This window comes from Paenibacillus sp. RRE4, from assembly GCF_031844205.1.
GTDB classification, from domain to species: Bacteria; Bacillota; Bacilli; order Paenibacillales; family Paenibacillaceae; genus Paenibacillus; species Paenibacillus xylanexedens_B.
Window position 1 is genome coordinate 1 of the sequence record NZ_JAUZUT010000017.1, and the last position, 57,671, is coordinate 57,671.

The 57,671-nt window shown below is 47.3% G+C and carries 46 protein-coding genes, 1 tRNA gene and 2 other annotated features (1 of these 49 running past the window's edge); of the genes, 2 read left to right on the forward strand and 45 right to left on the reverse strand.

Annotation, left to right across the window (positions count from 1 at the left end):
• Positions 1-585: 585 nt before the first annotated feature.
• From Q9R46_RS27540 to Q9R46_RS27755, 44 genes are all read right to left on the reverse strand, one after another.
• Complete coding sequence (locus Q9R46_RS27540) at positions 586-2,211, reverse strand: LysM peptidoglycan-binding domain-containing protein (protein WP_311282498.1); 1,626 nt, start codon at positions 2,209-2,211, stop codon at positions 586-588.
• A gap of 198 nt (positions 2,212-2,409) precedes the next feature.
• Entirely contained in the window at positions 2,410-3,291 is an 882-nt protein-coding gene (gene ilvE, locus Q9R46_RS27545; protein ID WP_145335274.1) for a branched-chain-amino-acid transaminase, read from the reverse strand.
• 148 nt (positions 3,292-3,439) lie between these two features.
• Positions 3,440-4,315: a prephenate dehydratase gene (gene pheA / locus Q9R46_RS27550; protein WP_311282499.1), complete on the reverse strand. Its 876-nt coding sequence runs from the start codon at positions 4,313-4,315 to the stop codon at positions 3,440-3,442.
• Entirely contained in the window at positions 4,312-5,280 is a 969-nt protein-coding gene (gene thrB / locus Q9R46_RS27555) for a homoserine kinase (protein WP_311282500.1), read from the reverse strand. The genes pheA and thrB overlap by 4 nt, the downstream gene beginning before the upstream one ends.
• The gene (gene thrC / locus Q9R46_RS27560) at positions 5,277-6,347 is read right to left on the reverse strand and encodes a threonine synthase (protein WP_311282501.1); all 1,071 of its coding nucleotides are present in this window, start codon (positions 6,345-6,347) and stop codon (positions 5,277-5,279) included. The genes thrB and thrC overlap by 4 nt, the downstream gene beginning before the upstream one ends.
• Before the next feature lie 102 nt (positions 6,348-6,449).
• Positions 6,450-7,736: a homoserine dehydrogenase gene (locus Q9R46_RS27565; RefSeq protein ID WP_145335282.1), complete on the reverse strand. Its 1,287-nt coding sequence runs from the start codon at positions 7,734-7,736 to the stop codon at positions 6,450-6,452.
• Positions 7,737-7,782: 46 nt separating this feature from the next.
• Positions 7,783-8,220: an ACT domain-containing protein gene (locus tag Q9R46_RS27570; protein ID WP_110898886.1), complete on the reverse strand. Its 438-nt coding sequence runs from the start codon at positions 8,218-8,220 to the stop codon at positions 7,783-7,785.
• Positions 8,221-8,470: 250 nt separating this feature from the next.
• Positions 8,471-9,781: a GTPase ObgE gene (gene obgE, locus Q9R46_RS27575; RefSeq protein WP_311282502.1), complete on the reverse strand. Its 1,311-nt coding sequence runs from the start codon at positions 9,779-9,781 to the stop codon at positions 8,471-8,473.
• Positions 9,751-10,536, reverse strand: a complete 786-nt coding sequence (locus tag Q9R46_RS27580) for a Spo0B domain-containing protein (protein ID WP_311282503.1) — start codon at positions 10,534-10,536, stop codon at positions 9,751-9,753. The genes obgE and Q9R46_RS27580 overlap by 31 nt, the downstream gene beginning before the upstream one ends.
• Before the next feature lie 150 nt (positions 10,537-10,686).
• Positions 10,687-10,998: a 50S ribosomal protein L27 gene (gene rpmA / locus Q9R46_RS27585; RefSeq protein ID WP_110898889.1), complete on the reverse strand. Its 312-nt coding sequence runs from the start codon at positions 10,996-10,998 to the stop codon at positions 10,687-10,689.
• A 23-nt stretch (positions 10,999-11,021) separates the two neighbouring features.
• A complete protein-coding gene (locus Q9R46_RS27590; protein ID WP_145335288.1) occupies positions 11,022-11,351 on the reverse strand; it encodes a ribosomal-processing cysteine protease Prp in 330 nt (109 codons plus the stop codon).
• 13 nt (positions 11,352-11,364) lie between these two features.
• Complete coding sequence (gene rplU / locus Q9R46_RS27595) at positions 11,365-11,676, reverse strand: 50S ribosomal protein L21 (protein ID WP_090919085.1); 312 nt, start codon at positions 11,674-11,676, stop codon at positions 11,365-11,367.
• Positions 11,677-11,690: 14 nt separating this feature from the next.
• Positions 11,691-11,774: a sequence feature (ribosomal protein L21 leader region), on the reverse strand.
• Positions 11,775-11,830: 56 nt separating this feature from the next.
• Positions 11,831-13,081, reverse strand: coding sequence for an Rne/Rng family ribonuclease (locus tag Q9R46_RS27600; protein WP_311282504.1), 1,251 nt, complete (start codon positions 13,079-13,081; stop codon positions 11,831-11,833).
• Positions 13,082-13,190: 109 nt separating this feature from the next.
• Entirely contained in the window at positions 13,191-14,051 is an 861-nt protein-coding gene (locus Q9R46_RS27605; protein WP_145335292.1) for a M50 family metallopeptidase, read from the reverse strand.
• Positions 14,044-14,982, reverse strand: a complete 939-nt coding sequence (locus Q9R46_RS27610) for a peptidoglycan DD-metalloendopeptidase family protein (protein WP_311282505.1) — start codon at positions 14,980-14,982, stop codon at positions 14,044-14,046. Before Q9R46_RS27610 ends, Q9R46_RS27605 begins: the two co-directional genes overlap by 8 nt.
• A gap of 295 nt (positions 14,983-15,277) precedes the next feature.
• Complete coding sequence (minD, locus tag Q9R46_RS27615; RefSeq protein ID WP_090919093.1) at positions 15,278-16,072, reverse strand: septum site-determining protein MinD; 795 nt, start codon at positions 16,070-16,072, stop codon at positions 15,278-15,280.
• 3 nt (positions 16,073-16,075) lie between these two features.
• On the reverse strand, positions 16,076-16,738 hold the full coding sequence (minC, locus tag Q9R46_RS27620; protein ID WP_145335296.1) for a septum site-determining protein MinC: 663 nt from the start codon (positions 16,736-16,738) through the stop codon (positions 16,076-16,078).
• Positions 16,739-16,812: 74 nt separating this feature from the next.
• Positions 16,813-17,346: a rod shape-determining protein MreD gene (locus Q9R46_RS27625; RefSeq protein WP_145335298.1), complete on the reverse strand. Its 534-nt coding sequence runs from the start codon at positions 17,344-17,346 to the stop codon at positions 16,813-16,815.
• Positions 17,346-18,218, reverse strand: coding sequence for a rod shape-determining protein MreC (gene mreC / locus Q9R46_RS27630; RefSeq protein ID WP_145335300.1), 873 nt, complete (start codon positions 18,216-18,218; stop codon positions 17,346-17,348). Before mreC ends, Q9R46_RS27625 begins: the two co-directional genes overlap by 1 nt.
• A 175-nt stretch (positions 18,219-18,393) precedes the next feature.
• Positions 18,394-19,428, reverse strand: a complete 1,035-nt coding sequence (locus Q9R46_RS27635; protein WP_090919103.1) for a rod shape-determining protein — start codon at positions 19,426-19,428, stop codon at positions 18,394-18,396.
• Between the two features lie 187 nt (positions 19,429-19,615).
• Positions 19,616-20,305 (reverse strand): RadC family protein, encoded by a 690-nt coding sequence (gene radC / locus Q9R46_RS27640; protein WP_311282506.1) that lies wholly within the window; start codon positions 20,303-20,305, stop codon positions 19,616-19,618.
• Between the two features lie 31 nt (positions 20,306-20,336).
• Positions 20,337-20,951, reverse strand: coding sequence for a Maf family protein (locus Q9R46_RS27645; RefSeq protein ID WP_311282507.1), 615 nt, complete (start codon positions 20,949-20,951; stop codon positions 20,337-20,339).
• Positions 20,952-21,041: 90 nt separating this feature from the next.
• Positions 21,042-21,284, reverse strand: a complete 243-nt coding sequence (locus Q9R46_RS27650) for a DUF4321 domain-containing protein (RefSeq protein ID WP_145335306.1) — start codon at positions 21,282-21,284, stop codon at positions 21,042-21,044.
• A 146-nt stretch (positions 21,285-21,430) separates the two neighbouring features.
• Complete coding sequence (locus Q9R46_RS27655; RefSeq protein WP_311282508.1) at positions 21,431-22,684, reverse strand: SPOR domain-containing protein; 1,254 nt, start codon at positions 22,682-22,684, stop codon at positions 21,431-21,433.
• Positions 22,685-22,964: 280 nt separating this feature from the next.
• The gene (murC, locus tag Q9R46_RS27660; protein WP_253499916.1) at positions 22,965-24,284 is read right to left on the reverse strand and encodes a UDP-N-acetylmuramate--L-alanine ligase; all 1,320 of its coding nucleotides are present in this window, start codon (positions 24,282-24,284) and stop codon (positions 22,965-22,967) included.
• Positions 24,285-24,340: 56 nt separating this feature from the next.
• Positions 24,341-25,717 carry a bifunctional folylpolyglutamate synthase/dihydrofolate synthase gene (locus Q9R46_RS27665; protein WP_311282509.1) on the reverse strand — a complete coding sequence of 459 codons (1,377 nt, stop codon included), beginning with the start codon at positions 25,715-25,717 and terminating at the stop codon, positions 24,341-24,343.
• A gap of 88 nt (positions 25,718-25,805) precedes the next feature.
• Positions 25,806-28,469 carry a valine--tRNA ligase gene (locus Q9R46_RS27670; RefSeq protein WP_311282510.1) on the reverse strand — a complete coding sequence of 888 codons (2,664 nt, stop codon included), beginning with the start codon at positions 28,467-28,469 and terminating at the stop codon, positions 25,806-25,808.
• Positions 28,470-28,528: 59 nt separating this feature from the next.
• Positions 28,529-28,813 (reverse strand) — a binding site (T-box leader).
• 168 nt (positions 28,814-28,981) lie between these two features.
• Entirely contained in the window at positions 28,982-30,535 is a 1,554-nt protein-coding gene (locus Q9R46_RS27675) for a LysM peptidoglycan-binding domain-containing protein (RefSeq protein ID WP_311282511.1), read from the reverse strand.
• Positions 30,536-30,914: 379 nt separating this feature from the next.
• Positions 30,915-31,835, reverse strand: coding sequence for an RluA family pseudouridine synthase (locus tag Q9R46_RS27680; RefSeq protein WP_311282512.1), 921 nt, complete (start codon positions 31,833-31,835; stop codon positions 30,915-30,917).
• Entirely contained in the window at positions 31,832-33,136 is a 1,305-nt protein-coding gene (hemL, locus tag Q9R46_RS27685) for a glutamate-1-semialdehyde 2,1-aminomutase (protein WP_311282513.1), read from the reverse strand. The genes Q9R46_RS27680 and hemL overlap by 4 nt, the downstream gene beginning before the upstream one ends.
• Positions 33,137-33,477: 341 nt before the next feature.
• Positions 33,478-34,479, reverse strand: coding sequence for a porphobilinogen synthase (gene hemB, locus Q9R46_RS27690; protein ID WP_311282514.1), 1,002 nt, complete (start codon positions 34,477-34,479; stop codon positions 33,478-33,480).
• A 100-nt stretch (positions 34,480-34,579) separates the two neighbouring features.
• Positions 34,580-36,139 carry a uroporphyrinogen-III C-methyltransferase gene (gene cobA / locus Q9R46_RS27695; RefSeq protein ID WP_311282515.1) on the reverse strand — a complete coding sequence of 520 codons (1,560 nt, stop codon included), beginning with the start codon at positions 36,137-36,139 and terminating at the stop codon, positions 34,580-34,582.
• Positions 36,140-36,143: 4 nt separating this feature from the next.
• Positions 36,144-37,094, reverse strand: coding sequence for a hydroxymethylbilane synthase (hemC, locus tag Q9R46_RS27700; protein ID WP_311282516.1), 951 nt, complete (start codon positions 37,092-37,094; stop codon positions 36,144-36,146).
• A 2-nt stretch (positions 37,095-37,096) separates the two neighbouring features.
• The gene (locus Q9R46_RS27705) at positions 37,097-37,747 is read right to left on the reverse strand and encodes a precorrin-2 dehydrogenase/sirohydrochlorin ferrochelatase family protein (RefSeq protein WP_311282517.1); all 651 of its coding nucleotides are present in this window, start codon (positions 37,745-37,747) and stop codon (positions 37,097-37,099) included.
• Positions 37,748-37,751: 4 nt separating this feature from the next.
• The gene (gene ccsA / locus Q9R46_RS27710) at positions 37,752-38,579 is read right to left on the reverse strand and encodes a cytochrome c biogenesis protein CcsA (protein WP_373323281.1); all 828 of its coding nucleotides are present in this window, start codon (positions 38,577-38,579) and stop codon (positions 37,752-37,754) included.
• A 14-nt stretch (positions 38,580-38,593) separates the two neighbouring features.
• Positions 38,594-39,979 carry a glutamyl-tRNA reductase gene (gene hemA / locus Q9R46_RS27715; protein ID WP_145335325.1) on the reverse strand — a complete coding sequence of 462 codons (1,386 nt, stop codon included), beginning with the start codon at positions 39,977-39,979 and terminating at the stop codon, positions 38,594-38,596.
• 340 nt (positions 39,980-40,319) lie between these two features.
• Complete coding sequence (gene yihA / locus Q9R46_RS27720; protein ID WP_311282518.1) at positions 40,320-40,985, reverse strand: ribosome biogenesis GTP-binding protein YihA/YsxC; 666 nt, start codon at positions 40,983-40,985, stop codon at positions 40,320-40,322.
• Positions 40,986-41,219: 234 nt separating this feature from the next.
• Positions 41,220-43,559: an endopeptidase La gene (gene lon, locus Q9R46_RS27725; RefSeq protein WP_145335560.1), complete on the reverse strand. Its 2,340-nt coding sequence runs from the start codon at positions 43,557-43,559 to the stop codon at positions 41,220-41,222.
• Positions 43,560-43,645: 86 nt separating this feature from the next.
• Positions 43,646-45,403 (reverse strand): ATP-dependent protease LonB, encoded by a 1,758-nt coding sequence (gene lonB, locus Q9R46_RS27730; protein WP_311282519.1) that lies wholly within the window; start codon positions 45,401-45,403, stop codon positions 43,646-43,648.
• A 239-nt stretch (positions 45,404-45,642) separates the two neighbouring features.
• Positions 45,643-46,740 (reverse strand): flavodoxin-dependent (E)-4-hydroxy-3-methylbut-2-enyl-diphosphate synthase, encoded by a 1,098-nt coding sequence (gene ispG / locus Q9R46_RS27735; RefSeq protein WP_123064570.1) that lies wholly within the window; start codon positions 46,738-46,740, stop codon positions 45,643-45,645.
• A 120-nt stretch (positions 46,741-46,860) separates the two neighbouring features.
• Positions 46,861-48,114 carry an ATP-dependent protease ATP-binding subunit ClpX gene (gene clpX, locus Q9R46_RS27740; RefSeq protein ID WP_090919142.1) on the reverse strand — a complete coding sequence of 418 codons (1,254 nt, stop codon included), beginning with the start codon at positions 48,112-48,114 and terminating at the stop codon, positions 46,861-46,863.
• A 12-nt stretch (positions 48,115-48,126) separates the two neighbouring features.
• Positions 48,127-48,717, reverse strand: coding sequence for an ATP-dependent Clp endopeptidase proteolytic subunit ClpP (gene clpP, locus Q9R46_RS27745; protein WP_090919143.1), 591 nt, complete (start codon positions 48,715-48,717; stop codon positions 48,127-48,129).
• A gap of 385 nt (positions 48,718-49,102) precedes the next feature.
• Complete coding sequence (gene tig, locus Q9R46_RS27750) at positions 49,103-50,443, reverse strand: trigger factor (RefSeq protein WP_145335329.1); 1,341 nt, start codon at positions 50,441-50,443, stop codon at positions 49,103-49,105.
• A 135-nt stretch (positions 50,444-50,578) separates the two neighbouring features.
• Entirely contained in the window at positions 50,579-51,466 is an 888-nt protein-coding gene (locus Q9R46_RS27755) for a hypothetical protein (protein ID WP_397386428.1), read from the reverse strand.
• 277 nt (positions 51,467-51,743) lie between these two features.
• On the opposite strand from Q9R46_RS27755, the gene Q9R46_RS27760 reads away from it, so the two are divergent.
• Positions 51,744-51,817, forward strand: a tRNA-Arg gene (locus tag Q9R46_RS27760).
• 978 nt (positions 51,818-52,795) lie between these two features.
• Positions 52,796-54,031: a CynX/NimT family MFS transporter gene (locus Q9R46_RS27765; protein ID WP_311282520.1), complete on the forward strand. Its 1,236-nt coding sequence runs from the start codon at positions 52,796-52,798 to the stop codon at positions 54,029-54,031.
• 188 nt (positions 54,032-54,219) lie between these two features.
• Here Q9R46_RS27765 and Q9R46_RS27770 read toward each other — a convergent pair whose 3' ends face one another.
• A protein-coding gene (locus Q9R46_RS27770) for a S8 family serine peptidase (RefSeq protein WP_311282521.1) crosses the window boundary here: on the reverse strand, positions 54,220-57,671 show its 3' portion. The gene runs 484 nt beyond the window's last position; 3,452 of the gene's 3,936 nt are visible here — the last part of the coding sequence; its start codon lies off the right edge, out of view; the stop codon is at positions 54,220-54,222.

A 57,671-nucleotide genomic window follows, 5' to 3' on the forward strand; every position in this document is an offset into this window, starting at 1 on the left:
CCTGAGCCAGGATCAAACTCTCCAATAAAGATGAATTTCATCAGCGACGTTAGACGCTGTCAAACTCATCGGGGTATTGAAAAGAGCGATAAGCTCATTTTGAATCTGACGAGATTAAAAATCTCATTTGTGTTCCAGTTTTCATACAGCCATACGGCATGTACCAAAAACCTTCACGTCATTCTGCAAGCAGAATGTTCACTCACTCGTTGTTCAGTTTTCAAAGATCAAACTTGTTTATGTCAGCCAACTGATGTTTCAGCGGCGACTTAAATAATGTAACACATGCCCAAAATCAATGCAAGAGTTTTTTTAATTATAGTTTTTATTTTACAAGGCTTTGCATGTACACTTTAATTCAAAGCTAGTTCCAAACTAAAATTAAAGCGTATACATATTGTAACATATTTTCGAGTATGCTTTCAAACGTTATCGCGATATTTTGTTTATTCGACATCTCCATCATTTCAAACACATCGTCTTTTTCTCGTTGTAACTGCTCAAGCGAAAAGGTCAGTTCTAATTTATTGAACTGACCTTTTCACAATAACCATCACTCTATATCATGTTCTGCTCTGATCCCTCTTAATGTTGAATCCAGGGATTACGACGTTTTCTAGCTGGTTTTTGTGGATTTGTTGACGTCGTGTTTTCTCTTGTAGATTTTCCGGATACAGATACCTTTGATTTACTTTTCGCAGGTGTCTTACTTGTTCTTCGTTTTGCCGCGCCATTTTTAGACGGCGTTGCTTTTGGTTTCGCCTCAGTTTCCGAATCAACCTCTTCAAAAGCGGCCTGACTTAAGTTCGCATTGTCACGCCCTCCCTTTTTCCCGCTATTGGAGCCCTGGACTTCGGACGGATACATCTCTCCAAAAGCACCAAGCGGAGATGGCGGGACCATATTTTGAGCAGGATACGGATTTTGATAAGCATACTCCATCGGATGATTTGGCATAACAGATGTGGACATTTCAGGTGGCATACCATTCGGGTGACCATACATTCCCCAAGCTGGCTCCTGATAACCATACGCAGGATAAGTATATTGAGGAGCATGTATATGCGATCCACATCCGCATGGAGGGTACGGAAGCATAGAGTACGGAGAAATAAATGGCGGTTGATTGTTCATCTGGTTCGTTGCAGCCGCAATACTCGGGAAAGGACTGTTTATTTGGGCTGCTGGCGAAATTGGAAATGCATTATTCGTCATCTCAGGAGATATATTCGGCATTACGTTATTATGATTAAAAGTCTGTTCCGCTCCCGTCCATGGGCTATTCGGCACATTCCCCATACTATAAGTACCAACATCCTGTACACCGGGAAATGGAGAGTTATTAGCCATACCTGCCGTATACATGTTATTTTGCTGAACAGCGTATACCTCTTGTGCAGGTACAGGCACCTGCATATAAGGATGTTCCATTGGAGCATGGAGCATTTTTTGGCCACAACCACACGGTGCCTTAACGGTAGGCGCAACATTCACAGCCGGTTCGATGTTAGGCATTACAGGCAAAGGCATCACTTCTGGTGAAAGATTAGGCATTTGAGGTTTTTTCGCTTCGGTTACAGGTTGGACTTGAACCTCCGGTTTCATCTCCTCTTTCTTGTCTGGTTTCTTCTCAGGCTTCATTTCAGGCATGACTGGTAATTGCGGTAAAGCCTCCAATTCAGGCATAACATTAGGCTTAGCCGGGGGAACAGGCGCTGGGGCTGGAGCAGGGACTGGTGTTTCAACTGCCTGCGGTGGAGGAGCTGGTACAACAGGTGCCGTTTCTTCTTTTACCCCCGTATACTCTTTACCTTCAGGTGATAATTTTTCTTGCGTGTCCATATTTCCCATTTGGGTATTCGCAGCCTGATTACCTTGTGTATGCATGGAAGGAATATAGACGGTCTCTCCAACCAGAAGAGCATTTGGATTCTTCAATTGCGGATTCGCATTGATCATGTCTTTCAACGGAACTCCCCAAGCTTGTGACAACTTCCATAACGAATCTCCTTGTACTACCTTGTGACTGTGCAGTACGCCCTCTGGCTTTGGTGTTACCGGCTGTGCAGGAATTTTGACCTTCATACCAATATCCAACTTGTCGGGATCTGCAATCTGCGGGTTGGCTGCAATCAATTTGTCCAGTGCAACATTGTATTTTTGGGATAGCAGATATAAGGTGTCGCCTTTTTTCACCATGTGTATTTTCACAGGAAACTAACCTCCTAGACGTCATACTTGGGCAGTACATTCGCCCATACCGTTACTACATCCTATGCAACAACCGGGCTAATGACATCATTTGAACAAAAAAAATCCTCCCGCCTTCTAAAATCCCACATACACGAGGCATGCTACATTTTATCGGACAAGGAGAATTCCTGTTATTTATTCAATTCGACGTATTGATTATTCCCACACCTTGTAGCCGTCTTTGTCAACAATCTGGCGGAAAGCTTCAAGTAATTGCAATGTAACCGGACCCGCTACACCCGAACCAATTGTTCTGCCATCCACTTCACAAGCCGCAATAACTTCAGCAGCTGTTCCTGTGAAAAACACCTCATCTGCAATGTACACATCATGAAGCGTGAAAGGTACTTCTTTTAACTCAATACTAAGCTCCCCGCACAGATCGATAATCGCTTGACGGGTGATGCCTTCGAGTGCTCCAAGGTAACAAGGAGGAGTATACACCACCCCATTTTTGATAATGAAAATGTTATCGCTTGAACCCTCGGTTACGTAGCCTTGCGAGTTTAGCATAATAGCCTCACCTGCCCCCGAAAAGTTCGATTGCAATTTGACAAGGATGTTGTTCAGATAGTTGAGTGATTTAATCTTCGGATTCAACGCATCCGGGATGTTACGACGCTGGGATACGGAAACGGCCTTCAATCCAGTAAGATACGCTTCTTCCGGATAAATCGCTAGCTGTTCTACAATAATGATCACGGAAGCTTTAGGGCAACGCGTCGGGTCAAGACCCAAGTTCCCTGGTCCGCGTGAAACGATTAGACGAATATAACCGTTACGCATATCGTTACGGCGCACCGTTTCAGCCATCACTTCAAGCATCTCATCGTAAGACAGCGGAATGTTCAAACTGATGGATTTTGCCGAATCATACAAGCGATCCAAGTGAGCCTTACATCTGAAAATATTTCCGTTGTAAATCCGAATCCCTTCGAAGATACCATCTCCGTACAAGAATCCATGGTCATACACCGAAACTTTTGCATTTTCCTTGGTTACATACTGGCCATCCAAATAGATCCATTGTTCTGCCATGACTAACTGCACCTCCATTAAATATGCATTTCCTATATTCCGGAAAATAATGAACCTGTCCATTTTACAACAAGTATAACGGGAAAACTCTCTTATTTCACATAGACGCCGAATGGATTCTTTGCATTCATTATCCAACCACTACCGGTTATTTCCGTGAAGGGTATGTATAACATGGATAACTACCAAGAACGCGAACCTGACAATTCAAAGCCTCGATTTCGGCCATAGCTGCCGTAAGCAATACGGAATCAACCGATTCAATGACATCAATGTAAAAGTAGTAACTGCCTAAACGTTTCTTCGTTGGGCGAGATTCAAGACGAGTCAAGTTCAGCTTTCTCCAGGCAAAAGCCGACAACACCTGATGGAGTGCACCGGGTGCATCCTCTGGTAGTGTTACAATCAAACTTGTCTTCACATGATCCGGCTCACGCGGAATGCTGACGGGTTCATGGCCAATTAGTACGAAGCGGGTGTAGTTATTGTCATGATCCGTCACGCGTTCAGCCATGATATCCAGACCATGCTTTTGAGCCGCAAGCTTCGTACCGATTGCCACCCAGCCTTTTCCCGGATTTCTTTTTACAATTTCTACCCCTTCGGCCGTGCTGTTTACGCCTTCTAGTTCTGCGTCAGGCGAATGCTGACGGATAAAATTCTGGCACTGCGGGATGGCCACCGGATGGGATAGAATCTTGGTGATTTTACCAAAATCATATGTACCATCGCCTGTGGCAAATTCATTCCCATGTCCGATCACATTCTGAATGGATGGGTACACCCACTCCGCTTGCATCGGAATATCGACCTCATTTACAAGCCAGTCCATATGCAGGCTAACAGAACCTTCAATTGTATTTTCCACTGGAATGACACTGTACTGTACACTCCCGTTATCCACTGCACGAAAAATGTCCGAAATAAGTTTGGAATGTTTCAAATCGAGTACTTCGCCGTCGAAAAGAAAATCAATTGCTTCGTGTGAGACTGAGCCTTCTGGTAAAACTGCAATTCGTTTCATGCGTTAACTTCCCCTTTGATCCTGTCCAAAAAAGGACGTTCATCTTGATCCGGCAATATGAGGGCCCCGTCCATATCCGGGTCCAGCCACAAGGCAGTGGCCGCGATACCCTCATGCTTCATGATATCCATTAAATATTGCTCCAGCTCATCTTTGCGGCTATCATGTCGTTCCACCAGTGTTAGCACAGTTGGCCCGGCCCCGCTTAGCGCAGCACCCAGTGCACCATGTTCAGTAGCATGTTCCAGAATCTCTGTCATGCCGGGTACCAACGAGGCGCGATACGGCTGGTGAATTCGATCGGACATTGCCTTTTGAATCATATCCAGCCTGCCACTGGCTAATGCGGCAACAAGCAATGAAGAACGGCTCACGTTGTGAACAACATCAGGCATACCGAATTGCTGTGGAATAACATTTCGTGCTTTGGACGTAGATAGCTGGAAGTCTGGTACGATAACCAAAGCCTGCAAATCCTGGTGAGGCTCGATACGAAGGTAGTCGACGCGTTGGCCATCCCAAGCCGCTGTAATGATTCCGCCATATAATGATGCACCAACATTGTCCGGATGTTTCTCCAGGGCTGTTGCCATATCCAGTAATTTATCATTAGATAATGGACAGCCGATTAATGCATTGGCACCGACAAGCGCGCCAACAATTGCCGAAGCACTGCTTCCAAGTCCCCGAGTGAGGGGGATATCTGAATACATCGAAATTTCAAGCTCAGGTACAGAAACCCCAGCCTCGTCAAATACCATTTGCGCCACTTCATAAATCAGATTTGATTTATCGGAAGGCAAGCCCGTTAGATGGTTCCCATACAGATGAAATGTCGTCTGAGATGCTGGTTTAATCTCAAGCCAAGCATACAAAGACAAGGCCATGCCCAGGGTATCAAACCCTGGACCCAGATTGGCTGTGCTTGCCGGAATTTTTACGGTTACTTTTTCACGCAAGCTCATACAGACTGTTGTTCCAGTTGGGCAATAGCTGCCATAACTGCCTCTTCTGTATCTTCAACGACCAGCGGCTCCACAGCAGCCGTCTTAATCGCTACATTCGGATCTTTCAGGCCGTTACCTGTTAACACGCATACAACCGTTTCTCCGCCTTTGAAGTAGCCTTCACTATGCAATTTGTACACACCAGCCACAGATGCAGCAGAAGCCGGTTCAGCAAACACGCCTTCACGTGCCGCAATGGTGCGGTATGCGGCCAAAATTTCGTCATCCGTAACATAGTTAATCTGACCACCGGACTCTTCGGCCGCAGCCACTGCTGTTTTCCAGCTGGCAGGGTTACCGATTCGAATCGCTGTGGCTACAGTTTCCGGCTCAAGAATAGGCTCCCCTTTTACAATAGCCATAGCACCTTCTGCCTCAAACCCGACCATACGCGGCAACGTGTTCGATTTCCCTGCCTCTTTATACTCTTTAAAGCCTTTCCAGTATGCCGAAATGTTACCCGCATTACCAACCGGAATAGCCAGAACGTCTGGTGCATCTCCCAATTGCTCAACCAATTCAAAAGCAGCGGTCTTCTGTCCTTCAATCCGGTATGGATTCACAGAATTTACAAGTGTAATCGGGTGTTTAGCCGTAATTTCACGTACAATCTCAAGGGCACGGTCAAAGTTACCATTGATCGCGATGACTTTGGCACCATAGATCATCGCTTGAGCGAGTTTACCCAGTGCAATATTGTTATTTGGAATCAATACGATACAATTCAACCCGCCACGTGCGGCATAGGCTGCAGCAGCCGCGGATGTATTACCAGTAGATGCACACATAATTGTACGGCTACCTTCCTCCATTGCTTTAGCAACAGCCATAACCATCCCGCGGTCCTTGAAAGAACCTGTCGGATTCAAGCCTTCATATTTGAAATATAGATTCAACCCGAGTTCCTTCGACAGATTCTCTGCATGAATCAGTGGCGTATTTCCTTCTTGAAGTGTAAGCTGTGGCGTATTCTCATTGACTGGAAGGTGTTCTTTGTACGTTTGCAATAATCCTTGGTATCTCATTGTAGGTAAACTCCTTTAGGTTTAATGATCTAGATTCATGAAATGACGATTTGCTTGCAAAACAAAATTATAAACTAATTATATTGTAAAATGGCTTAACAACTAACCTTCTACGCGATAAACACTCTTAATCCGGCGAATGACGTTGAGTGATTCAAAATGCTTAAGCACCTTGTCCATGCTAGCCTTACTTGCATTATGCGTAACGATAATGATCTCAGCGTCTGGATTGTGCTCATTCGGCTGTTGCACAACCGAAGCGAGACTGACTTCATATTCGGCAAAAATCTGCGTAATCTGCGCCAGCACCCCTGCTTTGTCGTCCACGTGCAGTAATATAAAATTTTTCGAAAAAATCTGCTCATCACTCTGCAGTCTCTTCTGTTTATACGGCACGATCGCTTTTACTCCGTTTACACCTAGCTTGAGGTTTTTCGTTACGGCAACAATATCGGCAACTACGGAAGTAGCTGTTGGCAATTCACCCGCCCCTGCTCCGTAAAACATCGTCTCGCCTACTGCCTCACCGTGCACATACACTGCGTTGAACACACCGTTTACCGATGCAATCGGGTGGTTCTTTCTCACCATTGTTGGTTGCACACTAATCGTAATCTCATCATCGATGCGATCTGCGATGCCAAGCAGCTTCAACTCATACCCTAATCTTTTGGCATACGTTATATCCTCACGCGTAACAGCGGAGATCCCCTTAACGGTAACATCCTTCAATTCCACATTCGTACGGAAACCGAGGGTACCCAGGATTGCCATTTTACGGGCAGCATCGAGTCCTTCCACATCCGAAGTCGGATCTGTTTCCGCGTACCCTAGAGCTTGTGCTTCCGCTAGCACTTCTTCATAGGATGCGCCTTCCTGACTCATTTTCGTCAAAATATAGTTCGTTGTGCCGTTCACAATCCCCATAATTCGAGTGATCCGATCCGAAGAGAAACCTTCAATCAGCGTGCGGATGATCGGGATGCCCCCAGCCACACTTGCCTCATAAAACACATCACATTGCTTTTCCTGCGCTTTAGCCAGAATCTCTGAACCATGCAATGCCATAAGATCCTTGTTCGCTGTTACGATATGTTTCCCACGTTCCAGTGCTTCAAGAATGTATTCTTTCGTCTGATCGATGCCGCCCATCACTTCAACGATGACATCAATATCCGGGTGACGAATGACATCCCAAGGGTTCTCTGTCAGCTTCGCCCGGTCAATGGGAATAACACGATCCTTCTCCGTGTTCTTCACCGCAATCTTCTCAATGATAATCGGCGACCCTACTTGGCTGCTCAGATCCTCCTGATTCCCTTCCACGATTCGGACAACGCCCGTTCCAACCGTGCCCAGGCCCAACAATCCGACTTTTACCGGTTTCACTAACGACCTACCCCCTATTGTCTAATCCTATATTCTCTAAGCCCGATTAACCTTGGCCTACGATCCGTGTACGCTTCACCCCAGGCATATCTTGCATTCGATCCAGCATTTCTCCAATCTCTCCATGCAGATGCGTCGTTTCCACGGAAATGACAACATTGGCTCTGCCCTGAAGTGGAATACTCTGATTAATCGTAAGTACGTTGGCTCCATAACCTGCAAAATGCCCAAGCACACGAGAAAGAATACCAGACTGATGCTCCAGGTCAATCGAGATCGTTACGATTCGTTCACGCTCCAGCTGATTGATCAGATGGATTCCATCCTTGTACTTGTAAAAGGCACTTCGGCTTAATCCAACCTGTTCGACAGCCTCATGCACTGTTTTAACATCACCGGAAGCAAGCAGCTCTTTCACCTGCATCGTTTTTACCACAGCTTCAGGCAAAATATCTTCCCGTACTAAGTAATAGCGTTCATTCACAGAACGTCCTCTCCTCAAAGACTCATGTATTCATATAGTGGACATTATATAGGATGAATTACAAAAGGGCAATACGTGACATGTCTATTTTTCAAAAACTGTTTCTCACATTATACAGACTTCTCTCTCTCATGTCAGAAAACAAACAAAAAAAACGCAGCCTCACGGTAACTTCCCGCTTCACTGCGTTTCTCATTTTTATTTAGCAATCATCAGCCGATGATGTTTACAATTTTTTTGGCCTAATGGCTTAGTAATAACTACTGCTTTCCACAAATTCAAACTCGAAATCCCCAATACGCACAATCGTACCTTCCACGGCACCTCGTTTACGAAGCTCATCATCCACACCCATGTAACGAAGTGTACGTGCCAGCTTCAGAATAGCCTCGTGTGAGTTCAACTGCATCCGTTTCATCATGCGATCAATCTTGGCGCTTTCCACAATGAATGTATCGTTCTCACGCACAATACGGAAACCTTCGTCCTCTTTTTTCTCCAAACTGTATACTTTACGCTCGGTGAGATCGGCAACTTCTTCTACCTCAGGCTCATCCGGAATCTGATCCAGCAGATCAGCCGCTCGGTACAACAGTTCCTGAATACCTTGACGAGTCAGCGACGAAATAGGCATCACTTCGATATCCGGCTTCACTTCACGAACTTGTTTCAAAAATTGCTCCAGGTTGGCCTCGGATTCTGGCATATCCATTTTGTTGGCGGCTACGACCTGCGGTCTCTCGGCAAGCACCGGATTGTATAGTCTCAGTTCATCATTAATTTTCTGCCAGTCTTCGAAAGGATCACGTCCTTCCGAACCAGACATATCCACAACATGAATGATAACGCGTGTCCGTTCAACGTGTCGCAGGAATTCATGTCCAAGTCCAACACCCTCATGTGCGCCTTCGATCAGACCCGGTAAATCAGCCATCACAAAGCTACGACCTTCACCAACACCAACGACACCCAAGTTAGGTGTAATGGTTGTAAAGTGGTATGCCCCAATCTTCGGCTTGGCAGCAGATACAACAGACAACAAGGTAGATTTACCCACACTCGGGAAACCAACCAGACCGACATCTGCCATAACCTTAAGCTCAAGTACGATATAACGTTCTTCGCCTTCCTCGCCGTTCTCGGCTAATTCAGGTGCCGGGTTTCTTGGCGTTGCAAAGCGAATGTTACCACGTCCCCCGCGGCCACCTTTCGCGACAACCACCTGCTGACCATGACGCGTTAGATCAGCTATTACCTCTCCAGTATCATCATCGACAATAACGGTTCCTGGCGGGATGCTCACAATCATATTTTCCGCGTTAGCGCCGTGCTGGCTCTTATTTCTCCCCTTCTCTCCACGTGGGGCTTTAAAGATACGTCGATAACGGAGATCCAGCAATGTCCGCAGACCTTCATCTACTCTGAAAATAATATCGGCTCCCCGGCCGCCATCACCGCCGGCGGGGCCACCCTCCGGTACATATTTCTCACGACGGAAAGAGACGATACCGTCTCCTCCGTCTCCTGCTTTTACATAAATCTTCGCTTTATCAACAAACATTGTTTACCCCTTCTTCCTATATTCCACAAGGCATTCTGAATTGTACAAACGTATCCCCAGACGGAAGCTGCTCCGTTCTGACTTTTTTTACCTTTGAGTACAGCTGTTAATTGCCGCAGCGTTTCTGGATCTGGGGTCTGATCTCCGTCCAACCGGACGACGACATCTCCATGATCCTGTCCGAAGTTCAAGGTCAGTTTGCGCACCTCTCCCCAAGAAGACCGGCCACCGCCATATTGATAGGCCCGAATTGCATCCGCAATCGCCCCCGTAAGCGACTCGCCATCCTCGGGAGAGACCAGAGCACTGAGCTGCAGCTCTTCTTCTACTTCCACATGCAATTCCAGTGCAGCTCCACTGGCCCGAAAAGATTGCAAATAAAAGACGAGAGAAGGAATACCTAGTTTAGATATCCGGCTTTCTTCCGTTACCCGCTCTTTTATTCTTTCCACACATTGCAGGGATTTATCAAGTTTGCCCAGCCTAAGATATCCATATAACACTTGGAGATCGTTCATCCAGTCATGCCGATGATGATTTAATGAAGCTATTGCTGTTTTTTCCATGGATTGAATGATGATTCTGCGTTCCGCCTCCGCCTGCTTTTTCATCGCATATCCCGATACTAACATCACTGCGACGGACCAAAATGCGCACACAGCGCTCGCAAAAGACGCCGGATACAACATAACGAAAACCAAAGGAATCACAAGTGAACATGCCGCAATCCACGGCACTCTTTTCCAGGATTTCATGGCTTCTCCCCGTTCTACCAAACTCGGTTGGTTTCAACCCACCGTAACCAAGTATAACATGTCTTTTCTGCCAGTTCATTATCGAATAGTCGCAGAATGCAAAAAACCTCCGGCAAAAATGCCGAAGGCTCCTTAGGCGGAATGCCGATATTAAGCTTCTACTGCAGCTGCTACTGGAGCAACGTCTACAGGGTAGATGCTTACTTTTTTGCGATCGCGACCCCAACGTTCGAATTTAACAACGCCGTCGATTTTCGCGAACAAAGTGTCATCTTTACCGATACCTACGTTTGTTCCTGGGTGAATTTTCGTTCCGCGTTGGCGAACGAGAATGCTACCACCAGTTACAGTTTGGCCATCTGCACGTTTAACACCCAGACGTTGTGCATTACTGTCACGTCCGTTCTTCGTGGAACCTACACCTTTTTTCGATGCGAACAACTGAAGATTTAATTTCAACATGATTGGTTTTCCTCCTTCTTTGCTTATTTATGTTGCTGTATTTGAATATACTTCCCGTATGACTCTGCAATATTAGAGAGCATAACTACCATGGATTCGAGCAACAACTGTACCTGAGAAAATGTTTCCCCTTTTGCCAGCATCGGTAAAGAACCGCTTAAAAAGCCATTCTTCATCTTGGCATCCATCTCGACACCAGTTAATGCCTCAATCGAGTTCACTGTACCTACTGTAACAGCAGATACCCCGGCACATACGATATCTTCTCCACGCTTGGCAAAATTAGCATGCCCCTCAATAGAAAAGCGTTCGATGTTCCCGTCCTCATCACGAAAGATTTGAACGATAATCACTTATCGCACCTTCTTACGCTTTGATTTTTTCGATAGTTACTTTAGTGTACGGTTGACGGTGACCTTGCTTCACATGGTAGTTCTTTTTCGGTTTGTATTTGTATACAACAACCTTTTGACCTTTGCCATGTTTCTCCACTTTAGCCGTTACAGTAGCTCCGGAAACCAATGGTGTACCTGCTGTCAAACCTTGATCGTTAGATACAGCCAGGACACGGTCGAACGTTACGCTTTCGCCGTCGTTCGCATTCAATTTCTCGATGAACAGAACATCGCCCTCTTGGACTTTGTACTGTTTGCCGCCTGTTTCAATAATTGCGTACATTTGCCTTGCACCTCCTCATGTCTCAGACTCGCCCGTTCTCAGGTGACAGTACCTTGCGGAACCGTTCTTAAACCTGGTCAGTGCGGTTACAGCATGTGCAAGACCAATTGGCTAAACACATACTTGATGAGTATATCACGCGGCACATTAAAAATCAATGCAAAGGTGAAATATATCTTTTCCCCGTGCCATGACAGGAAGAACAAGCTTCCACGTAGGGCAAGGTGCTCTCTTCTCTTACTTTTTTGCGAGTCAGTTCGAGCAACCCGAGTTTCGTCCATCCCATCACAAACGCTTTGGTTCGATCCTTACGCAGCTCCTGCTCCAGCACAGACGCTACATCATGCCGATTCGATGCCTCTTCCATATCGATGAAGTCAACGATAATCATGCCGCCAATATCCCGCAGTCGCATTAACCGAGCAATCTCAACCGCAGCCTGCATGTTGGTTTCGGTTACCGTCTCTTCCAGGCTATCTCCACCTGCTCCGGTATACTTGCCTGTATTCACATCAATCACGGTCAGCGCTTCTGTATGATCAATAACGATATAACCACCTCCGGGTAGCCAAACTTTGCGGGCAAAATCTTTGTTCAGCTGTTCCTGTACACCGTAAGCATCAAAAATAGATTCCGTTCCGGAATACACTTGAACTCGAGGCTCATGCCCTGGACAGATCTCTTCAAGCAACGTCCGTATTACGCGAGCCTGCCCTTCACTATCTGTGATCACCTCGTCACTACCAGGAGTATACACATCTCTAATCACTCGCTGAATCATGCTTTGGTCCTGGTGCAACAAGCTTGGAGAAGGCAAACTCTCTGCTTTTTCCCGAATCAGAAGCCACTGAGCGCGCAATGCCTCCAAATCAGTCTGAATCGCCTCATGCGCTTCTTCCGCAGATACGGTACGAATAATCAACCCTTCTTCGTCCCGAAGCAACCGCTCTCCCATCGCTTTGAGGCGGGAACGATCTCCCTCCCGGACTATCTTTTTGGAAACAGCCACATAACCCGCTACAGGCATGTATACAAGCCAGCGGCCCGGAAGTGAGTAATGCGTCGTCACCCGGGCTCCTTTGCTTCCTACCGGCTCCTTCAGAACCTGTACAATTATTTCCTGACCCGGACGCAGAAGCTCCGAGATGGAAGGTTTTACTTTAGGCTGTTTCTCCAGATGTGGATGAAGCACATCATCCACATACAGAAACGCATTCTTTTTCTGACCGATATCCACAAAGGCAGCTTGCATGCCCGGCAACACATTCACGACCCGTCCCTTAAAAAAGGAACCCAGAAGTCCGCGCGCACGAGTACGCTCTGCCGTGAATTCCACAGCTTTGCCTTCTTCCAGAAGCGCCATTTGCATGAGGTTATGTTCATTATGTATAATCATTTGTTTCATGGCTTCACCTCTAGAAGACCCTTCAATTCATCCACATCCATTTCATATTTTAGGCAATACTTATTACAAAATGTATTACCCCATTCAAGAGCAGGTTCATCAGCGGGCTTCACAATTTATCGGAATTTTGTTGAAAATAAGAACCGATCACACGCTGTTCAGGCAATACTGCCAGGATACGTCCCTGCTTGTTCATCACGTATACCATATGGTACTGTTCCCTTTTTAATAGACGCAAAATAGTGTCCAAAGGTTTCGCTGGAAACGAGATTATCGGTTGGGCCAAGCCACCTGTAGCTGCATACCGGACAAAAACAGCTTCCCGGTTCATCAGAAAACGGATAAAACGATAAGGCACGTTCCGATAATCGGTAAGATTGGAGTAAAACAAAAAAAGGCCTATTAATAAAAGGTTCAACGGAAGCCCGTAATCGCCGGAAAACCACCGGCTAATCGCAACCAAAATAACCCCTGCGCTACACAGGATACTGATGCGATAAGTCCACATGAGTGTAGTATAGTAAGGAGCCCACAGGCTGACAATAGCCTGAACGATCTTTCCCCCGTCCAGAGGCAGTACAGGTAGCAGATTAAACAAAGCAATGAGCAGGTTGGCTTGGATGATATAATCCAGAAACAGTGGATCCCCCAACTGAAATCGGCTTAGAAGTAGCACTACGCCAACCATCAGGATGTTCTGCAACGGTCCTGCCAAAGCTATCACAATCTCGCGGTAAGCTGTCAGTTTGCCTCCATCTTCAATCACAGCCACTCCCCCAAAGGGAAGCATCTGTATAGACAATACACGGCAGCCCAGGAGGGCCGCCGCGGCAGCATGTCCGCATTCATGAATAAATACGATGGCAAACAGCGTGATCAATTCAATAAAATGTCCAGTCAACAGAGAGGTCATCATGATGATGACGAAAAACGGGTGAAGCGAGATTCGCACTCCCCACACCCTAATCAAGGGCAACGACTTCCGCAGGGTCTACGTACTCTTCTCCTTCTTTTATCGCAAAATAAAGCGTAGCAGGCCGATCCGTGCTTCCACCCTTTAAACGTCCCACCGCATTCCCCGCTTCGACCCAATCATTCACCTGAACTTCACTCTCGTTCATCCGTCCGTATATGGCGGTCACTTTACCAGCGTGCTGGATAACGACGGTATACCCGCTGGTTGCATCCCCCAGAACCTCAAGCACACGCCCGGCGCCTGAGCTGACGACTTGCACGAGCCCTCCTGTACTAGCGGCATCTGGAACAATCTCAATTCCCTTCATACTTAAAGCAAATGGCTGAACGACTGTACCTGAAATCGGTTTACCGAGAAGTTGCCGGATTCCTGAGCCGTTTACTACATCGGTGGTATGTCCAAGTACCGGCAGGAAAGAAGGTGTCCCACCGAAATTCCGTTCATACCATGCCGTAGCCGAAGCAAAATCCATATCGTTATGAAGAACATCAGCAATAACGGTTTTGGGTGCTGTTGTCCATGATGCATTTAATTGAAACAGTCCCCAAACGCCTGCAAATAGTACTGCACTGACTACCGTACGCCGCAGTAGCGATCGAAACAAATTAAAACGAGAACGCCCTGTAGGGCCGAAATGTCCATTCTCCTTCTTCCACAGCCATTCCGGGTCTCTTTCCACTGGTTCCTCTACAAAAGCAAACGGCTTCTGCCGGTTCGTTTCATCATGCTCGCTATTTCTACCCTGATCTTTACTTCCATCTATACTTATGTCTGCATTTCTCTCTCTTTCACTGCCCTCTTTTGCTCTTCCACGATCCCATCGAAAAGCCGGCTTTTGTTCCTGTAACACTTCATGCACTGCTCCATCCATTAGCCGCCGAATCCGTTCTTCTCGTCTCTGTTTAATTCTCCGTTTAGTATTCATACCATGTCCTCCCACTGAGGCTTGTTTACTACATCCTATGAATCAAAAGCAAAGAATATGAACAAGCCTCCATACTAACCTGGACCAAAAATAAAGCCCCAGCTTCATAGCAGCCATGTTGTCATCTGGGAGTTCACTACGACAGTTTACCAAACAGTTGAGGCACGTTTAAACCAAAGCAATGCCTGTGAGCTGTGAGTAAACGAGGTATACACAAAAAAACAGCCGGACACGCTGCCCCGGCTGTTACTTGAAGTTCAATTTAACGAAATTTATTTCGCGCTGCACATACCCTTTAACCCATCCCAAAAAATTTCTTGAAACGGGAAAATGCACCCTTCTTTTGCTCCATCTGCATTAATGGCACGGTATCTCCCAAAATTCGTCTTGCAATATTGCGATAAGCAATGGCTGCAAGTGAATCCGGGTTCATCACTGTAGGTTCGCCAGAATTGGCAGCCTTGATGACAAGTTCATCATCCGGCACGATGCCAATCAAGTCGATGTTAAGTACTTGTAAAATACCATCGATATCAAGCATGTCACCTGACTTCACCATATTGTTGCGAATCCGGTTCACCACCAGCTTAGGAGACTGAATGTGTGAACTCTCCAGCAAGCCGATGACACGATCCGCATCACGCACTGCCGCATTTTCCGGTGTAGTGACCACGATGGCCTGATCTGCTCCTGCTACCGCATTTTTGAATCCCTGCTCAATTCCTGCCGGGCAGTCAATAATAACGTATTCAAAATCTTTTTTGAGTTCCAGGATGATATCCTTCACCTGTTCTGGCGATACAGAGTTTTTGTCTCTCGTCTGCGCTGCAGGCAACATGTATAATTCTTCAAAGCGCTTGTCTTTCACCAAAGCCTGATTCAGACGGCAACGGCCGTCCGCAACATCGCACAGATCGTAAATAATGCGGTTCTCGAGTCCCATCACAACATCCAGATTACGAAGGCCGATATCGGTATCGACCAGACAAACCTTTTTGCCAAGCAGCGCTAAGGCTGTCCCGATGTTTGCCGAGGTGGTCGTCTTACCCACACCGCCTTTACCCGAAGTGATCACGATCGCCTCTCCCATGAGCTACACTCCTTTAAACACATTAAAATCTCGGCGCAACCGAACGATATTGCTCATCTTGTCGATCTGCATCTGATTGTCCTGCAAATAAGCAAATTCCATTCCGGTTTCATGACTCTCCCATTCATCCGGAGGACGACTAATCACATCAGCAATCCGCAGCTGTGTTGGTGCAAATACCGATGCTGCGATAATAGCCTCTTCGTCCCCACTGATGCCAGCATGAGCCATACCTCTGAGTGAACCCAAAACATATATATCCCCAGTGCACGTCACCGTGCCCCCTGGATTGATATCTCCGAGAAACAGGAGATTCCCCTCATGATGAAGCACCTGACCTGATCGCACCATGCCGCACATCGTCACAATTGGCGGGGGACCTTTGACCTCTTGTACAAGTGCAGGCGAGTCAAAGGATCGGATCAATAGATTCCCTTTTTGCTTCAATGTATCCAGAATCTCTTCTTTTTGATCTTCCGTAACTTCTCGCGTCCCCAGCTTGATATCCACATGAACAATCGGTCCGGTCAAAATGTTTTGATGGCTGTGTTCCAGCTTATAGCGGAGCTCATAGAGCAATTCCTCGAATTCACATTGATCGTCCAACAGGAAAACCAAGCCGTCTCGGATGCCTTTAATCGTTACGTGATTCGATTTTACCGTCATAAGCCTGTCCCTCCCATCTCATTACATTTCGTGCCCCGGTTCCCAAGTTCCTGCTTCTTGCTGCATAAATGTCATCAGGAAGCTTCATCTGCTTTACTTTTAGGTGTGCCGATCTTCTCCAGCTGTTTGCGCAGAGGCACATAAATGATCAGGGTAAACACAAAGTGAACAAACAGATTAGGAATCATGTATTCAATCAGTGCCCAGTCAAAGGTAACATGATTGAGCTGGAAGAGCTTGTATAAGAAAAATAACATCGTATCATTCAGCAAACTTCCAAGCAGGACAACTGAAACCATGATAGGCATCGGTGCACGAGGCGCTTGAAATATGAGTCCCATCATATAAGCAGATAATCCCATGGAGAATCCGTAAGGCCCAATCATCTCCCCGTAGAAAACGACATCATGCAAGAGTCCAAATAATATGCCGAGCACAAGGGCTGTATGCCTGTGATGATACACAGCAAAAAACAAAATAACGATATAAACCAGGTTGGCTGATATACGCATTTGCCAAGCCGAAGGAATGATCTGCGGCAGAATCGTATCTTCAGCAATAAACAGAACGAACAGTAGCAGAAACAGAACCTGTTTGCGCGTGACCATTATTCTTTAACCTCGGGCGGAATGATTACAATCAGCTCTTTCCAGTCCAGAAAATTCGCATATGGCTCGATCGTAGCCGTCTTCGTTAAACCATACTCGCTTTTCTCGATACTCTTCACTTTACCAATGCGCATATACTTCGGAAAATTGTTGATTATGCCGGAAGAGATGATTTCATCATCTTTTGCAATATTGGAATCCTCTGCGATCTTGGTCATCTTCAGCATACCGCTCTTCGGATCATAACTCTCGATCATGCCAAATACTTTCTCTTTACCCACAGCCGTAGCTGCAATCGCATTCGATGTCGGGTCATTGGCATCCATCGAAGTTAGCAAGTTCACCGTCGATGTATACGAACTGACATGGCTGATGACCCCAACCAGCCCTTCCTGTGAAGTAACGGCCATACCCGGTTTAATGCCGGCGTTCTCCCCGATGTCTATGTTGATCGTTCTACTGTTAGGATCGGAGTTGGCGCTTATTACTTGGGCAATTCGAGAACCGTAGTTGTATCGATTTTGTTGTTCTTTTGTAAAATTAAGTGCCTTCTGAAGCTGCTGATTTGTCTGCTCCAAATCATTGTATTTCAATCGGTCACGTGTATAGTGTCCCATCGCGATACGAAGCTCTTCATTTTCCTCGTACACCGCACGCATGTTCGCCACATCTTTGAAAAAGCCCGCTACATAAGAAGCGGGCTTGTAAAATACGTATTGTACAAATCCAACTGAATCCTTCAGGAATTTCTCCGGCCAGGATAAATTGGCTCGCGGACTAAGCGTAAAGCCCATCAGCGCGATAAATGTAACAAGGCCCACCAGCAAAACAAAAAGTCTTTTGTTGCCAAGCAGTTTAAACAGTTCCAACACCCTCTAACATCCATTATTCTCTTCCGAGCCCAGCCCGGTGGGGAGACATCAGACCTGAAGTCCCTGCGAGAATATCAATCGATCCTCCCCTGTTAAGCGGGTTATAGCTCTCCCGGGACATCCGGGTACTCTACATTGAAGTGTTGCAGCCCAATCAGGGACGGCAAGCAATTCATTAACGCTTGGAACGAACTGCTGAACTGCTTCTGCTTTTGAACATATGAATATTCTCCAGTGCTTTACCGGTTCCGATGGCTACACAATCCAGCGGGTTCTCAGCAACAATGACAGGCATTCCTGTCTCACCAGCAAGCAACTTGTCCAGATTACGAAGCAGAGCTCCGCCGCCTGTCAGGACAATTCCACGATCCATAATGTCTGCTGCAAGCTCAGGAGGGCACTTCTCAAGTGTTACTTTTACCGCTTCAACAATAGCATTCACGGTGTCGGCCAGAGCTTCGCTGATCTCATCAGAAGTAATGGTTATCGTCTTAGGCAGACCTGTTACCAGATCACGTCCGCGGATTTCCATCGTTTCCACTTGCTCCAGCGGCATAGCTGAACCGATATCCATCTTCAACTGTTCGGATGTACGTTCACCGATCATCAGATTGTATTGGCGTTTGATGTACTGAATCACGGATTCATCCATCTCGTCACCTGCTACGCGCACCGAACGGCTGGTTACGATACCGCCTAGAGAAATGACAGCCACTTCAGTTGTACCGCCGCCAATATCAACGACCATACTGCCTGTCGGTTCCCATACGGGCAGATCCGCACCAATAGCGGCTGCAAATGGTTCTTCGATCGTGTAAGCCTCACGAGCTCCCGCCTGTTTGGTCGCATCTTCAACCGCACGTTGTTCTACTGCCGTAATTCCGGATGGTACACATACCATCACGTTAGGATGACGCTGAAACATAGAGCGCTGCTTCTGCGCCTGACGAATAAAGTATTTAATCATCGTTGCAGTAGTATCAAAGTCAGCAATTACGCCGTCTTTCATTGGACGAATGGCGCGAATGTTGCCAGGTGTACGTCCGATCATTTTTTTAGCGGACTCACCCACAGCTTCGATGCTTTTTGTATCCGTACGCAGTGCAACAACCGAAGGCTCGCGCACCACAATTCCTTTTCCACGTACATAAACCAGCGTATTCGCTGTCCCCAAATCAATACCCAAATCTTTCGTAAAACCACCAAACATGACGTATTCTCCTTTTCTGCCTCATATTGCTGCTCCTGTATCATTGCAAGAGCATAACTTTCATTTCCACGAAACCGTGGAGCTAATATTCGCATGTAGTATTTTGAATCTGCAAAGTAAAGTGAACCTATCTTTGACGGACACGTCCGTTATCATTCATAGGAAAACATCAACGCCAACCATTATATTATACCAAGCCCTTCTCCTTCAAACTTACGTATGTTCCATCACCGATAACAAGGTGGTCCAGAACGTCAATGCCCACGATTGCGCCGGCTTCAATCAGTCTTTTGGTTATCTGAATATCTTCCGGGCTGGGCGTTGGATCACCGCTGGGATGGTTATGTGCGCATACAATTGAGGCACTGCTACATTTGATGGCGGCACGAAATACTTCACGCGGATGTACAATTGAAGCATTAAGGCTACCCATGGAGAGTGTTTCCTGAGCTATGATATGATTTTTGCTATTCAAAAAAAGACACACAAAATGTTCTTTCTGCAGGTAACGCAGTTGTTCCATTAGAATATCCGCAGCATCACGCGGTGTACGAATCGATGTCGAAGGAGCAAGACGACTCTTGGCAATTCGATGGCCCAGTTCAATTCCAGCTTTAAGCTGAACCGCTTTGGCTTGTCCAATACCCTTCATCGCCGTCAGCTCTTCAAGGCTCAGATCCATCAACGAACGGATTCCGCCTGCTTGATTCAGTATCCGCTGTGCCATATGCATCGCTGATTCCTGTCTCGTTCCTGTTCGAAGTAATATGGCAAGCAATTCGGTATGACTTAAGGCGCCCGCCCCATACTCCACCATGCGTTCTCTCGGGCGATCTTCCTGGGGGATGTCGCGCATCATGTATTGAGGCGACTCCATACGTTCCCTCTTTTCACAGCATTCATTTTGATTAATTCTCTGGCAATACGTACACGCCAAATCCCTCCAGCATGTCACTGAGCAAGGATAGTGGCAAGCCTACCACATTAAAGTAACATCCTTCAATGCGGTCGATCAGTGAAGCGCCAATGCCTTGAATAGCATATGACCCTGCTTTGTCTGAAGGTTCTCCTGTCTTCACGTAAGCACGGATCGTAGCTTCAGACAGTTCCTTCATCATTACATTCGTCTGACGATAATGCACCACCGAATGTCCGGTAGCTGCATCAATACAAGCGACACCTGTAAACACACGATGTTCCCGTCCTTGCAAACGTGACAACATCCGCTCAGCATCAGACTCATCCACAGGCTTGCCCAGAATCTCGTTGTCAAGCACAACAACGGTATCACTGCCGACGATAATGGCGTCTTTACTGCTACCTTCCAGTCCACGATACACAGCAAGCGCCTTGCGAAGAGCCAGTTCTTGCACGGTCTGCTCTGGAGTCCAGTCTGATGGTGTATTCTCATCGGCATAACTTGGTATAACTTCAAACGCTAAATGGAGTGACGCGATCAGTTCCTTGCGCCGCGGCGATGTGGAGGCCAGAATAATCGGGCGCTGTTCTGTTTTATTCGACATTAACGGCTCCTTATACTACGGCAACACCTGTCCGAATCACAATAATAGATGTCACTAGTTTATTTTTTTTGGTCAACATTCGTCATTCTCCTACAGTCTGCGATATAGCCACACAGCCGCAATAATACCAACCAGACTCAGGAGGCTCATTTGAAATTGAAATGAAAGGTCATAACTGAAAATATCGAGATCAGCCTGGGGCGACCAGCGAATCGTCGTGACCTTGGTTAAAAAGGCTACAGCTTTAACAGGCTGCAGTGCCTTGGCGATCCACGCTCCGGCCATCCAGCCAAGCAGCAGAAACAATAATAACACGCCGAAGTTTTTTTTCATCGGTTAATCTTCCCTCGCCATTTTTTGACACCCACATTATTATACGGGGTTTTGTACGTCAATACAAACACAAATCCGGCAGGGGGAACTATTTCCAGTTCCTTGCCGGATAGGAGTTTTGAGCCGTTGTTATGGGAGAGGGAGCTTTATTGCTTTATGGACTGAAGCCACTTTTTTTGTTGGAGCACATACTCCATCAAATCTGACTGTACCGCCCACATGTGAACAGCGTCCGGATTTTTATTATACTCGGTAATGGCCGTTATCGCACTGTTCATGGATTTCTCCATGCTGGCCACAACCGGTTGAACGTCTACCGCCATTCCAGGCGCAAGGCTCTTTATGCCAGTCAACCATGTTTGATGTTGCGTCTGTAGCGCTGCCATCATCTCTGGTGAAATGGCTGCTTGTACGGACTGACCCAATTGTTGGATCGAGAGTGTTGATAACTGATCGACAAGCGCGGAGCTGTTTTTGAAAAAAAGAGCAACGTCCTCCTGCTTATTACCAAAAATCGCAGGATCCACCGCAGGATTAACGATCTCTTTGACATACAGTTCGACTCCCTGAGACTTTAGTCTGGTACTGAGGAGCTTGGCCTCCTCACGATCCGCTGAGATACCGGCATATACACGATTGCCATCTTCAGGGTCCGAACTCGCAGCCAAGCCCGTTTGAGTGAGTTCAAGCTTCGCTTGTTCCGCCCGTTCCGGGGAACTGAATACCCCGTATTGCAGGGCATAATATGTACCACCTGCAGATGATACTTCAAGTTGCCCTGCAGTTCCAGCCCCCCCCTCCTGACCTGACACAGTAGAAACGCTCTGATTCACAGGTAACATTTCATCCGGTTTTACCACGCTCTCCTTGTTAAAAAAGGACAAAATAACCATACCGAACAGCGCTCCGGTTACCAATGCTCCTGAAACAGACCCGATCATCTTCCATCCCCTGGGAGGTCGATTTCGTTTATACGAATAGTTCTCTGATTCGGCCATCCAGTTATGGCCCTGATCCAGATCATCTATCCTTTCAGATTCATACGGATCGTACTGCGCATTCCGATCTGAAGTGTAATTTGTATAGGCTGAGCGAGAGTCAAAATCTACATCTGAATCGGAACTCTGGTAATTTAGTGAATCTGTATGTTTCAAACGATTCGATTCAGATCGGGCAGCATCTGCCAGAATCGTTCCTCCCCAATCCACAGGCATGTCCTCTGCTGTCCACGATGATACTGTCGTGTTGTTTTTGTCTGGTTCAGGATTCACCAGTGTCTGTGCTTTATTAGACAAGTTCCCATTCACTGTGACCAGCGTACTAGATGCTGGTATCTCCTGATCCCCCAGCTTGTCCGACTCCTGATCTCCGAAGCGAAACGTCATTCTGGCATTGCTCACCCGTACCCTCTCCTTTGTCCCATTTATTTCATCTATATGTTGAGATTGGGGGGAACATTCCACGGAATGCAAATGCACAAATCTTCAGACTCTCTAATCATATAAAACCCAAGCCAAAAACGCCTGGCTTCATGAAGAAGACAGACGTTTTCAGTACGGTACCCGTTGATCCAAAAGACCATGGAACATGTACTCCGATGAGCAGTCACCAGAATCGTAGCGATTGGCCCCAAATTTTTTGATCCCTAAGTTCAACTTGCATCATTTTGAAATCAAAAAATTATTTCAAACCTTTGGCGAGTATATCGCCCACTTTCCAAATGTCCCCCGCACCCATCGTAAGTACAAGATCTCCTGGTTGTAGCCGCGGCTCAAGATCAGCCACAACTTCCTCTTTGGTCGGCAGGTATCTTGCTGATGCATTGCTGTTCTGTACGATCAGTTCAACGAGTCTTGCGGAGTGAACACCTTCGATCTGCTTTTCACCGGCAGGTGAATAGATATCGGTAATCAGCACCTCATCCGCTTCGGCAAAAGCCCGGCTGAACGCATCCAACAAGAAAAATGTCCGCGTATAACGTTGCGGCTGAAATACAGCAATAATCCGTTTACCTGTCGCTTTCGCCGCACTGATTGTAGCTTCAATTTCCGTAGGGTGGTGAGCATAATCGTCAATAATCAGCATATCACGCGCCTCACCTAACACCTGAAATCTTCGCTTCGCCCCATGGAATTGCACGATAGCCGCAGTAATCTTCTCAAACGGAATGCCTGCTTCGAGACAGGTAATAACCGTAGCCATCGCATTGTAGACGTTGTGCTTACCAGGTACTGACAACTCCACTGTTCCCATTGCTGTACCTCGATGATTCATGGTGAACGAGATACGGCGATCCCCGAGAACGATATCTGTAGCTGTGTAATCAGCAGCCTGCTCGATACCGTATGTTGTAATGCGAGACTTGAGATGCGGCAAAATAGCCTGCACATTTTCATCATCAGCGCATACAATGGCTGTGCCCTCTGGACGAATCTGACTGAGAAACTGTACATAGGCTTTCTTTAGTTCCTCGAAGTCACTGTTATAATTCTCTAGATGGTCAGCTTCAATGTTCGTTACGATGCCAAGCCAAGGATGGTACTGTAAAAAAGAGCCATCGCTCTCGTCCGCTTCCGCGACAACCCACTCGCCTTGACCTGCTTTGGCATTGGTTCCCAAATTCATGATCTCTCCACCGATAATATAGGTAGGATCTATTTCACATTGCTCCATAACCAGCGCGATCATGGAAGAAGTTGTCGTTTTGCCATGCGCACCCGCAACGGCCACGCCTTTGCGCTCGTTTAACAAACGCGCCAGCATCTGAGCGCGATGTAGAATAGGTATGTTTAGCTGCTCCGCAGCTACACGCTCCACATTATCCGCAGGAGCTGCTGTAGAGTAAACGACAAGATCCGCTCCGTTCACATGCTCCGCGGTATGTCCAATATATATTTTCGCCCCTTTGGCTGCCAGCTTCTCTGTCAACTCCTGTGAAGCGACATCCGATCCGGTAACGGTATATCCCATCTCCAGCATAACCCGGGCGATGGCACTCATGCCATAACCGCCAATCCCTATAAAATGAACATGTTCCGATGTGTTTAACAAAACTTTCACCAACCTTTTTCAGAATCGGTTTGATGCAAAAGGGCCGCCCGCACGTCCGCAATCAGATAAAGCGTGCCGGAAACCACCCCCAGATCCTCCGCTTCCGTCCGTGACTTCAATAGATCAAGTGCCTTTGCCCAATTCGGCTCGACGATGATATCCAGTTCCTGCTTCGCAATGTCGGGACGTACCCGTTCGACAATCTGCAACAATTCGGTTGCAGCCATTTTACGGCGGAAATCTGGCTCGGTCAGGATCAGCGTATCCACTAGTGGCAGTATATGCTGCAAATATGCTTCGTGATGCTTATTCGCTAGCATACCCATCATCAAAATTAACTTTTTTTGGGGATAACCGTCGATAATACTCTTGGCAAGCGATTCTGCCCCTTCGGGATTATGAGCTCCATCAAGGACAATCAGAGGATTGTCGCTGACTTTCTCAAATCTCCCCGCCCAGAAGGCTCTCTCAAAACCAAGTTTTATATCGTCTTCATCCAGCATAAATGCCATATATTGTCTCAGCAATTCGAGAGACATTAATGCAACCGCCGCATTATCACATTGGTACACACCTTGCATACGAATGTGAATATGCAGATCTCGGAATGGGCCGGTAAATTGAAGGCTTTGCCCCTCCTTATCACTTTCCAGTCTTCGGTAGGAAAATTGATCTCCAGCCAAATACACTGTGGAACGCAGTTGCTTCGCCCTCTCCTGAATAACCTTAATGGCTTCAGGTTGTATGGCACAGGTCACAACGGGTACTCCCGGCTTGATAATGCCTGCCTTTTCCCATGCAATCTGCTCAACAGTATCTCCAAGGACATCCGTATGATCCATTCCGATATTGGTGATGACGGACACAACGGGAGTGACAATATTCGTTACGTCCATCCTTCCCCCAAGCCCAGTCTCCCATACTACAATATCGGGATAACACTCTTCCGCATAGTACAGTAGTGCCAAGGCCGTCGATACTTCAAACATCGTCGGTGAACCGAGCGGTGTTGAGGCCATCTCTGTCACGAGAGGACGCAAGCGATTCGACAGTTTTAATAAGGTCTCTTCCGGGATGTCTTCACCGTTATATTGAAAACGGTTTGTAAACTTGGTGATATAAGGTGATGTAAACGTTCCAACGTCATATCCCGCTTGGAGCAGTACCGACGTCAAAAAAGCGCAAGTCGAACCTTTACCGTTCGTTCCCGCGACATGGATGAATTTGAGCCGTTGGTGCGGATTGCCAAGCTGTGACATCAGGTTCTCGATACGTTCAAGCCCAGGCCTGATACCAAAAGCAATAAGGCCATTGATCCAGTCCACGGCCTCGTCATACGTTTGTAAAGGAGTAGCTTTATCTGTCCCGTTTAATTCCGTCATCTGATTCACCTTCAGTTCCCTGTTTGATTGAAGATTGAAAAAAGCAGCCGGATGGCGCCAAAAGCGTTCCATCCGACCCTTTTTAATATTAACCTTTGAGCTCTTTGATTCGTGCGATGACTTTATCCCGTTTATCGGAATAATCCGCTTGTTTGGCGCGTTCTTCCTCGATAACTTTAGCCGGAGCCTTCGCTACGAATCCTTCATTCGCCAGTTTTTTCTCCACGCGGAGCACTTCACCTTCAAGGTTCTGAAGTTCTTTCTCCAGACGAGCTACTTCCTGCTCAATATCAATCAGACCTGCGAGCGGCAAGTACAATTCCGCTCCCGTGATGATCGCTGTCATGGCTTTGTCAGGTGAACTCAGATCCAATCCACTCTCGAATTCGGATGTGTTACAGAAGCGTTTGATGTAATGACTGTTGCGTTCGATGATACTAGATGTTTCATCACTGTTCGCTTTGACCATTAATTCGATCTTTTTGCTCATCGGCACATTCACTTCGGCACGGATGTTTCGAACAGCACGAATAGTATCCATCAGCAAGTTCATCTCCGCAACAGCTCCCGGATTCTCCAGCGCAGGGTCGTATACTGGCCAGGAAGCAAGTGTAATCGTCTCTCCCTCATGAGGCAGATGTTGCCAGATCTCTTCAGAGATGTACGGCATGAACGGATGAATCAGGCGCATAGTCTGATCCAGCACGTAAGCCAGCACCGATTGTGTTTTCTTTTTCGCAACCGGATCTTCTCCGTAGAATGAAAGCTTGGCAAATTCGATGTACCAGTCACAGAGATCATCCCAGATAAAGTTGTACAATACACGCCCTGTTTCCCCAAACTCATACGCATCGATTAGACGCGTAATATCTCGGGAAGTTTCGTTGAGGCGGTGCAAAATCCAATAATCCGCTGTTCCGAGCTCGCCACTGATGTCACGATCTTCATAAGTGAAACCTTCCAGATTCATCAACGCGAAGCGTGAAGCATTCCAGATTTTGTTGGCAAAGTTACGAGCCTGCTCCACCCGCTCCCAGCGGAAACGCAAATCCTGCCCCGGAGTACTGCTGGTCGAGATCATGTAACGCATCGCATCTGCACCGTACTTCTCGATAACATCCAGCGGGTCTACACCGTTCCCAAGAGACTTGGACATCTTACGTCCATCAGCGTCCCGTACAAGACCATGCATCAGTACATCCTTGAACGGAATTTCATCCGTAAATTCCAGGGCAGTGAAGATCATACGTGCCACCCAGAAATAAATGATGTCATAACCGGTAACGAGGACATTTGTTGGATAATAACGCTTCAGATCATCTGTATTTTCAGGCCAGCCCAATGTAGAGAACGGCCATAGTGCAGAGCTAAACCACGTATCCAGAACATCCTCATCCTGTTTCAACTTGCGCCCTACATATTCAGGCAATGTTGTTGGATCTTCCGCGGATACAATCACTTCACCGGTTTCTTCGTCGTACCAGGCAGGAATACGATGTCCCCACCACAGTTGACGGGAAATACACCAATCACGAACGTTTTCAATCCAGTTCAGATACGTTTTCTCAAAACGATCCGGAACAAAGTTAACCCCTTCGCCGCTTTGCTGCTTTTTGATCGCTCTCTCCGCGAGTGGTTTCATCTCTACGAACCATTGTGTGGACAAGTAAGGCTCCACTACCGCTCCGGTGCGCTCACTGTGTCCAACCTGATGCATATGATCTTCAATATTAATCAGGACACCTTGCTCTTTCAAATCCGCCACGATCTGTTTGCGGCAGTCGCTACGATCCAGCCCCTGGTATTTACCAGCTTCTGCATTCATTGTTCCACTTTCATCCATAACGGTAATTTGAGGCAAGTCATGACGTAAACCTACTTCAAAGTCATTCGGATCATGCGCAGGTGTGATCTTCACTGCACCGCTACCGAACTCTTTGTCTACGTAGTCATCCGCAATGATTGGAATCTCACGACCGATGATTGGCAATACGAGTGTTTTACCGATCATGTCTGCATAACGTTCATCTTTAGGATGAACGGCAACAGCCGAATCACCCAGCATCGTTTCCGGACGTGTCGTTGCCACAGTAATGTGACCACTCCCGTCTTTGAGCGGATAACGCAGATGATAGAGATGACCCTGAACTTCCTTATATTCAACCTCAATATCCGAGAGCGCAGTACGATTCACGGGATCCCAGTTAATGATACGTTTACCGCGATAAATAAGACCTTTCTCATATAACTGTACAAATACTTTACGCACCGCTTTGGACAGACCTTCATCCAGCGTAAAACGTTCACGGGAGTAGTCGAGAGACAGACCCATTTTGCCCCATTGCTGACGAATCGTTGTAGCGTACTGGTCCTTCCAATCCCAGACTTTCTCCAGAAACTTCTCACGTCCCAGATCATAACGCGTCAATCCCTCTTCACGCAGCTTCTGTTCCACTTTCGTCTGGGTCGCAATCCCTGCGTGGTCAGAACCTGGCAGCCAAAGTGCGTCATATCCCTGCATCCGTTTTGTACGAATGAGGATATCCTGCAGGGTAAAGTCAAGTGCATGACCGATGTGAAGCATCCCCGTTACGTTCGGGGGTGGAATTACAATGGTATATGGCTCGGCATCCTTGCGTTTACCCGCTTGGAAATACCCGCGCTCCGTCCAGGTGGAGTACCATTTATCTTCTGACGCCTTCGGATCGTAAGTCGTCGGCATTTCAGTTGCTGCTTTTTTTTGTTCAGACATGTTTCATTCCTCCGTTACGTCATCTTCATCGCTAAAAAAACAAAAAAACCTTTCATCCATCAAAGGACGAAAGGTTAGCTTTCGCGGTACCACCTTTGTTTCACGCTGATAACAGAGATCAATGTTCAAGCTCTCAATCGGACGGCGTGACACTTCAAGCAGATAACGGCTGCGACCGGCCTATCCTACCTCCGAGGTTAACGAATGTATTACATCCACCTCCAGTACTCAAACAGGCAACTCCCGGGCGACTTCGATCAGTTGGTTCCTGCGGAATCTCACAGCGCATCGATCCCACTCTCTGAAAGGTCATACTGTCTACTACTCCCGATCCACGTCATTGTTCAAAAAATCCTAAACACATCATACCTTGCTCGTGCGTGATAGTCAACCTGACAACAGCGGAACGAGGCTATTAGACGACCAAAATGTTCAAAAACAGGTACAACCCGCAATTCCTATGAGGAATTACGGGCTGCTTTATAGGATACGGTATCCTGAATCTCCAGTAACTAAGGAATATATAGAATCTGTCCTTCTTCAACAACCTGTTCAGTCAATCGATTATATAACTGAAGCTCTCTGGTGCTAAGCTGATACCTATCTGCAATGGCATCGAGTGTTTCTTCGCGCTGTACGATGCATAGTTTGACTTTGCGGAAAGGCGTCTGATCCACAATCGTACCAAGGAATAGATTTTTCCATTCCATATCTTCTGCCTGACGATCCTCTTCCGGAACGACTCCATCTGAAATCTCCTCACTACGTTCACCCTCAACTTCACGGACGGCCCGCCCGGATGATAACAGCGAAGAAATGCCCACGCCTTCTTCTTCTCTTCGTGACGATTCTTTCTTGCTGCCAAAAGCAACCTTAAGCTCTGGCTTGTCTTCCGCCTCAGCAATTGCTTCAGGGAGATACTCCTCATTCTGTAACAACGTGGCCTCCTCTGCCGTATCCAGTGAAGGCCGATCTTCTTCGGGCTGAGCCGTTTCAGATCCAGCAAATACATCTTGCCAGTTCTCGGTCTGTGGCTGTGCCGAAGCACTCGAAATGAACTGCTCTTCTTGCGAACCACCTGAGCGCGCTTCTTCAAAGTGCCATACCTCGGGCGTGGGTTCTTCAAGAGGTTTCCATGCTGCTTCAGAACGCGCCTGCTCAGAAACCTCTGAACTCCGTGATCCTGAATTTTCGGATACACTCGTTGCCGAAGGTTCAGACCATGCCGAGGCTTCGTCCTCTATCGGAAGCAATGGCTCCGCTTCAGGATAAGAAGCTAATCTGTCAGCCGTTTCAGCCATGAATGACGAGATTGGAGAAGGGACTTCATGCATTTCATGTGATGCCTGTGATGGTACAATTCCCTCATCTGAACCAGGCAACCTATTTTCATCCGATTCATCCGTTGAAGCGACATCAGATGTTAGTGGCTCGGCGGATGACTGGTTCCAGTAAGCTTGTGATAGTTCTTCATACCCTGATTGCTGTTCACTTCTTGGAGACAAATCAGCAGATTCCGGAGAACCATATGCAACAAGCTCAGCCGCATTCGCCAACTCTTGCTCTTCGTTACGCAACACGGCTTGTTCCGACAGCTCGGACTGCCCTGTCTGACTCAATTCGTTCTCCCTGCTGTCAGGCTGAGCCTCGGGAGAATGAACAACCGTGAATTCATCTGCTGACCACACTTGTGGCTCATCGACCGGGAAACCTTCAATACCTCGCAGGGAAAGTACACCTGTAATATTCAGACTTCGGCTGGACAACAGATCTACATCAAAATTTTCAATCTCGATTGAAATATCATCAATGGATCTAACCCGGTTCAATGGTACGGTAATTTCGACTGGAATAAAATGCTTTAACTCCTCCGACTCCTCGCTCTCCCCCCGGTACGTTCCTGTAAGTAGCAGATGCCCCCTCAAGGTGGCATGGTCGTCCTGTCCAATCACCTGAATACGCGGATAGAGTTCAATTTCCTCCAGTTCCTCAATGGCAGGCACTCCCTCAGACAAATGAACGCGCTCATAAATATCGAACCGTAAACCATATGGTTGATTCAACAAAGGTGGCGTCCTCCTTTCGGCATATGTTCACCATGATCCTTCTCATGGGACTGATCCATGGTCCAATCCTTCGTTACCCATCTATATGCCTGAACTAGGGTGGGCATGCCACCTTTGTTGAAAAAGCCCGTTCTGTATATGTTGAACTAAGAGTTTACACAGTCCACTCCGATGACAGAAGAACCTTCCAATCGCTGTTATCTCCAGATTTTTTGAATTCCCTTTTCCAAAGGGAAAAATCCGGCGATAAAGGCGAGCGCTTCGCTTTTCCAGGTTTTTTCTGTCCTCTCCGTTAAAGTGTAAAAATAGCTATCTTATATAGTCACAACACTTTTTAAACACCTTAGAAAGCCAAAAACAAAAAAACAGACCCAGTAAATCAGGTCTGTCCTTCTACGCTATGACTCTCCCTCGCTGCCAATTGTTCAAAATCCGCTGGCCACGGGTCTTGTACTTCGATTAAGGCTCCCGTTAAAGGATGATTAAAGCTCAGCACCTCGCCATGCAATGCCTGCCTGCCTATGATGTCCGAACGCCCCCCGTACAGTTTGTCACCGACAAGAGGGTGACCGGCATAGCTGAGGTGCACGCGAATCTGATGTGTACGCCCTGTTTCCAGCTTCAGACGTACGAGTGTAGCCCTCTCCCATATATGCACGATGTCCACATGAGTAATCGCATCCTGGCCTCCTTCGGAGACACGTCTGCGTTGCTTGTGATGTCTGTCCTTACCAATGGGTGCATCAATCTTGCTGAGATCACTGGGGACTTGGCCATCTGTGATGGCAACGTACTGACGATCAATCGCTTTGAGACGCATCGCTTCATCCAGTTTAGCGAGCGCAAAAGCATTTTTGGCATATAAAACAGGTCCGGTCGTATCTTCATCCAGACGATGAACGTGACGTACACTGGTCTGGGTTCCATTGATCTCATAATACGAAGCTACCGCATGGTCTAGCGTAATGACCTGTTCTTCACGGCCTCCATCCGGATGAAGCTTCATCCCGGCCGGTTTGTGCACGACGAGACAGAAATCATCCTCATACAGTACATCCAGATCAGCCCAACGTGGTTCCACTCCCAGCGGTTGCACAGCAAAAAGGGCCAGCCGAAGCCGGTCCCCTGCTAGCTGTACTCCCTGGGTTGCCTTGAGCTGACGCAGCAGCTTCTCCGGAAACTTGAGTTCAGACAGGAGCCACTGTTCAGCAGCAGCTTGTCTGTCTTCTTTTCCAGTCACCGCCTTGCCTGGCATCAGCTCAAGCCATTGACCGCGACGTTTCCAGCTTTTTATACTCATAACGATTGCAAAGCCTTACGGTTGGCCTCAATGGTATCCTCGATATCTTGCTCCGTATGCACGCCGGACACAAACATCCCTTCATACGGGGAAGGCGCCACGCTAACTCCTTGATCAATCATCGCTGCAAAATAACGGCGGAACTGATCCAGATTGCTTTCTTTGGCAATATCATAATTCGTTACCGGTACAGCACTGAAGAATGGGCATACCATTGAACCGACACGGTTGATCGTTACCGCCACACCTGCTTCTGCTGCATTTTTCTCGAATCCAGCCTGCAAACGTGCAGACAACATCTCCAGACGATCATAAACTTCCGGTGTCAAAAGTTTCAGCGTCGTATAACCTGCAGCCATTGCGAGCGGATTACCACTCAGTGTACCAGCCTGATAGATTGGGCCTGTCGGCGCAATCTGTTCCATCAGATCCCGGCGACCGCCATATGCTCCTACAGGAAGACCGCCGCCGATGACTTTACCCAGACATGTCAAATCCGGTGTAACGCCAAATCGACCTTGTGCACAGTGAAGTCCTACACGGAAACCCGTCATCACCTCATCAAAGATTAGCAGGCTTCCATACTCCGTAGTCACACTACGCAATCCTTCCAGAAAACCGGCAACTGGAGGTACGACCCCCATATTACCAGCAACCGGCTCTACGATCACAGCCGCAATTTCTTCTCCAAATCGTTCAAAAGCAAGACGCACGGACCGTAAATCATTGTAAGGTACCGTGATTGTATTCAAAGCCACACCCTCGGGCACTCCGGGACTGTCCGGCAATCCCAGTGTGGCTACCCCTGATCCAGCTTTGATCAGCAAACTGTCGGCATGACCATGGTAGGAACCTTCAAATTTCAAAATTTTACTACGTCCCGTTACCCCGCGTGCCAATCGAATGGCACTCATCGTGGCTTCCGTACCGGAATTCACCATGCGTACGATATCGATGGAAGGCACACGCTCGCAAACCAGTTTTGCCATCTCTGTCTCAAGCAGGGTCGGTGCTCCAAAGCTTGTGCCTTTAAGGGCTGTCTCCTGGAGTGCTTCCACAACTTCAGGATGAGCATGCCCCATAATTAGCGGTCCCCATGAACCTACATAGTCGATAAACACATTTCCATCAATATCATAGATCTTGGAGCCCTCACCGCGCTCGACATAAATCGGAGTGAGTCCCACGGATTTAAACGCCCGGACCGGACTGTTCACCCCTCCAGGTATGTACTGCTTGGCTTCCTCAAATGCGCTACGTGAGCGCTCATCATTGCGACGATTGCCTTGTTGTGCAGTCATGAACATCCTCCTTAATGTAACGACCTCGCTTGCAGAGAGACTGATGCATTTAATGACTAGATAAGTTGAACTAAAGATATTTACACAGACACTCCGATGACAGAATAACCTTTCAATCGCTGTTATCCCCAGATTTTTTGATTTTATTTTTCATAAGGGGAAAATCCGGTGATAAAGGCGAACGCTTCGCTTTTACAGGTTTTTTCTGTCCTCTCCGTTTCAGTGTAAATGATCTGTTCAACTTATATAGTCTGCCGCACCACTCTTTAAAAAAGCAAGGTCTATAGGTTTTATTCGCATAGATAAAGAACATATATGGTTACTCGTTGGTAGTCGTTGGTTTACCTTTCAGCCAGCCATCTTGATGCATCTTTGGCGTAATACGTAATAATCATATCTGCCCCGGCACGTTTCATGCTGAGTAAGATTTCCATAGCCACCTTTTTCTCATCGATCCATCCTTGAATCGCGGCCGCCTTCACCATTGCATACTCTCCGCTTACATTGTAAGCTACGAGCGGAAGATCAAACTGATCCTTAATCGTGCGCATAATATCGAGGTAGGATAATGATGGTTTGACCATCAGCATGTCCGCCCCCTCCAGCACATCGGTCTCCGCTTCGCGCAACGCTTCCCGCGCGTTTGCCGGGTCCATCTGATAGGATTTCCGGTCACCGAATTGCGGTGTAGAATCTGCTGCCTCACGGAATGGGCCATAGAATGCTGAAGCGTATTTGACGGAATAAGACATAATCGGAATATGATTAAATCCGTTCTCATCCAAACCCGCACGAATGGCCTGTACAAATCCATCCATCATATTCGAAGGTGCGATAATATCTGCGCCTGCCTTGGCTTGCGATACTGCCGTTTTCATCAGCAACTCCAAGGACTCGTCATTCAGAACATCGCCGCAGATATGTCCATCAATCTCCGTAGTATGAACCATGCCGCAGTGGCCATGATCGGTGAACTCACATAGACATGTGTCTGCAATCACCAGCAATTCGGGATACCAGGATTTGATCAATCTCGTTGCTTCCTGCACAATGCCATCCTCTGCAAAACCGGATGAACCCACACTGTCTTTTGTTTCCGGAATGCCGAACAGCAGTACAGCCGGAATGCCAAGTTCTGCAATTTCTTTGACTTCTTCCTGCAGACGGTCAAGCGAGAAGCGAAATACACCCGGCATTGATGTAATCTCGGACTTTACGTTTTCACCATATGTGACATAGATCGGTTGAATAAAATCATCTACAGTCAAGTGTGCTTCTCTCACCATGTTGCGAATGCCTGCCGATTGACGTAAACGGCGATGTCGTACGATTGGAAAACCCATCTACCCTATACCTCCTAAAATTTCATATTGTAAAAAGGGAAGCGCGCTGGTTCTTCTCGAATTCAGCACGCTTCACATATTCAGCCGAAGCTAGTCCATCTTAATTGTTGACAGCACTGACACTGCCCGCACGTTTCCACTCACATAAAACATCGATCAGGCTAGTCATTGTAGCTTCCTTCGCCATCAAAGTGACCTCCAGCCCGGCAGCCTCTGCAGTCTCTGCAGTAACCGGACCAATACACGCAACCTCTACTCCCTTAAGCAACGGCAATGGATCTTCCACACCCATTCGTTTCAGCATCTTCATGAAGTTCTTCACAGTAGATGAACTGGTGAAGGTCACCGCATGAATACCGCCCTCTTCAAGCAGTTTGAGTAATTCGTCATCGTCCTCGCCTGCAAGAATGGTGTCATAGATAATCGCCTCGGTAACGTGCAGCCCTCGTTCTCTCAATTGCTCCGGCAACCACGACCGTGCGAGATCCCCGTGTGGAATCAGCACGTTCTGTCCTGCCTTCAACTCGCTTTCAAACGCTTCAAGCATGCCTTCCGCTTGAAAAGGCCCTTTGACAACTTCAGGTGCAATACCGTGCTTGCGCAATGCTTCTGCCGTAGATGGCCCTACAGCTGCAATTCTTGCCTGATGAAGCGAGCGAATGTCCTTGCCTTCGTTTTCCAAATGACGGAAGAAAAACTCCACGCCATTGACACTTGTGAAAAAGACCCAATCAAACGTATTTAACGCATGCAGTGCATCTTTGACACTCTGTTTGGAAGAGTCGCTGGATGGCATAACCGTCTCAATGACCGGGAACTCATAGGGTTCACCACCGAGCTCTTCAATGCGATTCACCAGTTCGCTCGCCTGACTGCGGGCACGGGTAACCAGAATTCGTTTGCCAAACAGCGGTAGCACCTCTGCCCATTTCAATTGCTCCCGCTGGTTGACCACATCTCCAACGACGATGACAGCTGGTGGCTGAAAATTCGCCGCAATGACTTTGGCTTCGATATCTTCCAGCGTCCCCGTGATGGTATCCTGTTCTGCCCGCGTTCCCCAACGCACAAGCGCCACCGGTGTGCTGGCCGGACGGCCATGACGAATGAGTTGCTCGCTAATATAGCCAATCTTGGCAACCCCCATCATAAACACCAGTGTGCCCGTAGCGTTTGTGACTTTATCCCAATGAATGCTGCGATCCAGCTTGTCCGGGCTTTCATGTCCGGTAATGATCGAGATGGAGGAAGCATAATCCCGGTGTGTCACCGGAATACCTGCGTAAGCCGGCACGCTGATTGCAGCGGTTACTCCAGGTACGATCTCAAACGGAATGCCGTTTTTATGCAGCAACTCCGCTTCTTCCCCTACCCGTCCGAATATGGTCGGATCTCCACCTTTCAAACGTACAACCACTTTGCCTTCAAGCGCCAGATCCACGAGCAGCTGGTTAATCTCTTCCTGTTTCATCGTATGTCGATCCGGTCGTTTCCCCACATAAATTTTGACTGCACCGGGTTTCATCAGTTTCAACAATCGTGGACTCGCGAGTCGATCATAAACCACGGCGTCAGCTTTGCCTATGCTCTCCCAACCTTTTACCGTAATCAGCCTTGCATCTCCAGGACCCGCGCCTACCAAAAAGACTTTCCCCGCCATGCCTTCATCCCCTAACTTCTGCCAGTATCTGTTCAGCCCCGCGATCAATTAATCTCCAAGCCACTTCTTCTCCCAGGCGAACCGGATCTTTACCGCTCAATGTTTCCTTCAAAATCAGTCTGCCATCCGGCATCCCAACCATTCCCGTTAATTGTAACTTGTTTTCACGGTTCAGGGAATCATCTTCCGGCACCCACACCGCATGTGCACCAATCGGTACCTGACACCCCCCGTTTAACACGCTCAGGAACCGACGCTCTGCCATGACTGGCGCAGCGGTTGCAGGATCGTTGTAGAGAGTGAGCAGATGTAGCAATTCTTCATCATTCTCACGGCACTCAATGCCTAGAGCTCCTTGGCCCACAGCCGGAAGGCAGGCTTCCTCAGACAGATACTCCGTAATCCGATCCTGCCAGCCCATTCGATACAAACCTGCTGCAGCCAAAATGATAGCCTCCAGTCCCTCGGTTTCAAGCTTTCGCAAACGTGAGTCGATATTGCCGCGAATCGATTCCAGCTGAAGATCAGGTCGGTACGCCTTCAACTGACTGGATCTGCGCAGACTGCTTGTTCCAACCCGTGCACCCTCTGGCAGTTGATCGAGCGTAAGCCCTCCGCGTGAAACTAGAGCATCCCGCGAATCTGCTCGACGGGGAACTGCACCGTTCACCAGTCCTTCGGGAAGCTCGGAAGGCATGTCCTTCATGCTGTGAACAGCCATATCGATGGTGCGATCCAGCATCGCCTGTTCAATCTCTTTAACAAACAAACCTTTACCACCCACTTTGGATAACGTTACATCCAGAATGAGATCTCCCTTTGTCACGATCTTATGTACCTCAAAGTCAAAAGCTAAACCTTCCCGCTCACAAATATCACGTAAATCCTGAATCACATATCCGGTCTGGGTTAGTGCCAAGGCACTTTGTCTGCTGCCCACTTTAATTGTACGCATATCTACATTTCCTCCTGATTACGGGATATCCAGTTCCCGATTTTTTCTTCGCTCCACCACTGAAACTGACCCGTGCGGATCGTATCCAAAATGTCCATTTCCGTTAGGCGGCGCAGTAGCGTACTTCTTACAGCTGGAGGCAATCCGCGAGATTTGATCTCCATTCTCATCTGATATAAAAAATCAAGATACGTCTCGTATTCATCTCCAAACTGTTGTTCAAGCAAAGCACGAATCTCGGCCGCCGCCGCAGGTCCTGCACCGGCAGTGGAGATGGCAATGCTTAACCGACCTCGCCTCACCACACTCGGCGTAATAAAACGGCTATTACCGGAAGACATCGCATCGTTCACCAGTATTGCCCCAGCTTCAGCTTCTTGAACTACGGCATGGTTAACTTGCAGATCGTCCGTTGCTGCATATACGAGAAAGGCCCCCCGCAAATCTCCATTGCGGTAGGACCGGGCTATCCACTCGATTCGGGATTCCTGATGCAATTGTTCGAGAGTGGGCGTAAGCATAGGGCTGATGACCGTAATTCGGGCCTCAGTCTGCAACAATCCTCTTACTTTACGCTCAGCAACACGTCCTCCACCGATCACGAGAACAGATTTGTCTGAAGTATTTACATAAATCGGCGTGTAATGTTCCATATCCTCACTCTCCCGTCCAGCGATGAAACGCTGAATACGCATTGGATAAAAAGCTCATGATGACAAGCGCATATCCAATCAATGTCCATCTGGACATGATCATCATCGAAAATTGCTTTCTTCTCTTGACTACGAAATAACCAACATAGATGGCAATCGCGAGACCCGTTGCAATCACCTTCAGATCGAGCAACAGATGCCACCGTCGTTCCGCAACGATGGACAATACAGCCAGCACAACCGATACTCCAAGAAGCGGAGTGCCAATCAATGTGGCACCATCCATATATTTTCCAATGACCTCCAGGCTGGGTAAACGCCGTACCGTATCATTCCATTTTTTGTTTTTCAACTTATGGTGCAAGAACAGGTACAACAACGCAAACACCGAAGCAACCGTTAAAGCCGCAAAGCCCAGATTAGCCAGTGTAATGTGCATAATCAACAAACCGTGAACTGTCTGCCAATTGTGCAACGAGATTTCGCCGGCAGTAAACCACAACCGGTTCAGAACCGTTACCGAGAATCCAACGATGTTGAGTAGCAGGATAACAAATTCTGAGCGTTGAACCCGTGTCATAATCAATGACATCAGCACAATACTGAAAGAAAAAATAAACAAAAAATCAAATGTAGTATAGATCGGGAAGTGACCTTCAGCCCACATTCGCATGATAACATGGGTCACTTGCAGGCCCCAAACAACAACAAGAAACCCTGTGCCTGTCCGCTTCGCCCCCGCATTGCGTCGAATGCAGTCCGAGAAATAGAACAGTAGGCTCAGGGCATACATATAAATTAAAGCTTCATAGACTTGTTCAGCAAGGGTCAAGCTGCCCACCTGCCTTATACGCCTGCCGGGACATAAGCCGGCACGGGGTCTTGCCGGTTTTCGTTCAGGTGAATCGCTGGTTTGCCCAGAGCTGTTGCATCACTCTGATTCACTTTTTCTGCAGCCATTTCGACTGCATCCTCCAGCGCGAAAATCTGCGTAAACATGCGCAACGCTTCATCACCTTGCTTCGTACCTGCCATTTCCTTGATCCGATTGATCGGATCGGTTGTCATTTGATTGACAATGCTTTTGGTCAAACGACGAATGACTTTACGCTGATGCTCATCCAGCTCTGGAAGCTTGTTAAACAAACTATCCATCGTTTCTTCATGAATAGATACGCCCTTCTCCTGCAACGCCCGAATAACTGGGCGAACGCCAAGCGTTTTGAGCCACTGGTAATAATCCTCCATCTCGAGTTCAATCATTCTCTCAATCTTCGCAGCTTCCACCTTACGCATCTCCAGATTGCTCTCCACAATGCCCTCCAGATCATCAATATCGTAGAGGAATACGTTAGAGATTTCGCCAATTGCCGGATCAATATCACGTGGTACGGCAATATCAATCAGGAACAGCGGACGTGCTTGCCGGCGCTTCATGCTCTCCCGGACAACACCTGCATCGAGAATATAACGTTCTGCTCCTGTAGAGCTGATGACGATGTCTACTTCACCCAATCTCGTGATGGCCTGCTCCATCGTACACGGCGTCCCCCGGAATTTGCTGGCTAGCTCCTCCGCTCTGGCGAGAGTCCGGTTGGCTACGATAACTTCAGATGCACCGTTGGCATACAGATGTTTTACGGTAAGTTCACTCATTTTGCCGGCACCCAAAATAAGCACCTTCTTGTCTGTGAACATACCAAAAATCCGCTTGCCCAGTTCAACTGCAGCATAGCTGACAGAAACGGCACTCTCCCCGATGGAAGTCTCCGAATGTGCCCGCTTGCCCAAGGTAACTGCCTGTTTAAACAATTGGTTAAACCAAGTTCCGGTTGCTTTCTCTTCCTGCGCTTTGAAAAAAGCCTGTTTCACTTGGCCGAGAATCTGAGTCTCTCCAATGACCATCGAATCCAGTCCGCAAATGACCCGGAACAGATGGCGCATGGCTTGATCATCCTCGTATATATATAAGTGTTGCGTAAATTCTTCCCGTGGAACGTTAAACCATTGCTCCATGAATGTTCGAATAAAATAACCGCACATGTGAAGACGGTCGACCACAACGTACAATTCCGTACGATTACAAGTGGCTACGATTACACCTTCCAATACACTCTTGGTCAGCTTGAGCTGCTGCAGCGCTTCAGACAAGTCCTTTTCTGCAAATGTGAATCGTTCTCTGACCTCTACAGGCGCCGTGCGATAATTCAAACCAACAACAACGATGTGCATTGCAAGTTCACCTGCCTAATAAATTTCCAATCAAAGTGCTTACTGTATATCTCTATCCAGTTCAGATTGACATAGTTAATTATATCACACATCAAGTCCATCACTCGCCCATTTTTATGAAATGTTTATGAAATCAACATGATGATTATCATATGCATTGTGATATATTGTAGTGTCTCACCAATGTACACCGTTATTCGTTATATGGAACGAATAGTGAATATTTGAGAAAACGGGGATTTCTGCAAACCTGTTCAAGACTGCTTATAACAAATAGTCATGGAATCATTCCATGACTATCTAGGTGCGGGAAACACGATGAGTTTTCAAATATTATAGGTTAGTAGTTGTCATCCCCAGCTGTTTGAACAGTTTGTTCAGTCTCGTGATCGGACTCTTCTTCAACTGGTGCATATTTGTCTACGCGGGCGTGGCGGGTAATAATATCCCACAGTTCTTCCTTGCCCAGACCTTCCTCGGATGAAAAAGGCACAAACAAGTCGCCTGATCGAAGGCCCAGTGCTTCCTTGATAACTTTAATGTGCTTGGCTCTGCGTGTCTTGGGAATCTTGTCCATCTTCGTAGCCACAACGACCAATGGCAGACCATGATGGCGCAGCCATTCATTCATCATTTTGTCATCCTTGGATGGCTCATGTCTCATGTCCACCATCTGCATGACAAGCTTCAATTCATCCCGTTGTAGCAGGTACTTTTCCATCATTTTACCCCAGGCAAAACGTTGCTCTTTGGATACTTTGGCGTACCCGTAACCCGGAAAATCGACGAAATACAGATCCTGATTGATCTTATAATAGTTCAGTTGCTGGGTTTTACCCGGAGTTGAACTTGTGCGTGCCAGATTTTTGCGATTGATCAAACGGTTGATCAGTGATGACTTGCCCACATTGGAGCGTCCCGCCAGGGCAATCTCCGGCAGGCCGTCATCTGGATATTGTTCAGGCCGAACGGCACTAATTATAAATTCAGATTGATTGACTTTCAAATTGCATCTTTCCTCTCTTGAACTCCTGTCTTGCAAGCATAACATTTCCACATTTTCATCCCGTATTATGCCATCATTCCTTCTATCATATCAAAAAAAACCTCTCCTGTACCCAAAAAAACAACTTTTGTACCCGAAAAACATCAGATTATCACGAAAAAAACCGTTCCAGCGGACGCCGAAGCCCCCGCCGAACGGTCTACTCTCCATTTAATCTTTGCGGATACGTGTCGGTTACAGATGAATGCCTGCCTGTTCCACAAGAGCATGCTGCAACACCTGATCCATATGAGCTACGGGCACAAATTCCACATCTTCCTTGATGCTATCCGGTATGTCGCGCAGATCTCTTTCGTTATCCTTAGGTAACAATATTTTTTTGTAACCCGCACGGTGGGCTGCAAGTGATTTTTCTTTCAAGCCGCCGATCGGCAACACCCGTCCGCGTAATGTAATTTCACCTGTCATAGCAATGTCTTTCGACACATGTTTATTCGTCAGAGCTGAGATCAAGGCCGTTGCCATCGTAATACCGGCTGATGGGCCGTCTTTAGGGATGGCACCTTCCGGGACGTGGATGTGAATGTCGTTCTTCTCATGAAAATCAGACGCAATGCCAAGCTGCGCTGCTTTCGAACGTGTATAACTGAAAGCTGCCTGAGCCGATTCTTTCATGACGTCTCCCAGCTTACCCGTAAGCGTCAGCTTGCCTGTTCCCGGCACCACCGTTACTTCGATCACAAGCGTGTCTCCGCCTACCTCAGTCCATGCCAGCCCGGTCACCGTACCAATCTGATCTTCCAGCTCCGCCATGCCGTAGCGGAATTTGCCCGGACCGAGATAGTCCTTAACATCATCCGGTGAGATGACAATCTGGCCCTCTGTACCGGATACGATATTTTTAGCCGCCTTCCGGCAAAGTGATGCCATTTGCTGTTCCAAATTCCTTACACCTGATTCACGCGTATACTCACGAATCACTTTTAGCAAGCTGTCCTCTGGCACTTCCAGTTGGTCTTCTTCGAGACCGTGATCCTTCTTCTGTTTGGGTAGCAAATAGTTTTTGGATATTTGCAGCTTCTCCAGCTCGGTGTAACCCGGAATATTCAGCATTTCCATACGATCTAATAATGGACGCGGAATGTTGTGCACCGTGTTCGCAGTAGTTATGAACATAACGTTAGATAAGTCAAAAGGCAACTCCACAAAGTGATCACTAAACGTATTGTTCTGCTCCGGATCTAACACTTCCAGCAATGCAGACGAAGGATCTCCGCGGAAATCGGAAGCCATTTTGTCGATCTCATCCAGCAAAAATACAGGGTTAAGCGATCCTGCTGTTTTCATCCCCTGAATGATACGTCCAGGCATCGCACCTACGTAGGTACGGCGGTGTCCACGAATCTCTGCTTCATCGCGCACCCCGCCGAGAGAGATACGCACAAATTCCCGACCAAGTGATCTTGCGATCGAACGGGCCAGAGAGGTTTTACCTACCCCCGGAGGGCCAACTAGGCAAAGAATCGGACCTTTGAGTTTTTTGACAAGTTTCTGCACGGCCAGATACTCCAATACACGTTCCTTGGGCTTCTCCAGACCGTAATGGTCGGCGTTTAACACATCTTCAGCCTTTTGGATATCCAGATCATCATCCGTCACCTGGCTCCAAGGTAACGCAAGTAGCCAATCCACATAGTTGCGGATGACACCACCCTCGGCAGAGCTTGCAGGCATTTTCTCCAGTCGATCAATTTCCTTCTCGACCTTCTCTTTCACCTTGTCCGGCAGGCCCAGACTTTCCATCTGATTACGAAGTTCTTCCACTTCGCCCGCACGGCCCTCTTTTTCACCGAGTTCCTTCTGAATCGCCTTCATCTGCTCACGCAAATAGTACTCTTTCTGGGTTTTCTCCATCTGTTTCTTCACCCGCTGGCTGATCTTACGTTCAAGCTCCAGCACTTCACGCTCATTATTCAGGATGTCCAGCAGTTTCTCCAGACGTTCCCGCACGTCGATGGTCTCCAGAATTTCCTGTTTGTCTTTGATTTTCAAAGACAAGTGGCTTGTAATAACGTCCGCAAGACGCCCCGGTTCTTCAATGTCTGACACGGCAGCCAGTGTCTCGGGGGTTACTTTTTTGGACAGATTGATATAATTCTCGAACTGGTTCAGAACGGTACGCATAAGGGCATCTGTCTCGGGATGAGCGTTCTCTTCCTCAGGCAGTTCTAGCGCCAGCACCTCGTAATATTCTTCGTTGTCCGTATATTCAATAATTTCAGCCCGTTCCAAGCCTTCCACAAGTACTCGGATCGTTCCGTTGGGCAGCTTCAACATCTGTCTTACCTTAGCTACGGTTCCAATGCGGAAAATATCCTCTCGTGTAGGTTCCTCAATATTTACCTCGGCTTGGGAACATAGGAGAATCAAATGTTCTTCTACCATCGCTTTTTCTAAAGCCTTGACCGATTTCTCCCGGCCCACATCGAGATGCAGCACCATACTCGGGTAGACGAGAAGTCCTCTTAAAGGCAGTAAAGGAAAACGACGACCTTTCGCTTTGCTCGGTCCCATCGCTTTCGCACCTCCAATGGCTCTCAGGTTGTAGTCATTCATTATTCTATCAAATGTTCACATAAAAAACCAATGAAGGGAAGCGCTTAGCAGCTTCCCGAATCTGTAACTCGCCCTGGACGAGGTGACTCTGCCCGTAAAAAAGAGGCGGATGCCGGAGGAAAGATCTCCGGTTTAGGTAACGCCGTCTCTTCTGCAACTACCTGCTGTTCCACTTGTTGCGCCCCCGGATCCGAGCCAAAGACTTCACGGAATACATCCTGAACCGTATCTACAGGGATCACCCGCAAGCCATCCAGATTATCAAAAATGGACTGCCAATTCTCCGCCGGTATAATGACCGTCTTCGCCCCAGCCTGGAAAGCCGCCTCCACCTTCGCCAGCACACCGCCAATCGGTTTAACCCGGCCATGGATACTAATCTCGCCCGTCATGGCAATCTCGTGGTCTACAGGGCGTCCTTGAATGGCTGAAGCGATTGCTGTAGCCATGGCAATTCCGGCCGATGGACCATCAATCGGCGTGCCTCCCGGAAAATTCACATGTAAATCATAATCACTCGTGCGGATGCCCATCGCTTTCAAGACAGTTAACACATTTTCAACCGAGCCTTTAGCCATACTTTTCCGCCGAAGTGTACGGGAACCGCCTCCAATCTCTTCCTCATCCACGACACCTGTGATGTTGATGCGGCCCTGGTCTTTCAGTGCAGGAACCGCTGACACCTCAATCTCCAAAATGGTACCCATATTCGGTCCGTAAACAGCGAGCCCATTGACAAACCCGACCTGCGGCTGTGAAGGAACCTTACGATCCGGCCTTGGCTGGATCTGACTGCTCCCGGCAACCCACTCGACATCAGAAGCCTGAAGCGTCTCACGCTTTTCAGTGAGTGCAAGTCCAGCGGCTAGTTGAATGATATTGACCGCTTCACGCCCATTGGTCGCATATCGCTTGACCACATCAACGGCATCCGGGCATGGACTGAACCCGATTTTCTGTACCGCATCTTCCGCAATCTTTCCAATCTCCTCCGGTAACAATGGACGGAAATAGACCTCCATACACCGTGAACGTAAGGCAGGAGGGAGCTCATGCGGGGAACGTGTCGTCGCTCCAACCAGACGAAAATCGGCAGGCAGCCCATTCTGGAAAATATCGTGGATATAAGCAGGAGTATGCGTGTCTTCCGAGTTATAGTACGCACTTTCCAAAAAGACCTTGCGGTCCTCCAGCACTTTGAGCAGCTTATTCATCTGAATCGAATGTAATTCTCCAATTTCATCAATGAAGAGCATACCGCCATGCGCTTTGGTCACCGCACCCGGCTTCGGTTGAGGAATGCCGGCCACGCCCATGGCTCCCGCTCCCTGATAGATCGGATCATGAACGGAACCAATGAGTGGGTCCGCAATGCCTCGCTCATCAAAACGAGCCGTTGTGGCATCCAGCTCGGTAAATTTAGCATCGGCTTTGAAGGGAGAGGTCGGGTTTTTCTTCGCCTCTTCCAGCACGACCCTTGCGGCAGCCGTTTTCCCTACTCCCGGCGGGCCATATATGATCACATGTTGCGGATTGGCACTACATAAGGCAGCCTTCAGCGCGCGCAGTCCGTCTTTTTGCCCAACAATATCGTTAATGGTCGCTGGACGCGTCTTCTCCGCCAGCGGCTTCGTCAGTGATATTGAACGCAGCTTGCGAAGCTTCTCCAATTCTTTCCGTGATTCACGCTCAACCGCAGTTCGGTTCGTTTTCTGGCCTCGAAGCAAGTTCCAGAAGTATAATCCGATCACCACGCCAAAAAATAACTGTATCAACATGAATACCATGCCAAACTCACCCATATCTCAACATCCTCCTGTTCTGTCCTTCTTCTCATCTGTAATCATGCTAATACTTGGTAGTATAGCCTTTTCGACGAGACGTAAACGGAACAAGACGAATTTGTGCTTGAGAATTTGTTCATGAGCATGCAAAAAGCCCGCCACGTATGGCAGGCTTTCACATTTCAGCTATTTAAACGTATCACTATCGCTTGGATGATAGGAACCATTTCTTCTTGGGTACACTTGTACAAAAAAAATTAGTGCGAACGCCCGGGGATAACCCCTGTTTCTTCATACGCTTCAACGATTTTGTCGATTTCTTTTTTCAATTCCTCTACCATGATCTCTTCCGGCACTTTACGGATCATTTTACCATGACGGAATAAAAGACCTTCTCCACGGGCACCGGCAATGCCAATATCCGCTTCTTTGGCTTCGCCTGGACCATTAACGGCACAACCCAGTACAGATACTTTAATCGGCACCTTAAGCTTGGAGATATACTCTTCCACTTCGTTGGCGATCGAGAAGAGATCAATATCCAGACGCCCGCAAGTTGGGCAAGAGATCAGTGTAGCCGCATTGGAGATGAGTCCAAAGGTTTTGAGCAGATCGCGCGCCACTTTAATCTCTTCTACCGGATCGGCACTAAGCGAGATACGCATCGTTGAACCAATCCCCATAGAGAGCAGTGCGCCCATACCCGCGGAACTTTTAATCGTGCCTGAGAAGAGAGTTCCTGCCTCGGTAATACCGAGGTGTAACGGATAAGGAATAATCTGAGCTGCCTTCGTATAAGCTTCAATAGCCATCGGTACGTCCGACGCTTTAAGTGAAACGATGATATCGTGGAAATCCAGCTCTTCCAAAATGCCTATGTGGAATAACGCACTTTCGACCATGGCATCCGCAGTAGGATAGCCATACTTTTCAAGCAGATGATTCTCTAGTGAACCCGCGTTTACCCCGATTCGAATCGGAATCCCCTTTTCCTTGCACGCTTTGACAACCTCTTCGACTTTAGCACGTTTACCGATATTGCCTGGATTGATCCGAACTTTATCAATGCCATTCTCGATAGCCAGCAAAGCCAGCTTGTAGTTAAAATGGATGTCAGCCACGAGCGGGATGTGAATCCGTTTCTTGATTTCCTTAATCGCTGCAGCAGCTTCTTCATTATTCACCGTTACACGTACCACTTGGCATCCGGCTTCTTCCAATCGCAAAATCTCTGCAACTGTCGCTTCAACGTCTGCTGTTTTGGTCGTACACATACTTTGAATAATAACTTCGTTACTACCACCAATGGTCAAGTTCCCTACTTTTACGGGACGGGTGTCCTGTCTTAAATACATGAGTGATTTCTCTCCCCACAACGTCAAAGCTCCACTCTGACAAAAGACCATATATACGCCTTCTGCCCAAGTGGAGAACTGACAAGTCTATATTTCAAAGCTCAGCTGAAAGAATGTCAATTAAGCACTCTCTTCCTGCTTATCGTCCTTTGATTGGCCAAGTTCAGGCACAACTTTTTTCTCAACAACTTCTTCCGTAATGACACAGCTGGTCACGTCTTCACGTGAAGGTACTTCATACATGATTTCCAGCATGATGCCTTCAATGATTGCACGCAAGCCACGTGCACCTGTGTTACGCTTGATTGCTTCTTTGGCAATAGCCAGCAATGCACCCGGTTCAAACACCAGATTGACATTGTCCAGCTCAAGCAGTTTTTGGTACTGCTTCGTCAGCGCATTTTTCGGTTCGGACAGAATCCGCACCAACGTATCTTCATCCAGTGGCTCCAACGTAGAGATGACTGGCAGACGGCCTACGAATTCCGGAATCAAACCGAATTTCAGCAAGTCTTCTGGCAATACCATACCGAGGTATTCACCCGGTTTCAGATCTTTTTGCTCCGTAGCGGCGTTAAAGCCAATGACTTTTTTACCGATCCGGCGTTTGATCATTTGCTCCAGGCCATCAAAGGCACCACCACAGATGAACAAGATGTTGGTTGTATCAATTTGAATGAACTCTTGATGTGGATGCTTGCGACCACCTTGTGGCGGAACTGAAGCAACTGTACCTTCAAGAATTTTCAGCAAAGCTTGCTGAACACCTTCACCGGATACGTCACGAGTAATGGACGGGTTCTCCGATTTACGTGCCACTTTATCAATTTCATCAATATAGATAATGCCGCGTTCTGCTTTTTCTACATCATAGTCAGCCGCTTGGATCAGCTTAAGCAGAATGTTCTCGACATCCTCACCCACGTATCCCGCTTCTGTCAGTGAAGTTGCATCCGCAATAGCAAAAGGAACGTTCAGAATCTTCGCCATCGTTTGGGCAAGCAACGTTTTACCGGAACCCGTAGGTCCTAACAACAAAATGTTACTCTTCGACAGTTCTACGTCTTCAATCTTGCTTTGTGTATTGATCCGTTTGTAGTGGTTGTACACAGCTACAGACAATGATTTTTTCGCTTGTTCCTGACCAATAACATATTGATCAAGAATATCACGGATTTCTTTTGGTTTCGGAATATCTTTCAGGTCTACTTCTTCATCATGACCGAGTTCTTCCTCTACAATTTCGGTGCAAAGTTCAATACATTCATCACAGATGTATACGCCTGGTCCAGCGACCAGCTTGCGAACTTGCTCCTGAGATTTACCGCAAAAAGAGCATTTCAGTTGCCCTTTCTCATCGTTAAATTTAAACATGAAACCACCCCTTTAGGAATTGATCGGTCTGCTGAGCACCTGGTCAATAATGCCGTACGTTTTCGCTTCTTCCGCACTCATGAAAAAGTCACGGTCTGTGTCCCGCTCAATTTTATCAAGGGGCTGACCTGTACGATCAACATATATTTGATTCAGTTTCTGACGAGTTTTAATGATCCATTCTGCGTGAATTTTGATGTCTGCAGCCTGTCCTTGAACGCCGCCAAGCGGCTGGTGAATCATCACTTCGCTGTTCGTAAGCGCATATCTTTTGCCCGGAGCGCCTGCGGTCAGCAATAAAGAGCCCATGCTTGCTGCCATACCTACGCAAATGGTCGATACATCCGGCTTGATAAATTGCATCGTATCGTATATACCCATCCCTGCCGTAACAGAACCACCAGGTGAATTAATATACAAGCTGATATCCTTCTCAGGATCGTCGGCTGCCAAAAATAAAAGCTGAGCTATGACAAGATTGGCTACATCGTCATCAATCGCACTGGTCAGAAAAATAATGCGATCCTTCAGCAAACGTGAATATATATCGTAAGAACGCTCGCCTCGATTGGTTTGTTCAACAACCATTGGCACCAGACTCATGAGACCAACCTCTTTTCTACATGTAATTAGACATAGGCTGACTGTAAAGCAAACCCAAAATCATTTTAACATGTTCCTTTGACAATGTCATTTTTCAGAAAACACGTGATCTTAGGGATGTTTACGATGTAGCCTGATCATATTTAACCATGTTTTCTATGTATGTGCAAATTACATCGATCCTATGCCGTCTTGGTATTTTTTTATTTCCATCCAAGAATAAAGGTTTGAAATCAACGGAAAATGGGCACCTTGCAATAAAATGAATGAAAATCCATATCAACACTCATTTTTCTATAAAATGGATGTCGCAATTTAAAAATAAGGCACGCAATGACTCACGTGCCTTATCGTTTATATAGCTGTCAAAATCACACAGCTTGTCTTATTTTTCGTCAGCTTCTGCAGCAGCTTCTTCGGCTGGAGCTTCAACTGGCTCAACAACTTTACTGTTCTCAACGAGAACTTCGATTGTTTTGCGCAATTTAACTTCATCACGAAGACTCTCCAGGGAACCGTTACCTTCGAGGATGCCACGGATCTCTTCAGCAGGACGCTTGTAAGATTCAGCCATTTTCTCGAGTTCCTGGTTCACTTCTTCATCGGAAACTTCGATGTTTTCCGCTTTACCTACTGCTTCAAGCACCAGATTGTTGCGAACACGTTTCGAAGCATCGTCTTGCATTTGTGCTCTCAAGTCAGCTTGAGTCTGACCGGAGAAGCTCATGAACATTTCAAGGTTCATGCCTTGGCTACGAAGACGGTTGTCGAAATCGCGCATCATGTTCTGTACTTCACTGTCAACCATTGCAGCAGGGATGTCCACTTCAGCGTTTTCAGCTACTTTTTCTACAACTGCGTTTTCCTGAGCAGCTTTGAATTCGTCTGCTTTACGGGATTCCAGTTGTGTTTTGAGGTCAGCTTTGTACTCTTCCAGAGTATCAAATTCGCTAACATCTTTAGCAAACTCATCATCCAGTTCTGGAAGTTGTTTGCGTTTGATTTCATGGACTTTCACTTTGAATACGGCTTGTTTGCCAGCCAGCTCCGTTGCATGGTAGCTCTCTGGGAAAGTCACTTCTACGTCTTTGAAGTCTCCAGTGGACAGACCCACTACTTGCTCTTCAAATCCTGGAATAAATGTGTTGGAACCCAGTTCCAAGGAGTAACGCTCAGCTTGTCCACCTTCGAAAGGTACACCATCAACAGAACCGTCGAAGTCAATTACAGCAACATCGCCGTTCGCTGCAGCACCTTCGTCAACTACAACAAGTTCAGCATGACGCTGTTGCAAACGCTCCAGCTCTTCTGCAACTTCAGCATCCGTTACTTCACCTTTAGCTACAGCAACTTCGATTCCTTTATAGTCACCCAGGGTAACTTCTGGTTTCACAGTTACTTTCGCTTTAAATTTGAAGGATTGTCCTTTACCGAATTGCTCGATGTCCACATCAGGACGATCTACCGGGAAGATATCCGTTTGATCAATCGCTTCTGTGTAAGCTTCTGGAAGCAAAATGTCGATTGCTTCTTGATAAAGGCTTTCCACTCCGAAACGAGCTTCGAAGATCGGACGCGGCACTTTACCTTTACGGAATCCAGGTACGTTTGCTTGTTTTACTACTTTATTAAAAGCTTTGTCGAGTGCTTCCGTTACGCGCTCTGCACCGACTTCAACCTCAAGAACCCCAAGGTTCTTCTCTATCTTTTCCCAAGTTGCTTTCATTGTATACTTTCCCCTCCAAAATTCACATGTTCACGTAGGCGATCACGCACAAAATAACCATTTTAGTATAAACAAGTTTACATTCTTTTTCAAGGGGAATCCCTTGATACGGTTTAAGGTAAACGTTTCCGTCTCTTAATGACCGTCCAAACCGGCGGAAACAAACTGTTTCATAGAGCGATACGCCTGCTCCAGTCGAAACCTCATTGCACCTGTCACAGCGTACATCGAGCGTGTGTTTTCCTCATCGTGTGATCCTCCCAGACTGTCTGCAACCGTCATATGTAGCGCAGCCGCCCAAATGTCTGCCATAGCATCATTTTGCTCGAGCATGGACTGGTAATCCCGTGTTCCATAGACCGCCATAACATATTGTATCCACAGTTCCTGGGCAAAATAAAAGAGCGTAGGTTCATGAACCTCCGTCTGGTCTGCCACCCGTTCCAGAATCTGCACAATCTGAAGTGGAAATTCTTCCGGTTTAAGTGGAACGTTAGCGATATCAATCTCTACTTCTTCGTCACCTCTAGTGAAATGAATGATGTCTTGCACCCCTCGACGACGCAGGGTTTGCATGACTCTGAATTGTAATAAAGGATGAAGCACCTTCGTTTGCAGCCACCCGATCAATTCTTCATCCACTTTCGGAACGTCCAAAAATGCGAGTTGTTCGAGAGCCAGCATCGTCTGTTCAGATAGTGGGCCTTCCATAACCGTCCCGAGCAACTTGTCTGCGTAACCATCATCCTGAGCAAGTTTCGACCTGGCGTGTTGCCTTGCCATCTCTTCTTCGCTGATGTCTTCTTCTTCTTCTCGAATGGTCTGCATTTCTGATTCTTCATATTGAGGGAAAGCAGCCTGCAACCACTCCAGCAACGCTCTCCATTCGTCATAGTGACGTTCTTCCTGTCCTTGGCATTGCAACAAAAAGCGAAGCAAGTCCATTGCTTCACCGTAACGTTCATTTTCAAGCATAACCGTCAACTGTATCTGGTAGTAGTCCAACGTTTTTGGAAACAACACAATTTTGTTGTTGTGCTCGGTTTCCGGGGTTGTGGATTCCTTGATAGGGGCACCTCCTCTGTTCCTGAATCTCCAGCCCAAATCGACCGTGAATAGATATATATCAAGGAAATATGGATCTATTTTCTGAGTTCTTCTGATATTCTAACATAACCTTAATTAGAAAGAAAAAAACGTTGCGGCCGCCAAATATCATATATGAAAACAAGCTTAAAATAAAACATTTGATATATTTTTTCACGTATGATATAATCATTTTTGCTTGAAAAATTTCCATGTCTCAGTAGCTCAGCAGGATAGAGCAACGGCCTTCTAAGCCGTCGGTCGGGGGTTCGAATCCCTCCTGGGACGTCTAAAAAGAAGCTTCCTTCGGGAAGCTTTTTTGCGTACAGGGGATGAGAACCTCGGGTGGTTCGTCGGAGCATACGCATCGATAGCATTCGCTTCGCAGTCTCGACTGGAAGGAGAGTATCCCTCCTGGGACGTCAAAGAAAAAGCTTCCTTCGGGAAGCTTTTTTTTGCGTACAGGGGATGAGAACCTCGGGCGGGTTCGTAGGGACGTCAGGTTCGTGTAGCCTTGTTTGCTAAGGTATACGCTTCGTCAACTCTTACCTCATGGCTCTGACTTTTGAAAGCAAACTGTTTCTGAGAGCTAATAAGCCATTTCACAATAAATCGAAACCTCGCCAGCGTGCTAAAAATTCTAACGATCACCATGGAGCTTATTTGCGCCTTTTTCACCGTTTTGAAATTCTAATGATCACCACAGACCTTATTTTATCGATTTTGTAGTTTTTTTGTACTTTTTCATGCGGATTTAACGAAATAGCGTTCCTGAGGATCGTTAGAATTCAAGAAGGCTTTCTTTCCTCCAAATAAGGTTTCTCGTGATCGTTAGAATTAAGTAACTATATTGAGACAATTTGCGATTTTCCCATGATACATTTGAGCAACTCCCCATTATCCATCTTTCGACACCTTCGTTAGTAGTATCTCATTTTCTTGCTCAATCCTTACGATTTCACTCCAACTCCATCACAGTTTACTCTAGTCATGTTAGGGGACAGTCCGCGCTAAGCACTTCACAAAATACTAAAATCTCCCACATGACTTAATTCAACTAGTAATATTAATGTAAAACTATCACAAAGAGCAGACCGACCATTTGTTAAGTTTTACTCTCCATTGCCCGATATGACACACAATGTTATGCTTGCTCAATGAACATTGTACCAATCCATACATATCAACTTCCTTTAGAAGCGAAGTTGTACTTTGTTTGGTTTAATACCTTGCTTTAAATATATATTCAGAAACAGGAGATTAATGATGTCCTCACCTACACAACAACAGCATTCCGTCCCTTCCGGGAAGGAACAACAGTCTGAACAAACATCTCAAAAATTCGGCCTGTTACTTACTGGAATTATTGTTATCGCCGCTACGATGCGGTCGCCCATTACAGCCACTGGTCCCGTCGTGGACTTAATTCGTTCAGATACCGGTATCGGACATACGATGGCTGGATTGCTAACGTCACTGCCTTTGATCGCTTTTGCAGCTGTCTCCCCTTTTGCTCCGCGCCTTGCCAAACGTTTTGGGCTGGAGACTGCCCTCCTGCTTGCTGTCATTATTGTTACCAGCGGAGTTACCTTGCGGCTACTCCCTTCCGTTCTGGCTCTATATGCAGGAACAGCGCTTCTGGGATGCGGTATCGCCCTTAGCAATGTACTCCTGCCCAGTCTGATTAAACGTGATTTCCCGTTACGAGTCGGCATTGTCACCGGGCTGTATTCCGTTTCGATGAATATGTTCGCCTCCATCTCTTCGGGTATTAGCGTGCCCGTGGCAGAAGCCTCCTCGCTTGGTTGGCGGGCTTCATTAGGGGTATGGGCCATTCTATCCCTACTGGCTGTCTTTCTATGGCTCCCGCAGGCACGGAGAGGGCGCAAACAGATGCTCTATATCACTTCCCAGAGCGAGAACGCACCCACACGTTTACGAGCTTCTTCTCTTGCTTGGTTCGTGACGTTGTTCATGGGCATTCAGTCGTTAATCTTCTATACCACGATAACTTGGCTTCCCGAGATTCTTGCGGATCAAGGTTTTAGCGCTGCCTCAGCTGGCTGGATGTTGTCTCTGATGCAAATGGTTAGTGTACCTGCTACCTTTGTCGTGCCGATTCTGGCTGGAAAAACACGGGATCAACGGCTTCTTACCACCTTAACGTGTTTATGCCTCATCATCGGATATGCGTTACTATTCAGCGATGCTCCTGTTCTCGTCACCATCGGGGTTGCGCTAGCCGGGATTGGTGCCGGGGCCTCCTTTGGTCTGGTCACGATGTTTTTCGTCCTTCGCACGCGTCATGCGCGAGAGGCAGCAAGTCTTTCGGGAATGGCTCAATCCTTTGGGTACATGCTTGCGGCGGGAGGTCCTTTACTGTTTGGTTTAATGCATGACTGGACCCGTGGATGGTCTCTCCCCCTGCTCGTACAGGTTCTTCTTGCGATCGGACTGCTTATGACAGGCCTTCAGGCGAGCAAAGACCGAACCGTTTCTTAGTTTTATAAAAAAAGTCCACCAGGAGATCGGATATCTATCCTTCCCTGCAAGCAAATACAAGAAAAAGGCCTCCTCCTGTACGCTTAACAGGAGGAGGCCTTTTCTCATAACTTGATGTCGTCTTGGTCACTCGCTATGCCGGGACGGACGAGGGCTTTACTTTTCTAAACAATATGCTCTTACTGCCTTTACTTCACCTTCACCGTAATGGTATTGGTGGTTGTCACCCCGGCAGCGTTAACCAATTCAGCACGATACGTATACGTACCCGATGCTTTTCCTTTCACTGCGGTTATCGCAAATTGAGGCAGTGGTGTTGTCGCTTTGAGTGACTGTGTATCAATTAACTCATCATTCTCATAGAGACGATACTCGGTTGCGTTTGTTCCCCACCACAAGTTCATCATCACTTTGTAGTTCCCGTCCACATCCCAGTTATCATGGGAGAGCACCGCTTTGCCAGGCAATGCATCGGTTACCCGCACCGTCAGCGTCTGACTGCGCGTTACCCCCTTATCATTGGCCAACTCGGCGACATACGTGTAGGTGCCATTGCTTTTGCCTTTAATTTTCGTTTGAGCGAACTGTGCCCAAGGCGCGTTATAGGTCAATTTTTGCGAATCAACCAATACGCCATCCTCATACAGCTTGTAGCTCGTCGCGTTTTCACCCCACCACATGTTCATGGACACGGTATAATCGCCACCTAACAGACCGTTCACAAAGCCGTTATTGTGAGACAAAGTAGGTGTTCCAGGTGCTTTGGTAGCTGGTGATTCAGGCTCAGTCTCCGCGGATTCCACCGTAATGGCTGTGCTAGCTGTACCTGCCAGACCCTGCTCGTCTTTTACGGTAGTCTCTACAGTGTACGTTCCGCCTTCAACACCCTCCAACGCATATCGGAAGCTGCCATCCGCCTGAACATTAAACGTGCCTTCTTTTAACGTGGAGCCATCTTCCTTTTTCACGACATAGGATGCTTTCAGCGCTGTCGTCGGATCAAGCTGGATGCTCCAGCCTTTGGCCAGAGCAGGCGCAGCACGGAAATACAAGTCATCCACCGTACCGCTAATGGCAATAGCATCCTCCGCTTTGAAGTCTAATGATTGCGGAGCAGTTACTGCTGGAGCTGTCTTTTTAACCAAAAATGGAGGCGTATCTTCCTTATAGGTTTTGCCATCCGTACCGATGGTTGTAATATCTACGGTATACAAGCCATCTGCAAGTTCAGCGACTTCTTCCGTACTGTAATCGGAATACTGACCATCCCAGGCCAGCGTGTATCTGGCATTTGCGTTGAAGTTATAGTAATTACCAAAGATCGAGCCAATGTATCCATCTTGATAATAACCGCCCTCAGGATCAAGACCGTTATAGATTTCAATCAGTGCAAACGTCATTGGATTATGGAATTCCATTGCAACGTTCAACGTATCCAGCGAACCATCAGCCTTCAACGGATAATAGAAAGGATTTTTTGCAGTTCCTTTTACCGTTTCAATATATTTCACACCGCTTGAAGTCACATTAAAGTGAGCCACATATGGCACGGTAAACGTATTTGTTCCGTTCGAAATTTCGATGTAGCCTTGCGCCTCAGTTAGTGCAGTGACACCACGAGGAACCGTAACCGTTACAGCGAGTTCTTCTTCCCCATTCAAAGTGAATGAAGTTTTATCAACGGCAACAGTTACCCCAGGAACGGTACGAGTCGGATTTACATTCACCGTGTACTCGCCGCCACTTCCGTTCAAAGCCTGAACCTTGATCGTTTTGGTTACCGTTTTTGCTTCCGTACTTAAGAAGTTTCCGTAGTTAATGCTTCCTGTGATGTTTTCTTTCTCGACAACCGAGCCACTCTCGGTATACTGAGTCACATCCATGACTTTGACAAAAGCGGCCGGATCAATGGATTTCACTGCCTGAATGCGGCCTGCACCTTGATCAAACACGTCATATTTAGCAGTGTCCATGATTTTGGCATTATTCATCAAAGCAACTTTGACATCAAAAGGTGTCCAGTCCGGGTGCTTTTCAAGCAACAGTGCAGCCAGACCCGCTACATGCGGTGCAGCCATACTTGTTCCACTTTTGCGATCGTACGCTTGGACATAATCGGCTCCTGGCTCGTCTTTACCATAAGCAGGAATGGTGGATAAAATATTGGATCCAGGTGCAACAACATCCGGTTTGATATCCAACGTTACTTTTGCAGGCCCGCGGGAGCTGGAAGAACTCATCTCATCCCCAGGTGTTTGACTGCGCTCAAAATCACTAAAGCTTACTTCAACAGGTTGCCCCGCGTCTAGTTGAGCTTTAATGACTTCACCATCTTCCTTCGACATGCTCAGTGTCGGAATCAGGTCGAAGTTGTCACCAAGACTTACGCCAATCGGGCCAGGAATATTGTTATACACAATAACGGCCACGGATCCTGCAGCTTTGGCATTAGCGATTTTCTCAACAAAAGCAAGTTCCCCGCGTTGAATCAACGCCACTTTGCCGGTGAAATCTTTGCCTTCGAAATCAGCAGGTTTACCCAGAGCCGCAAATTGAACATCATACCGATCTGTCAAAACCGCTTCAGGATCAGCCGCAAGACTCCATCCCATCACATCCAGACGATATACAGATTCGGTGACAGCTAAAGGTGATTGCTCATTCGCTGGAGCTTCTGTTGCCGGAGCAGTCGTTTCGTCCGCTGCTTCATTGCCAGCATTGGTTGCTGGGGCCTCAGCTTGATCAGATTCAGGCTGTGCAGATGCAGCATCTCCCACTTCATCTCCCGATGTAGTCGCTTCCGCTTCACCTTCTGGTGCGGTTACCGGTGTAACGGCAGGTTCCTGCGTATCAGGTGCATTCCCCAATTCTGGAGTTTGCTCATTATCCGGAGCTGGCTGTTGCTCAGGTGCCGTTTCCCCACCTTCTTCACCGATCCAGAAATGCGTATTCGCCGTAATGACCTGACTAGGGCCTGTAGAGTTACCTACTGTAATTGCCATAGCCGAAGCGCCCGGTGAACCCAGGGTATAACGATTAGGGCCGCTGTTACCACTGGATACGACCGCAGTTACGCCAGACATCATCGCGTTGTTCAATGCAACCGAAGTGACATAACTCGGATCATTACCTTCAGCACCAAGTGACAGGTTGATGACATCCATTCCGTCCGCTACCGAGCGGTCAATTCCGCCGAGTACCCAGGACGTCTGTCCACTGCCATAAGGACCTAAAACACGGTAAGCATAAATATCCGCTTCAGGAGCAATCCCGACAACCCCATAGTCTCCCGCTTCACGAGCAGCGACCGTACCTGAAACGTGTGTACCGTGAGAAGTATAATAAGAGCTTCCTCTTTCATTAAGCTCAGGCTGGCCTGATGCTTTCCATTCCTGATAGGTCGCTTCATATGGATCATCATCGTTATCTACAAAATCCCATCCGCCTTTATAAGCGTCGCGTAGATTCGGGTGATTGTAGTCAATACCGGTATCAATAACGCCAACTTTTACTCCTTTTCCTTTATACCCAAGATCCCATACTTCAGGAGCACCGATAAAAGGAGCCGTATCTTTCATATGTGGATTAACTTCGCCGGTCTCGGGCGCAAGCTGTACTTCATAGTCAGGGTATACACTGA

Excerpts from the sequence above, each read along its gene's own strand:
- tig (WP_145335329.1), bottom strand. The coding sequence starts at position 50,443 with ATGAAAGCAACTTGGGAAAAGATAGAGAAGAACCTTGGGGTTCTTGAG.
- Q9R46_RS27650 (WP_145335306.1), bottom strand. The coding sequence starts at position 21,284 with ATGAAAAAAAACTTCGGCGTGTTATTATTGTTTCTGCTGCTTGGCTGG.
- ilvE (WP_145335274.1), bottom strand. The coding sequence starts at position 3,291 with ATGGCAGAACAATGGATCTATTTGGATGGCCAGTATGTAACCAAGGAA.
- Q9R46_RS27680 (WP_311282512.1), bottom strand. The coding sequence starts at position 31,835 with ATGAGTATAAAAAGCTGGAAACGTCGCGGTCAATGGCTTGAGCTGATG.
- Q9R46_RS27645 (WP_311282507.1), bottom strand. The coding sequence starts at position 20,951 with ATGTCGAATAAAACAGAACAGCGCCCGATTATTCTGGCCTCCACATCG.
- ispG (WP_123064570.1), bottom strand. The coding sequence starts at position 46,740 with ATGTATTTAAGACAGGACACCCGTCCCGTAAAAGTAGGGAACTTGACC.
- hemB (WP_311282514.1), bottom strand. The coding sequence starts at position 34,479 with ATGGGTTTTCCAATCGTACGACATCGCCGTTTACGTCAATCGGCAGGC.
- Q9R46_RS27765 (WP_311282520.1), top strand. The coding sequence starts at position 52,796 with ATGTCCTCACCTACACAACAACAGCATTCCGTCCCTTCCGGGAAGGAA.
- hemA (WP_145335325.1), bottom strand. The coding sequence starts at position 39,979 with ATGCACATCGTTGTTGTTGGTTTGAATTATCGCACGGCGCCTGTAGAG.
- radC (WP_311282506.1), bottom strand. The coding sequence starts at position 20,305 with ATGGAGTCGCCTCAATACATGATGCGCGACATCCCCCAGGAAGATCGC.
- pheA (WP_311282499.1), bottom strand. The coding sequence starts at position 4,315 with ATGAAACGAATTGCAGTTTTACCAGAAGGCTCAGTCTCACACGAAGCA.
- clpX (WP_090919142.1), bottom strand. The coding sequence starts at position 48,114 with ATGTTTAAATTTAACGATGAGAAAGGGCAACTGAAATGCTCTTTTTGC.
- murC (WP_253499916.1), bottom strand. The coding sequence starts at position 24,284 with ATGAGTGCCATCGCCCGGGTTATGCTGGAGATGGGATATACCGTTACC.
- Q9R46_RS27580 (WP_311282503.1), bottom strand. The coding sequence starts at position 10,536 with ATGAAATCCTGGAAAAGAGTGCCGTGGATTGCGGCATGTTCACTTGTG.
- obgE (WP_311282502.1), bottom strand. The coding sequence starts at position 9,781 with ATGTTTGTTGATAAAGCGAAGATTTATGTAAAAGCAGGAGACGGAGGA.
- hemL (WP_311282513.1), bottom strand. The coding sequence starts at position 33,136 with ATGACTGCACAACAAGGCAATCGTCGCAATGATGAGCGCTCACGTAGC.
- Q9R46_RS27610 (WP_311282505.1), bottom strand. The coding sequence starts at position 14,982 with ATGAATACTAAACGGAGAATTAAACAGAGACGAGAAGAACGGATTCGG.
- thrB (WP_311282500.1), bottom strand. The coding sequence starts at position 5,280 with ATGAGCTTGCGTGAAAAAGTAACCGTAAAAATTCCGGCAAGCACAGCC.
- Q9R46_RS27705 (WP_311282517.1), bottom strand. The coding sequence starts at position 37,747 with ATGGAACATTACACGCCGATTTATGTAAATACTTCAGACAAATCTGTT.
- lon (WP_145335560.1), bottom strand. The coding sequence starts at position 43,559 with ATGGGACCGAGCAAAGCGAAAGGTCGTCGTTTTCCTTTACTGCCTTTA.
- clpP (WP_090919143.1), bottom strand. The coding sequence starts at position 48,717 with ATGAGTCTGGTGCCAATGGTTGTTGAACAAACCAATCGAGGCGAGCGT.
- rplU (WP_090919085.1), bottom strand. The coding sequence starts at position 11,676 with ATGTACGCAATTATTGAAACAGGCGGCAAACAGTACAAAGTCCAAGAG.
- Q9R46_RS27670 (WP_311282510.1), bottom strand. The coding sequence starts at position 28,469 with ATGTCTGAACAAAAAAAAGCAGCAACTGAAATGCCGACGACTTACGAT.
- hemC (WP_311282516.1), bottom strand. The coding sequence starts at position 37,094 with ATGCGTACAATTAAAGTGGGCAGCAGACAAAGTGCCTTGGCACTAACC.
- lonB (WP_311282519.1), bottom strand. The coding sequence starts at position 45,403 with ATGGGTGAGTTTGGCATGGTATTCATGTTGATACAGTTATTTTTTGGC.
- Q9R46_RS27600 (WP_311282504.1), bottom strand. The coding sequence starts at position 13,081 with ATGAAACAAATGATTATACATAATGAACATAACCTCATGCAAATGGCG.
- minD (WP_090919093.1), bottom strand. The coding sequence starts at position 16,072 with ATGGGAGAGGCGATCGTGATCACTTCGGGTAAAGGCGGTGTGGGTAAG.
- Q9R46_RS27635 (WP_090919103.1), bottom strand. The coding sequence starts at position 19,428 with ATGTTTGGTGGTTTTACGAAAGATTTGGGTATTGATTTGGGGACAGCG.
- thrC (WP_311282501.1), bottom strand. The coding sequence starts at position 6,347 with ATGAGATACCAAGGATTATTGCAAACGTACAAAGAACACCTTCCAGTC.
- Q9R46_RS27665 (WP_311282509.1), bottom strand. The coding sequence starts at position 25,717 with ATGACGGAATTAAACGGGACAGATAAAGCTACTCCTTTACAAACGTAT.
- Q9R46_RS27625 (WP_145335298.1), bottom strand. The coding sequence starts at position 17,346 with ATGGTCACGCGCAAACAGGTTCTGTTTCTGCTACTGTTCGTTCTGTTT.
- cobA (WP_311282515.1), bottom strand. The coding sequence starts at position 36,139 with ATGGCGGGGAAAGTCTTTTTGGTAGGCGCGGGTCCTGGAGATGCAAGG.
- rpmA (WP_110898889.1), bottom strand. The coding sequence starts at position 10,998 with ATGTTGAAATTAAATCTTCAGTTGTTCGCATCGAAAAAAGGTGTAGGT.
- minC (WP_145335296.1), bottom strand. The coding sequence starts at position 16,738 with ATGACGGTAAAATCGAATCACGTAACGATTAAAGGCATCCGAGACGGC.